This is a genomic window from Clostridium sp. Marseille-P299, from assembly GCF_900078195.1.
Taxonomy (GTDB): domain Bacteria; phylum Bacillota; class Clostridia; order Lachnospirales; family Lachnospiraceae; genus Lachnoclostridium.
In genome coordinates, this window is the sequence record NZ_FJVE01000004.1 from 115,343 (window position 1) to 173,013 (window position 57,671).

General features: G+C 34.1%; 47 protein-coding genes (2 of these 47 running past the window's edge). 10 read left to right on the plus strand and 37 right to left on the minus strand.

Annotated features, from left to right (window positions below; all coding sequences use genetic code 11):
- The 3 genes from BN4220_RS00540 to guaA form a co-directional block, all read right to left on the minus strand.
- Positions 1-588, minus strand: partial view of a DNA cytosine methyltransferase gene (locus BN4220_RS00540; protein WP_066712037.1) — the 5' end (the start) only. It extends 681 nt beyond the left edge of the window; 588 of the gene's 1,269 nt are visible here — the first part of the coding sequence; it begins with the start codon at positions 586-588; its stop codon lies beyond the left edge, outside the window.
- Positions 588-770: a transposase gene (locus tag BN4220_RS00545; protein WP_066712039.1), complete on the minus strand. Its 183-nt coding sequence runs from the start codon at positions 768-770 to the stop codon at positions 588-590. Before BN4220_RS00545 ends, BN4220_RS00540 begins: the two co-directional genes overlap by 1 nt.
- Before the next feature lie 277 nt (positions 771-1,047).
- Positions 1,048-2,583 (minus strand): glutamine-hydrolyzing GMP synthase, encoded by a 1,536-nt coding sequence (guaA, locus tag BN4220_RS00550; RefSeq protein ID WP_066712041.1) that lies wholly within the window; start codon positions 2,581-2,583, stop codon positions 1,048-1,050.
- Positions 2,584-3,057: 474 nt separating this feature from the next.
- On the opposite strand from guaA, the gene BN4220_RS00555 reads away from it, so the two are divergent.
- Complete coding sequence (locus tag BN4220_RS00555; protein ID WP_066712043.1) at positions 3,058-4,224, plus strand: FprA family A-type flavoprotein; 1,167 nt, start codon at positions 3,058-3,060, stop codon at positions 4,222-4,224.
- A gap of 177 nt (positions 4,225-4,401) precedes the next feature.
- On the opposite strand, the gene yfbR is transcribed toward BN4220_RS00555, so the two are convergent.
- From yfbR to trxB, 8 genes are all read right to left on the minus strand, one after another.
- Positions 4,402-4,980 (minus strand): 5'-deoxynucleotidase, encoded by a 579-nt coding sequence (gene yfbR / locus BN4220_RS00560; protein ID WP_066712045.1) that lies wholly within the window; start codon positions 4,978-4,980, stop codon positions 4,402-4,404.
- Between the two features lie 183 nt (positions 4,981-5,163).
- A complete protein-coding gene (uvrA, locus tag BN4220_RS00565; RefSeq protein ID WP_066712047.1) occupies positions 5,164-7,998 on the minus strand; it encodes an excinuclease ABC subunit UvrA in 2,835 nt (944 codons plus the stop codon).
- Between the two features lie 67 nt (positions 7,999-8,065).
- Complete coding sequence (gene uvrB, locus BN4220_RS00570) at positions 8,066-10,057, minus strand: excinuclease ABC subunit UvrB (protein ID WP_066712049.1); 1,992 nt, start codon at positions 10,055-10,057, stop codon at positions 8,066-8,068.
- A 336-nt stretch (positions 10,058-10,393) separates the two neighbouring features.
- A complete protein-coding gene (locus BN4220_RS00575; protein WP_066712050.1) occupies positions 10,394-10,858 on the minus strand; it encodes a chemotaxis protein CheW in 465 nt (154 codons plus the stop codon).
- 18 nt (positions 10,859-10,876) lie between these two features.
- A protein-coding gene (prfB, locus tag BN4220_RS00580; protein ID WP_197467868.1) for a peptide chain release factor 2 occupies positions 10,877-11,999 on the minus strand; the annotation gives its coding sequence in 2 pieces (ribosomal slippage) (positions 10,877-11,926 and positions 11,928-11,999; 1,122 coding nt in all).
- 156 nt (positions 12,000-12,155) lie between these two features.
- Positions 12,156-14,726: a preprotein translocase subunit SecA gene (gene secA / locus BN4220_RS00585; RefSeq protein WP_066712054.1), complete on the minus strand. Its 2,571-nt coding sequence runs from the start codon at positions 14,724-14,726 to the stop codon at positions 12,156-12,158.
- Positions 14,727-14,983: 257 nt separating this feature from the next.
- Positions 14,984-15,511 carry a ribosome hibernation-promoting factor, HPF/YfiA family gene (raiA, locus tag BN4220_RS00590; RefSeq protein ID WP_066712056.1) on the minus strand — a complete coding sequence of 176 codons (528 nt, stop codon included), beginning with the start codon at positions 15,509-15,511 and terminating at the stop codon, positions 14,984-14,986.
- A gap of 882 nt (positions 15,512-16,393) precedes the next feature.
- Entirely contained in the window at positions 16,394-17,323 is a 930-nt protein-coding gene (gene trxB, locus BN4220_RS00595; RefSeq protein ID WP_066712058.1) for a thioredoxin-disulfide reductase, read from the minus strand.
- Positions 17,324-17,816: 493 nt separating this feature from the next.
- Between trxB and BN4220_RS19665 the strand changes: the two genes are divergently transcribed.
- Positions 17,817-17,993, plus strand: a complete 177-nt coding sequence (locus BN4220_RS19665; protein ID WP_082811925.1) for a YjfB family protein — start codon at positions 17,817-17,819, stop codon at positions 17,991-17,993.
- 298 nt (positions 17,994-18,291) lie between these two features.
- Here BN4220_RS19665 and BN4220_RS00600 read toward each other — a convergent pair whose 3' ends face one another.
- Positions 18,292-19,293, minus strand: a complete 1,002-nt coding sequence (locus BN4220_RS00600) for a CPBP family intramembrane glutamic endopeptidase (protein ID WP_197467869.1) — start codon at positions 19,291-19,293, stop codon at positions 18,292-18,294.
- Between the two features lie 343 nt (positions 19,294-19,636).
- Here BN4220_RS00600 and BN4220_RS00605 point away from each other — a divergent pair, with 343 nt between their 5' ends.
- Positions 19,637-20,353 (plus strand): acyl-[acyl-carrier-protein] thioesterase, encoded by a 717-nt coding sequence (locus BN4220_RS00605; RefSeq protein WP_066712060.1) that lies wholly within the window; start codon positions 19,637-19,639, stop codon positions 20,351-20,353.
- Between the two features lie 2 nt (positions 20,354-20,355).
- Complete coding sequence (locus BN4220_RS00610; protein ID WP_066712062.1) at positions 20,356-21,228, plus strand: CvfB family protein; 873 nt, start codon at positions 20,356-20,358, stop codon at positions 21,226-21,228.
- Positions 21,229-21,447: 219 nt separating this feature from the next.
- Here the strand turns inward: BN4220_RS00610 and BN4220_RS00615 are convergent, their stop codons facing one another.
- The 12 genes from BN4220_RS00615 to rpsL form a co-directional block, all read right to left on the minus strand.
- Positions 21,448-21,849 carry a flagellar protein gene (locus BN4220_RS00615; RefSeq protein ID WP_066712063.1) on the minus strand — a complete coding sequence of 134 codons (402 nt, stop codon included), beginning with the start codon at positions 21,847-21,849 and terminating at the stop codon, positions 21,448-21,450.
- Positions 21,850-21,861: 12 nt separating this feature from the next.
- Positions 21,862-22,596: a ComF family protein gene (locus BN4220_RS00620; RefSeq protein ID WP_148401671.1), complete on the minus strand. Its 735-nt coding sequence runs from the start codon at positions 22,594-22,596 to the stop codon at positions 21,862-21,864.
- Positions 22,597-22,610: 14 nt separating this feature from the next.
- Positions 22,611-23,537, minus strand: coding sequence for a nucleotidyltransferase family protein (locus BN4220_RS00625; RefSeq protein ID WP_066712066.1), 927 nt, complete (start codon positions 23,535-23,537; stop codon positions 22,611-22,613).
- A 168-nt stretch (positions 23,538-23,705) separates the two neighbouring features.
- Positions 23,706-25,940: an SF1B family DNA helicase RecD2 gene (locus BN4220_RS00630; RefSeq protein ID WP_066712068.1), complete on the minus strand. Its 2,235-nt coding sequence runs from the start codon at positions 25,938-25,940 to the stop codon at positions 23,706-23,708.
- A 137-nt stretch (positions 25,941-26,077) separates the two neighbouring features.
- A complete protein-coding gene (locus BN4220_RS00635; RefSeq protein WP_066712070.1) occupies positions 26,078-26,416 on the minus strand; it encodes a hypothetical protein in 339 nt (112 codons plus the stop codon).
- Between the two features lie 16 nt (positions 26,417-26,432).
- Positions 26,433-27,326, minus strand: coding sequence for a flagellar hook-basal body protein (locus BN4220_RS00640; protein ID WP_066712072.1), 894 nt, complete (start codon positions 27,324-27,326; stop codon positions 26,433-26,435).
- Positions 27,327-27,341: 15 nt separating this feature from the next.
- Positions 27,342-28,115 (minus strand): flagellar hook-basal body protein, encoded by a 774-nt coding sequence (locus BN4220_RS00645; protein WP_066712074.1) that lies wholly within the window; start codon positions 28,113-28,115, stop codon positions 27,342-27,344.
- A 66-nt stretch (positions 28,116-28,181) separates the two neighbouring features.
- Complete coding sequence (mreB, locus tag BN4220_RS00650; protein WP_066712076.1) at positions 28,182-29,171, minus strand: rod shape-determining protein; 990 nt, start codon at positions 29,169-29,171, stop codon at positions 28,182-28,184.
- 483 nt (positions 29,172-29,654) lie between these two features.
- Positions 29,655-30,848 carry an elongation factor Tu gene (gene tuf / locus BN4220_RS00655; RefSeq protein WP_066712078.1) on the minus strand — a complete coding sequence of 398 codons (1,194 nt, stop codon included), beginning with the start codon at positions 30,846-30,848 and terminating at the stop codon, positions 29,655-29,657.
- A gap of 327 nt (positions 30,849-31,175) precedes the next feature.
- Positions 31,176-33,287 (minus strand): elongation factor G, encoded by a 2,112-nt coding sequence (gene fusA, locus BN4220_RS00660; RefSeq protein WP_066712080.1) that lies wholly within the window; start codon positions 33,285-33,287, stop codon positions 31,176-31,178.
- Positions 33,288-33,541: 254 nt separating this feature from the next.
- Positions 33,542-34,012 carry a 30S ribosomal protein S7 gene (rpsG, locus tag BN4220_RS00665; RefSeq protein WP_066712082.1) on the minus strand — a complete coding sequence of 157 codons (471 nt, stop codon included), beginning with the start codon at positions 34,010-34,012 and terminating at the stop codon, positions 33,542-33,544.
- Positions 34,013-34,240: 228 nt separating this feature from the next.
- Positions 34,241-34,660: a 30S ribosomal protein S12 gene (gene rpsL, locus BN4220_RS00670; protein ID WP_066712084.1), complete on the minus strand. Its 420-nt coding sequence runs from the start codon at positions 34,658-34,660 to the stop codon at positions 34,241-34,243.
- 1,158 nt (positions 34,661-35,818) lie between these two features.
- Between rpsL and rpoD the strand changes: the two genes are divergently transcribed.
- On the plus strand, positions 35,819-36,934 hold the full coding sequence (rpoD, locus tag BN4220_RS00675) for an RNA polymerase sigma factor RpoD (protein WP_066712086.1): 1,116 nt from the start codon (positions 35,819-35,821) through the stop codon (positions 36,932-36,934).
- Positions 36,935-37,041: 107 nt separating this feature from the next.
- Complete coding sequence (locus BN4220_RS00680; protein ID WP_066712088.1) at positions 37,042-37,764, plus strand: lysophospholipid acyltransferase family protein; 723 nt, start codon at positions 37,042-37,044, stop codon at positions 37,762-37,764.
- A 103-nt stretch (positions 37,765-37,867) separates the two neighbouring features.
- Here BN4220_RS00680 and BN4220_RS00685 read toward each other — a convergent pair whose 3' ends face one another.
- The 6 genes from BN4220_RS00685 to BN4220_RS00710 all read right to left on the minus strand — a co-directional run bounded on the left by BN4220_RS00685 (position 37,868) and on the right by BN4220_RS00710 (position 44,017).
- On the minus strand, positions 37,868-38,899 hold the full coding sequence (locus BN4220_RS00685; protein WP_066712090.1) for a D-alanine--D-alanine ligase family protein: 1,032 nt from the start codon (positions 38,897-38,899) through the stop codon (positions 37,868-37,870).
- A 255-nt stretch (positions 38,900-39,154) separates the two neighbouring features.
- Positions 39,155-40,360 (minus strand): DHHW family protein, encoded by a 1,206-nt coding sequence (locus BN4220_RS00690; RefSeq protein ID WP_066712092.1) that lies wholly within the window; start codon positions 40,358-40,360, stop codon positions 39,155-39,157.
- Positions 40,361-40,406: 46 nt separating this feature from the next.
- On the minus strand, positions 40,407-41,825 hold the full coding sequence (locus BN4220_RS00695; protein WP_066712094.1) for an MBOAT family O-acyltransferase: 1,419 nt from the start codon (positions 41,823-41,825) through the stop codon (positions 40,407-40,409).
- Positions 41,826-41,844: 19 nt separating this feature from the next.
- A complete protein-coding gene (locus BN4220_RS00700; protein ID WP_066712096.1) occupies positions 41,845-42,561 on the minus strand; it encodes a hypothetical protein in 717 nt (238 codons plus the stop codon).
- A complete protein-coding gene (locus BN4220_RS00705; RefSeq protein ID WP_197467870.1) occupies positions 42,551-43,123 on the minus strand; it encodes an RNA polymerase sigma factor in 573 nt (190 codons plus the stop codon). Before BN4220_RS00705 ends, BN4220_RS00700 begins: the two co-directional genes overlap by 11 nt.
- A gap of 249 nt (positions 43,124-43,372) precedes the next feature.
- On the minus strand, positions 43,373-44,017 hold the full coding sequence (locus tag BN4220_RS00710) for a DUF4358 domain-containing protein (RefSeq protein WP_066712100.1): 645 nt from the start codon (positions 44,015-44,017) through the stop codon (positions 43,373-43,375).
- A 281-nt stretch (positions 44,018-44,298) separates the two neighbouring features.
- Between BN4220_RS00710 and BN4220_RS00715 the strand changes: the two genes are divergently transcribed.
- Positions 44,299-45,333, plus strand: a complete 1,035-nt coding sequence (locus tag BN4220_RS00715) for a sugar kinase (protein ID WP_197467871.1) — start codon at positions 44,299-44,301, stop codon at positions 45,331-45,333.
- A gap of 113 nt (positions 45,334-45,446) precedes the next feature.
- Complete coding sequence (locus BN4220_RS00720; protein WP_066712103.1) at positions 45,447-46,316, plus strand: YitT family protein; 870 nt, start codon at positions 45,447-45,449, stop codon at positions 46,314-46,316.
- A 372-nt stretch (positions 46,317-46,688) separates the two neighbouring features.
- Here BN4220_RS00720 and BN4220_RS00725 read toward each other — a convergent pair whose 3' ends face one another.
- The 5 genes from BN4220_RS00725 to BN4220_RS20385 form a co-directional block, all read right to left on the minus strand.
- On the minus strand, positions 46,689-47,447 hold the full coding sequence (locus BN4220_RS00725; protein WP_066712105.1) for a nuclease-related domain-containing protein: 759 nt from the start codon (positions 47,445-47,447) through the stop codon (positions 46,689-46,691).
- Positions 47,448-47,705: 258 nt separating this feature from the next.
- Positions 47,706-51,095, minus strand: coding sequence for a X2-like carbohydrate binding domain-containing protein (locus BN4220_RS00730; protein ID WP_066712108.1), 3,390 nt, complete (start codon positions 51,093-51,095; stop codon positions 47,706-47,708).
- A gap of 443 nt (positions 51,096-51,538) precedes the next feature.
- A complete protein-coding gene (locus BN4220_RS00735) occupies positions 51,539-52,141 on the minus strand; it encodes a manganese catalase family protein (RefSeq protein WP_066712110.1) in 603 nt (200 codons plus the stop codon).
- A gap of 3 nt (positions 52,142-52,144) precedes the next feature.
- Positions 52,145-52,402 (minus strand): spore coat protein CotJB, encoded by a 258-nt coding sequence (locus BN4220_RS00740; RefSeq protein ID WP_066712113.1) that lies wholly within the window; start codon positions 52,400-52,402, stop codon positions 52,145-52,147.
- A 2-nt stretch (positions 52,403-52,404) separates the two neighbouring features.
- Complete coding sequence (locus tag BN4220_RS20385) at positions 52,405-52,710, minus strand: spore coat associated protein CotJA (RefSeq protein WP_066712116.1); 306 nt, start codon at positions 52,708-52,710, stop codon at positions 52,405-52,407.
- A gap of 347 nt (positions 52,711-53,057) precedes the next feature.
- Between BN4220_RS20385 and BN4220_RS00750 the strand changes: the two genes are divergently transcribed.
- Positions 53,058-53,981, plus strand: a complete 924-nt coding sequence (locus BN4220_RS00750) for a diacylglycerol/lipid kinase family protein (protein WP_066712119.1) — start codon at positions 53,058-53,060, stop codon at positions 53,979-53,981.
- A 112-nt stretch (positions 53,982-54,093) separates the two neighbouring features.
- Here the strand turns inward: BN4220_RS00750 and BN4220_RS00755 are convergent, their stop codons facing one another.
- Complete coding sequence (locus BN4220_RS00755) at positions 54,094-56,478, minus strand: ATP-dependent DNA helicase (protein WP_066712122.1); 2,385 nt, start codon at positions 56,476-56,478, stop codon at positions 54,094-54,096.
- A 200-nt stretch (positions 56,479-56,678) separates the two neighbouring features.
- Between BN4220_RS00755 and BN4220_RS00760 the strand changes: the two genes are divergently transcribed.
- Positions 56,679-57,005, plus strand: coding sequence for a DUF1292 domain-containing protein (locus tag BN4220_RS00760; RefSeq protein WP_066712125.1), 327 nt, complete (start codon positions 56,679-56,681; stop codon positions 57,003-57,005).
- Positions 57,006-57,289: 284 nt separating this feature from the next.
- Here the strand turns inward: BN4220_RS00760 and BN4220_RS00765 are convergent, their stop codons facing one another.
- A protein-coding gene (locus tag BN4220_RS00765) for an ATP-dependent helicase (RefSeq protein WP_347477041.1) crosses the window boundary here: on the minus strand, positions 57,290-57,671 show its 3' end. 1,640 nt of this gene lie beyond the right edge of the window; only the last 382 of its 2,022 coding nucleotides appear in the window; its start codon lies off the right edge, out of view; it ends in the stop codon at positions 57,290-57,292.

Sequence of the window (57,671 nt, forward strand, 5' to 3'; positions counted from 1 at the left end):
CTCTATTTCGTATCCAACAGTTCTAAGACGTTGTTGAATTCTTTTCCACATCAATCCTTGCTTAGCAGTCAGCATTCCAGGAACATTTTCAAATACAAACATTTTAGGTTTATACTTATGCAAGAAACGAGCATACTGAATATATAAATCATTTCTAGGATCATCTATCATTTTTCCAGGGGCCGAGGCTCTACCAACTAATGAATACGCTTGGCATGGTGGTCCTCCGATAATCAAATCTACTTCCACAACCCCTCCTTCTTCCATTATATGATCTATTCTTTCAAAAATTGTCTTATATGTTTTATCTGAGATCTCTGTATTTATAACTGTTTCCAAAACTTGACTTGGAACTAAATTATATAATTCTTGCTTGGAAATATTACCAAGTAAGTAATTTATATATATATCCAATTTTTTCATCTTTTTTAAATAATAATAACAAGAACGAGTTTTTAATGTATCTGCTGCATATGTATTCATTTCAACATGAGCAATAGGGTTATATCTACATTGCATAAACCCTTCTGACAAACCTCCTGCACCGGCGAATAAATCTATAAAATTAATTACGTTTTTCCTATACATTAATTCACCTCTACAACTTTATTTTTTCTTTTATCTAATGGTTTTTTTGCTTTACATGGAACCAGCCAGAGATTCCCTTTTTTTATTGCGCCGTCAATTCTGTTTTCATTGCAATAAAATGTTACCATGCGGCTCGTTATGCCCCATTTTTCTCCAATTTCTTTGACCGTTAAATATTCCATATTACTACTCCTTTTTCAAATAATTAACTAATTATATTATATTTCAAGAACTCGAAATATACAATATATATTAAGTTGATTGATTTTATTATAAAACATAATCACAATCGTATACACCTCAATTACAACTTTTTACTCACAAATATCACAGAAATCTCACGATTAATATCTCCCACTTGTCTTTAATCAAACAGTACAATAAATTTTATTTCATAAAACTCTATATAAATAAAAATGCCAAATGACAATGTCATTTGGCATTTCAATAGTTCTAATCTTACTCAAACTCAATCGTAGCCGGTGGCTTTCCAGTACAATCATAAAGTACTCTATTAACACCCTTAACTTCATTTACAATTCTGCTAGAAACCTTACCAATTACTTCCCAAGGAAGTTCAGCAAATTCAGCAGTCATAAAATCAGTTGTAGTTACAGCACGAAGAGCAATTGCATAATCGTATGTTCTTTCATCACCCATACATCCAACGGACTGCATGTTTGTTAATGCTGCAAAGTACTGACCAATGCTACGGTCAAGACCAGCATTTGCAATTTCTTCACGATAGATTGCATCTGCGTCTTGAACTATTTTAACTTTCTCAGGTGTAACTTCACCGATGATACGGATACCAAGTCCTGGTCCTGGGAAAGGTTGTCTAAATACTAATTTTTCAGGAATTCCAAGCTCTAAACCAGCTTTACGAACTTCATCCTTAAATAAATCACGAAGTGGTTCAACGATTTCTTTGAAATCAACATGCTCAGGTAAACCACCTACATTGTGGTGACTCTTAATAACAGCGGATTTACCAAGACCACTTTCGATAACGTCTGGATAAATTGTTCCCTGTGCTAAGAAATCAACAGTTCCGATTTTCTTTGCTTCTTCTTCGAATACACGAATGAATTCTTCACCAATGATCTTACGTTTTTGTTCTGGTTCAGTAACACCAGCTAATTTATCGTAAAATCTTTGTTGAGCATTTACACGAACAAAGTTAACATCAAATTGAGTTGTGAAGACTTCTTCTACTTCGTCCCCTTCGTTTTTACGTAATAAACCATGATCAACGAAAATACAAGTAAGTTGTTTACCAACTGCCTTTGAAATCATAACAGCTGCAACAGAAGAATCTACACCACCGGATAATGCACATAGAACTTTTTTATCGCCGATCTTTTCACGAAGAGCTTTGATAGATTCATCTACGAAAGAATCCATCTTCCAATCACCAACGCATCCACACACTTCATATAAGAAGTTTCTTAACATCTTAGTACCTTCTTGTGTATGAACTACTTCTGGATGGAACTGTACTGCATAAAGATTTTTCTCTACATTCTGTAAAGAAGCTACTGGGCATGCATCGGAATGAGCAATAATGGAGAAACCATCTGCAGGTTTAGATATATAATCAGTATGGCTCATCCAGCAAATTGTATTTTCAGATACGTCCTTAAAAAGCTTAGAAGTAGTTTCTACTTCAATTTCAGTTTTACCGTATTCTCTAACAGGTGCTTTGGATACTTCACCGCCTAATAAATAAGTCATAAGCTGTGCACCATAGCAGATACCTAATACAGGGATTCCAAGTTCAAAAATTTCTTTTTCACAACGAGGTGCATCTTCTGCATAAACACTTGCAGGTCCACCAGTAAAAATGATACCCTTTGGATTCATTACCTTGATTTTCTCAAGACTCATATTGTAAGGATGCACTTCACAATACACGTTGCTTTCTCTTACACGTCTAGCAATAAGCTGATTATACTGTCCGCCGAAATCAAGTACAATTATCATTTCCTTATTCACGTTTGTTTCCTCCTACGTTATAACCTTATAATTAAAGTTATTATAACCAATAATCATATTTTGTATTTTACAACATTTTATATCAATGTTCTAGTCCTAAAATATTTTTTACTATTTGCATAATTTTGTTGCAGCAATTACCTATGTATTATACATTTTTCAGTGTTTTAGTACTAGTTTTATTGTCAAACTAAAATTTTAAACAGTATTCAGAAAGAAAAACTGTTCTATTGCACAATTTAATTGTATGCAATTAATTGATTAATTTTTTTCATTAACGCTGATTTCCCCTTGTAAACATTGACTTTTAAGTATTCTATGTTAAAATAAAGAGTATGATTTTATAATATTTTATGCTTATATTAATACTACCAAATTTTTTAAAACGAATCATAACCTATGATTAAGTTTTCTATTGCAACATATATTTTGGTATAAACTAATTAATTGATATAACGATTGGAGGCTTTTTTAATGAATCGAGTTGAACTTAAGCCAGGAGTGTATTCTGTTGGCGCCGTAGATTGGAACGTACGTAGTTTTCATGGTTATTCCGCAAGCCGTGGTGTAACTTACAATTCATATCTTATAATTGATGAAAAAATAACTCTAATCGATGCTGTAAAAGATGTTTTTGCCGATGAATTACTTGCAAGAATTTCTGATATAATTGACCCTGCTCGCATCGACTACATTGTTTCTAACCACGTTGAAATGGATCATTCTGGTGCAATACCAGCAGTTGTAAAAGCTGCACCTAATGCAACAATTGTAACCTCATCTCCAAGTGGATTTAAAGGATTACAAGCACACTATGGTAGTGATTTCAAATTCCTTCCAGTAAAAGCTGGAGATACTTTATCTATCGGTAAACGTACTTTACAATTTGTTGGAACACCTATGTTACACTGGCCAGACAATATGGTAACATATTGCCCAGAAGAGAAAATTTTATTCTCCAACGATGCTTTTGGTCAACATTATTCTACAACAAAACGTTTTGATGATGAAGTTGATTTAAGCATTGCAATATATGAAGCTCAAAAATACTATGCAAATATTTTAATGCCTTACGGTGCACAAGCAAGAAAAGCACTTGAAATCGTTAAAGGATTAGATATGGATATGATTGCTCCTAGCCACGGAATTATTTGGCGTAGTCATATTGATGAAATCATAAAACAATACGAATACTACTCAAACGATGAACCAGACGATGTAGCAATTGTAGTTTATGACTCTATGTGGCATTCTACTGAAAAAATGGCTTTTAGAATTGTAGAAGGATTCGCTAGAAAAGGTCTTACTGTTAAGTATTTCGATTTAAAAGTAAATGAAATGTCCGATATTATGGCTGAACTTTTAAAAGCAAAATACATTGCAGTTGGTTCTTCCACATTAAATAATCAAATGCTTCCAAACGTTGCAGCGTTCCTTTGCTACTTAAAGGGTCTTGCACCTAAGAATAAAAAAGCATTTGCATTTGGTTCTTACGGCTGGGGTGGCCAAGGCATTCCTTATGTAAACGAAGAATTAAAAGCTTGTGGATTAGAGATCGTTTTAGATCCTATCAAACAACTTTATATTCCAACTCCAGAACAATTAGATGAACTTGAGAATATGGTTGCTAATATCGAATAAAAATCTTTAAATATATTACATAATCATGCGATTATGAGTAAAAAGCCTTCCAAATTCAATGGAAGGCTTTTTATATAACAAAGTAATCACGCTGTGATAGTTACCCATTAAAGTAGTTCGTCAAAAGTCTTATAACTAGGCAATAACAAAGTCCATCCAAGTCCTTACAATTAATCATTATCGCAGTTCATCCAAAGTCTTATAATAAGACGGAAGAAATTCCTCCATAAATAACTCAACTTCAGGTAATTTCATTTCATGAAGTGCAGCTTCAATCGTTATTCTAGCACTATCAAACTCCGAATTCCCAGCTTTCTTTTCTTCAATACACTTAATAAGTGCAGACAACTTATCCGCTGCTTTTACAAGTCGACCTAAGTACTCCTCTTCTTCCGTCAAAAAGAATAACTTTTCATACTCCTCCCTAATATCTTCTGGAAGCATAGATAATAATTGATTTGCTGCATTCTTTTCAATCTCTTTAAAAGCCCCTTGTATGTCTTTATTATAGTATTTAATCGGTGTTGGCATATCACCAGTAATAATCTCTGTAGAATCATGAAACAAACCAATTAACGCAGCTCGGTCCGTATTAAGCTTATTCTTAAATCTTTTATTGCTTATAACTGCCAATGCATGTGCTAACATTGCAACCTCTAAGGAATGCTCACTAATATTCTCAGGATAAGAATTACGCATAAGAGCCCAACGCTCAATATACTTCATTCTAGACATCATAGCATAAAAATGACTCATACCATACCCTCCTAACATTTTCACTTATGTAATATCCAATACACAATATTACGCATTCTTCTTTAACTTCTTTCTAACCATCCTAGCCAGTAGCTCTAACATTTAATACTATTTATTATCCAATATACAACAACTGGTTAGGATGTCAACCTAACACCCTAACCAGTTCTAATAACTAATTACTTACTCACTTAAATATTTCTTTACATACTGACCAGTATACGATTTCTTATTCTTAGCCACTTCTTCTGGAGTACCAGTTGCAACCACTGTACCACCTTTATCTCCGCCTTCTGGTCCAATATCTATAATATAATCCGCTGTTTTAATCACATCTAAGTTATGCTCGATAACAACAACACTATTTCCACCTTCCACTAAACGGTGAAGAATATCAATTAACTTATGAACGTCAGCAAAATGAAGTCCAGTGGTAGGCTCATCTAAAATATAGATCGTCTTACCAGTACTACGTTTGCTAAGTTCTGTAGCTAACTTAATTCTCTGTGCTTCACCACCAGAAAGAGAGGTAGAAGGATGCCCAAGCTTTAGATAGGATAATCCAACGTCATTTAATGTTTCGATTTTACGCTTAATGGATGGAACATTTTCAAAGAACTTCACAGCTTCTTCCACAGTCATATTAAGCACATCATAAATCGTCTTACCTTTATAACGTACTTCTAATGTCTCACGATTGTAGCGCTTTCCACCACAAACTTCACAAGGAACATAAATATCTGGTAAGAAGTTCATTTCAATTTTTAGAATACCATCACCGCTACAAGCTTCACAACGTCCACCTTTTACATTAAAGCTAAAACGGCCTTTATTATAGCCATGCATCTTCGCATCTGGTGTAGACGCAAATAAGTCTCTAATCTGATCAAACACGCCTGTATAAGTTGCTGGATTGGAACGAGGTGTTCTACCAATTGGTGATTGGTCAATATCAATTACCTTATCCAGTTGGTCTAAACCTATCATCTCGCTATGCTTTCCAGGGATCACTCTGGCACGATTTAAATCTCTAGCCAAACGTTTGTATAAGATTTCGCGAATCAAGGAACTCTTACCAGAACCAGAAACACCTGTAATACATGTTAATACTCCAAGTGGAATATCTACATTGATATTCTTAAGATTATTTTCTTTCGCACCTTTAATGGTTAAGAAGCCAGTAGGTTCCTTTCTAACTTTAGGAACCGGAATCTTAATACGTCCACTTAAATATGCTCCAGTGATTGACTCCTCTACTTGCATGATTTCTTGTGCCGTACCAGTAGCGATTACTTCACCACCATGGCTACCTGCACCTGGTCCGATATCTACAATATAATCCGCAGCAAACATTGTGTCTTCATCATGTTCTACTACAATTAATGTATTTCCTAAATCTTTTAAATGCTTTAATGTCTTTAATAGCTTATCATTATCCCTTTGATGGAGCCCAATACTTGGCTCGTCAAGAATATATGCAACACCAACTAAGCCTGAACCAATCTGCGTAGCCAGACGGATACGCTGTGCTTCACCACCAGATAAAGTTCCGGTTGCTCTTGCTAATGTAAGATAATCCAAGCCTACATCAACTAAAAATCCAATTCTAGCTTTGATTTCCTTTAAAACAAGTTCACCGATTTTCATTTGCATCGGGCTAAGTTCAAGGTGATCCATAAACTCTTGTAAATCACGTATAGATAGCTCTGTTACTTCTGAAATATTCTTATCACCAACGGTTACCGCTAAGGCTTCTTTTCTTAAACGTTTTCCACCACATGCTTTACAAGGAGTCGTGTTCATAAATGTCTCGTATTCTTGTTTTGTAGCGTCAGATGCCGTTTCACGGTATCTTCTCTCAACGTTCTTAATCAAACCTTCAAAGGCAACATCATAAACGCCTTCCCCGCGCTGTCCACGGTAGGTTACCTTAACTGTCTTACCATCGGTACCATGCATAATCATATGCTGAATATCCTTTGGTAAATCTTTGTAAGGTGTATTTAAATCAAAATTATATTCTTTCGCAAGGGCATCCATCGTACAACGAGTGTAGCTTGTCTTATCTGTAACGGATTGCCAGCCAAGAACCGCAATTGCTCCTTCTGCAATGCTTAAAGATGTATCAGGAATTAATAGTTCCTCTGCAAATTCCATCTTAATACCAATACCATGACATTCTGGACACGCTCCAAATGGATTGTTAAAGGAAAATGTTCTTGGTTCTAATTCATCCAAACTTATACCGCAATCTGGGCAGGAAAAGCTCTGTGAAAAGTTAAGTGCTTCTCCTCCGATTACATCTACAATAAGTAATCCGTCGCTTAACTTAAGAACGCTTTCGATGGAATCAGAAAGTCTCTTCTCTATTCCTGCTTTTACAACCAAACGGTCAATTATGATTTCTATGTTATGTTTTTTATTCTTTTCAAGCTTAATTTCTTCACTTAATTCATATAAATTACCATCTACCATAACACGAACATAGCCACTTTTCTTAGCCTGTTCAAATACCTTTACATGCTCACCCTTTCTCCCACGTACGACTGGAGAAAGTAACTGAATTTTGCTACCTTCCGGTAACTTCATAATCTCATCAACCATCTGATCAACGGTTTGTTTTTTGATTTCTTTCCCACACTTTGGACAGTGAGGGATACCGATTCTTGCATAAAGTAAACGATAGTAGTCATAGATTTCTGTTACGGTACCTACTGTTGATCTAGGATTTCGATTGGTAGACTTTTGGTCAATGGAAATAGCAGGAGATAATCCTTCAATACTCTCCACATTGGGCTTTTCCATTTGTCCTAAGAATTGCCTTGCATAAGAGGATAAGGATTCCATATATCTTCTTTGACCTTCTGCATAGATCGTGTCAAATGCTAGAGATGACTTTCCAGAACCACTAAGGCCAGTTAAAACTACAAATTCATCTCTTGGAATATCAACACTAATATTCTTTAAATTATGTTCCTTTGCACCTCTAATTTTAATATAGTGCTTTTTATCAGCCATATTATTGTCCTCATCTATCTAATAAACTTTTATAAATCATTTAAAACTTAGAATAATTATCTCGTGATTATCCCTCTAGTTCTTGTATATGTTTCTTAATTTCTAATAACTTATCACGTAACTCAGCTGCAAGTTCGAAATTAAGTTCTGCTGCTGCGGTATGCATTTCTTTCGTAATTTTCTTAGCAATCGCATCAAGTTCTTTACGATTCATGGACTCTAAATCCTTATTGCCCATATCATACATTTCTTTCGCAACTTTCTTTGAAATAGTTATCAATTCACGAACTTTCTTCTGTATTGTCTGAGGGGTAATGCCATGTTCCTTATTATACTGATCTTGAATTTGTCTTCTTCGGTTTGTCTCTTGGATCGCTTTATTCATAGAATCCGTCATCTTATCGGCATACATGATAACATGTCCTTCTGAATTACGAGCCGCACGACCAATCGTCTGTATTAATGAAGTTTCAGAACGTAAGAAACCTTCTTTATCAGCATCCAAGATAGCTACTAATGTAATTTCAGGAATATCAAGACCTTCTCGTAGCAGGTTAATACCAACCAATACATCAAACACATCCATACGCATATCTCTAATTATCTCAGAACGTTCCAATGTATCAATGTCAGAGTGCAGATACTTCACACGGATACCAACCTCACGCATGTAATCCGTTAAATCCTCAGCCATACGCTTAGTTAATGTAGTAACCAATACCTTGTTTTTCTTAGAGATTTCCTTATTCACTTCACCGATCAAATCATCAATCTGTCCTGCTACCGGACGAACTTCAACCAATGGATCCAATAATCCCGTCGGACGAATAATTTGTTCTACTCTCTTTAATTCATGTTCACGCTCATAAACATTTGGAGTTGCAGATACAAACATCATCTGATTGATTTTGCTTTCAAATTCACCAAAGTTAAGTGGTCGATTATCTTTTGCTGAAGGCAAACGAAATCCGTAATCCACAAGGGTTGATTTTCTTGCCTGGTCACCTGCATACATACCTCTTACCTGTGGTATTGTAATGTGGGACTCGTCTACAATAATTAAGAAATCATCTGGAAAGTAATCAATTAATGTGTGAGGTGTGCTACCTGGAGTTAATCCAGCTAAATGCATGGAATAATTTTCAACACCAGAACAAAATCCCGTTTCACGTAACATTTCAATATCAAAATTTGTTCGTTCCGAGATTCTTTGTGCCTCTAATAGCTTGTCTTCACTTTTAAAATACTTGATACGTTCCTCTAACTCGATCTCAATGTTCTTAATGGCAGCCTCTAATTTATCCGGCGCAACTACATAATGGGAGGCCGGAAAGATAATCATATGTTCCAATGTATATTTGATTTCACCAGTTAATACATCAATTTCTGTGATACGATCAATCTCATCGCCAAAGAATTCAACACGGTACGCAGTATCTGAACTATTAATCGGGAAAATCTCAACAACATCGCCACGTACACGAAATGTTCCACGCTTAAAATCCATATCATTTCTTGTATACTGAATATCCACTAATTTTCTTAAAATCTCGTCTCTATCCCGAATCATTCCTGGACGCAATGAAACTGTCATGTTCTGATAGTCAATCGGGCTACCTAAACCATAAATACAAGAAACACTGGCAACAATAATTACATCTCTTCGTTCTGTTAAAGCTGCGGTTGCAGAGTGCCTTAATTTATCAATTTCATCATTGATTGCCGAATCTTTTTCTATATAAGTATCCGTTGACGGTACATACGCCTCCGGTTGATAATAATCATAGTAGGAAACAAAATATTCTACTGCATTCTCTGGGAAGAACTCTTTGAATTCTCCATACAGCTGAGCAGCTAGTGTCTTATTATGTGCAATAACAAGCGTAGGTCGATTCAATTTTTGAATTACATTTGCCATTGTAAAGGTTTTACCAGAACCAGTTACACCAAGTAATGTCTGAAACTGATTTCCTTCTTCAAAACCTTTCACAAGTTCTGCAATCGCCTCTGGTTGATCACCCGTCGGTTCATACTCCGAAACTAATTTAAAATGATCCATGCCTATCCCCCTATCCTCTATAAATCTATTTGTAATATCCACAATTTTCACGTAATCCATTCACTATCTTGATATTATAGCATACTAAAAATTAATATTCAATCCATTTTTCGAATGTTTGTTCTGTTTTTAAATCAAATAGGGATGAGGCAAACGCAATCATCGTTTACATCATCCCTATAGCCTTTGTAAAATAATAAATATTAAAACCAACGAAATCATTGATCCTATACAAATTATTCTTATATTAATTATTCTAATATTAATTATATTTATATTAATACAACTTAATTTACTTAAATTTAATATCGAATCCTAATCTACCACTGAATCCGATTAAACAAGCTGTTTCTCCACTAAAGCCGTAATAGAGTTATGCTCTGCTGCATTAAGAATGCCATCATGATCCAATAAAATAACCATTCTACCACCTATGTTAGCAACCGCTTTTGAATATGCAGTTTTCTCGCTTTTTACGATCACTGGTACTTCACTTAATTGCTTTTCCCCAATTTCTACGATTTCATGTACAAAATCTACTTGAAATCCAATTAGCATGCCCTTAGATCTCGTAACAATTAGCTGAGAACCATTACTTCCTTGCTTAGGCAATCCAAATTTAACGCGTAAGCTATAAACAGGAATGACATCACCTCTTAAGTTTAAGATGCCTAAGATATATTCCGGAGCATTTGGAACAGGTACAACTCCAGTGTATGTTTCGATTGCATTTACAAGCATAATATCAAAACCATACTCCTCATCCCCCAATTTAAAAATTACCTGCTTTGTTGCTTCCATATCTTCCTCCTCCTGGCCTTACTCTTTATTGTTGTCTGTTGTATTAATCCATTTTAAATAAGCATTAATAAATGGATCAATGTTACCATCCAATACACTAAGAGCATTGGCAACCTCTGCATTCATTCTATGGTCTTTTACCATAGTGTAAGGCTGTAGTACATATGAACGAATCTGATTTCCGAAATTAATATCTTTCACTTCTCCACGAATTCCAGATTCTTTCGCTTGGTTTTCTTCTTGCTTTTTCAAATACAATTTTGCCTTTAACATCTGCATTGCTTTGTCTTTGTTTTGAAATTGGGATCTTTCATTCTGACATTGCACTACAATTCCTGTTGGTAAATGAGTAATACGAATCGCTGAAGATGTTTTATTAACGTGCTGACCACCTGCACCACTAGAACGATACGTATCAATACGTAAATCATCATCATTGATTTCGATATCAATATCCTCTTCAATATCAGGCATGACATCGCAAGAAACGAAGGAAGTTTGTCTTTTACCAGCCGCATTAAATGGAGAAATACGAACCAATCGATGCACCCCACGCTCCGATTTTAAATGTCCATATGCATTCATTCCATTGATCTGCATAGTAATTGACTTATACCCGGCTTCTTCACCATCTAAAAAGTCAAGAATCTCAGTAGTATATCCTTTTTTATCTGCCCATCTTTGATACATACGTGCTAACATACTTGCCCAATCACAGCTTTCTGTACCGCCTGCACCTGCATGTAATGTAAGAATTGCATTATCTTTATCATATTCACCAGAGAGTAAAGTATCTAATCTTAATTCTTCAAACTCTTCGATAAAATGGTCCATTTCTTCTTGAATTTCAGGAATTAAGGTCGGATCGTTTTCTTCATAACCCATTTCAATTAAGGTTTTTATATCATCAAATTGTTGCTTGATGCCGTTATAATGAGCTAATACATCCTTTAAATTCTTTAATTCCTTCATATAAGCTTGTGACTTTTCTGTGGAATCCCAGAAGTTTGGTTCCTCCATGATTCCTTCAATTTCCTCAATCCTCAGCTGTTTATTTGCGAGGTCAAAGTGAATCCCTCACTTCGATTAGAGGTTTCTCATAGGTACCAAGTGTATATTTAAATTGGTCTAATTCAACCACTGCTCTCACCTCTTGTCATATAAATTTACACCTATTTTATAACAGATATTTTAATATATTTATTACTAACAAAAATGTTAGACTACATTAACGCACTTAAATAGAAAGTTGAAAAATATAAAATTTTTCAACTTCTATAAGTTCCGCTTTTAAATTCTACGCATTCTTTCCACAGCAGTATTTATATTTCTTACCACTACCGCATGGACAAGGATCATTTGGCTGAACCTTCTTCGCAGTTCTACGAACTGGTGCTTTCGCAACGGATTCATCTTTGTTTGTTCCAGTTACCTTAGCAACCTCTTCACGTTCTACTTTAATTTCAATACGAACATGCATTAATGCTTTTACTGTATCTTCTGCAATTGCAGTAATCATAGCATCAAACATATCAAATCCCATAAATTTAAACTCTGTTAATGGGTCCTTTTGTCCATATGCTTGTAAGCTAATTCCTTGACGTAACTGATCCATATCATCGATATGATCCATCCACTTACGGTCAATTACTCTTAATAAAATAACACGTTCGATTTCTCTTAACGCTTCTTTTTCTGGGAACTCTGCTTCTTTTGCTTCATAGAATTTTACTGCATCTTCTTTTAATTGCTGTAAAAGTTCATTCTTCTTCATATGCTTAAGCTGTTCACTTGTTAATTGGATTGGCTCAAGTGGAATAATAGGAAGAAGTAAGCTATTAAGTTCTACTAAATCCCAATCTTCAGGTATTTGATCATCACTAATACATGTATTTACGCAGTTTTCAACAGTATCTGTAATCATCTTAAAGATAGCGTCTCTCATGCTTTCGCCATCAAGAACCTTTCTTCTTTCTGCATAAATAATTTCTCTCTGATCATTATTTACCTGGTCATATTCTAATAAGTTCTTACGAATACCAAAGTTGTTATCTTCAATCTTCTTCTGAGCTTTTTCAATTGCACTACTTAACATCTTATGTTGAATTTGTTCTCCCTCAGGCATACCAAGAGATTTAAACATTGTCATTAAACGTTCAGAACCAAACAAACGCATTAAATCGTCTTCAAGTGAAATATAGAATTGAGATTCACCAGGATCACCTTGACGACCAGCACGACCACGTAACTGATTATCAATACGTCTAGATTCATGACGCTCTGTACCAATGATTTTTAAACCACCAAGTTCAAGAACACCTTCACCAAGCTTAATATCAGTACCACGGCCAGCCATATTTGTTGCAATTGTTACCGCTCCTTTTTGACCAGCATCCGCAATGATTTCAGCCTCTAATTCATGGAATTTAGCATTCAATACCTTGTGAGGTACATTTTTCTTCTTTAAAAGTGCGCTGATTTCTTCGGATGCTTCAATTGTAATTGTACCAACTAAAACTGGCTGACCAACTTCATGAGCACTTACGATGGCATCTACAACTGCCTTTAATTTCTCAGCCTTTGTACGGTAAACAGCATCTTCTTTATCAATACGCGCTACTGGACGGTTTGTTGGAACTTCAACAACGTCCATACCATAGATTTCTCTAAATTCTTTTTCTTCTGTAAGTGCAGTACCAGTCATACCACATTTCTTATCGTATTTGTTAAAGAAATTCTGGAACGTAATTGTTGCAAGAGTTTTACTTTCTCTCTTAACCATTACATGCTCTTTTGCCTCAATCGCTTGGTGTAAACCATCAGAATATCTTCTACCAGGCATAATACGTCCTGTAAAATCATCTACGATTAAAACTTCATCATCCTTAACAACATAATCTTTATCTCTCGCCATTAAGTTATGAGCACGTAACGCTAAAATAATATTATGTTGGATTTCTAAGTTTTCAGGATCTGCAAGATTTTCTAATTTAAAGAAACGTTCTACTTTTTCCACACCATCTGCAGTTAAAGTAACGTTTTTATCTTTTTCATTAACAATAAAATCACCAGTCTCTTCTACATCTTCTTTCATAAGAGCTGCCATTTTAGTAAGTTCTGTGGATTCACCACGAACCATTTGTCTTGCTAAAATATCGCATGCCTGATATAAGCTTGTAGACTTACCGCTCTGACCGGAAATAATTAATGGTGTTCTTGCCTCATCGATTAATACGGAGTCAACCTCATCGATAATTGCAAAATGTAAATCACGCATTACTAAATTCTTTTTATATATAACCATGTTATCACGAAGATAATCAAAGCCTAATTCATTATTTGTAGCATAGGTAATATCACAAGAATACGCTTCTCTACGTTGCTCACTATCCATGCTATTAAGAATACAACCTACCTTTAATCCAAGGAATTCATGCACTTGTCCCATCCACTCAGCATCACGTTTTGCTAAGTAATCATTTACAGTTACAATGTGAACACCTTTTTCCTCCAAAGCGTTAAGATATGCAGGGAATGTTGATACTAATGTTTTACCTTCACCTGTACGCATTTCTGAGATTCTTCCTTGATGAAGAATAATTCCACCAATAAGCTGTGTACGATACGCTCTTTGTCCAAGTGTTCTCTTAGCAGACTCTCTAACTACTGCAAATGCTTCTACTAAAAGATCATCCAGAGTTTCCCCATCCTTTAAACGCTTTTTGAATTCAGTCGTTTTATTTCTCAATTCATCGTCTGTCAGTTTCTCCATAGAAGGCTCTAAATTTTCAATCTTATCTACCAAAGGATAAATAAGTTTTAATTCTCTTTCACTATGAGTACCAAAAATCTTTGTAAAAATTCCCATGACGTTTTCACTCCTAACATCTCTTCATCGCTTTATATTAATCTATATAAACGAATCTTCTCGACTTATACTAATCTATATAAACGAATCTTCTCGCATTTTAATACCTATCTATTGTAACATTTACTATTCTACTATTCAACATAATTTTACTAATCTTTGATTTACAACAAAAAACTGACTCCTACGCATTATTTAAAAAACATATTATGCATAAGAATCAGTTCACTTAACTTATTCACTTAAATGATTAAACTCTAGAATTCTGGTTCAATTAATCCATAAGAATTACCTTTACGTTTATAAACTACATTCACTTCATCTGTCTCCGCATTACGGAATACAAAAAAGCTATGTCCAAGCAATTCCATCTGTACACAAGCTTCCTCTGTATCCATTGGTTTCATCGCAAATTTCTTCACTCTCTTAATGTTAATACTTTCATCTTCAGTATTATCATCATCAATAAATGCCTGATTAAAATTTATAGACGCTTGTTTTTGATCAATCAACTTATTTTTATATTTTCTTAATTGTCTTTCAATGATTTCTTCAACCATATCAATCGATACATACATATCATTGCTTACTTGTTCGGCTCGAATAATATTTCCCTTAACTGGAATAGTTACCTCTATTTTTTGTCTGTCCTTTTCAACACTTAGTGTAATATGGAGTTCAGTCTCTGGTGTAAAATATTTCTCTAATTTACCTATTTTTTCGTATATCGCACCTTTGAGTCCTTCTGTCACATCAATATTTTTACCGCTAATTATATAACGCATATTGCCCAACTCCTTCTCGTCTGAATTTAGCATCAATTTCTTCTGCTGTCACCATTATAACATAATTGTTAATTATCAGCAAGTATTAATTTTTATTATCAATTGTAACTACAAATTCTAAATATATCATCTATTTTCGGCATTAAGCATATCATAGCTCTAATTAGTACATGTCCTTACTAGCTTTCTTCTTAATATTCCCTATGATTTTACTGTCGAAGTATAGATAATCCTGGAAAACTTTTTCTCCTTATACTACTAGAATATTCTTTATTTCATTTATTTATACTTTAATTCGACAATATTATGACAATTGCCAGCATATTTCTATCTTTTTTCCGACAATAGATTTGTCAAGTACTTCTATTTAAAAAAATGGTCGTTTTAGTGAATTTATCACAAATGACAAAACAAACATTCGAACAGAAAATGATTTTCCTTAAACTACTAATGTGGTTATTAACTGTGGATAATGTGGATAACTTTGTGTATAACTTCTTTTGATTAGAAAAATAGGCTTTCTCATTGTGGATAACTTTAATACAAACTTGGGATAAATTATTGGCCATTTTCGAAATATAATAAAGCTTTTCCTCTATTTTGTGCATTATGTATAGATTGTACAATGTCAATAGGCTTTTTGACAACATCTAATTTTCCACCATTTTAAATATATTCCTACAATTATCTGAATGTATCAACAGCTTTAGTCAGTGATACCCAACATTATTTCCCTTATTTGTAAGAAAAAAGGACCACTGTATCTAACATACAGCAGTCCTTTTTTATGATAAATATGTTCCTATAAATTCAATTGTGTGAATAACTTAGCTTATTGTCGTATAACTTGTTTTATAAATATAAGCTTTTATTGCTACTAAATTAGCCAACGGAATTTAAATATCTCTCAACCGAAGTTATTGCATTCGCACCATCGGATGCAGCGGTAATGATCTGTCTTAATTCCTTTGTACGGATATCCCCTGCAGCGTAAACACCAGGTACATTAGTTTCGCACATTTCATCTGCGATAATATATCCTTGTTTATTGGTTGCAACTGTATCTACAAATAACTGTGAATTAGGAATCATACCAACCGCTACGAATACACCATCTACTTCAATTTCAGATTGCTTATTTTCCACAATATCACTAACTACGAGGCCTTCTACTTTCTCATTACCTTTGATCTCATCAACCACATGATTCCATAGAATTGTAACATTTTCAAACTGATTTAATCTTGTTGATAAAGTCTTAGCAGCACGGAATTCATCTCTTCTATGAATTACATATACTTTCTTACAAATTCTCGCTAAGAAAATAGCATCTTCTACTGCAACGTCACCGCCACCTACAACAGCTACGGTACGATTTCTAAAGAATGCACCATCACAAGTTGCACAATAAGAAACTCCCATGCCTGAAAACTCAGCTTCACCTTTTACATTAAGCTTTCTGTAAACAGCACCTGTAGAGATGATTGCTGTCTTTGCGTAGTGCTCGTCTCCATTTTCTAACACTACTTTTTTAAGATTATCCTCTACTGCGAATTCTTTCACTTCACCTATAATATGTTTTGCACCTAAATGATCACTATGTTCTCTAAATTTCATACCTAAATCAAACCCATTGATGCCTGGAAATCCAGGATAATTATCAACTTCATAAGTATTAATAATCTGTCCACCACTCATTGGTGCCTTTTCTACTACAATTGTATCTAACTCTGCTCTAGCTGCATATATGCTTGCAGTAAGACCTGCAGGGCCAGAACCGATAATCATTAAATCATGAATTTTTTTATCCATAACAATACCCTTTTATTAACCTGCCATTTAAAAGTTGAAAGAATACTATGTTTGTTACACAAATATATTTGGCAGACCTTTCTTTTTTATATTTTCCTTCAACCCTGCCTTTAAAATGTCTTATGAACATTCTGGCAATTAATTTTGTGAAGGTATTTTCCTTCACATCTTTATGTTACTTAGCGGCATCTTAATATAATTCAAAATACCTAGCTTACATTTTATTAAAAATGTAGTTATTTCCATTTATAACTGATATAATAATATTAGCATATAAAAATAAGCATTTACAATACTACTTATTTTATATGACGTCGCTAAAGCAATTTGACGGTACAGAATATGCACCTTTTTATTAGAAGCTATTATACAACTTCTAATAAATATATACGGAACTAATTAATGTTCCTATAGCTATTATAGCAAACAAATGACATAATATGCAAGGGAACATGTTCTTTACGATAATTTGAGTACAAAAGGAGGCATTTCAATGGACATAGCAGCGTTATCCATGAGCTTAAGCCAAGCAAATCTTATGCAATCCGTTAGCACATCCGTTCTTTCCATGAATTTAGATACCGTGGAAGAATCCAGTGATGCAATGATTAAAATGATGGAACAGTCCGTATCCCCTAATTTAGGGCAATCGGTAGATATTAAACTGTAAACATTTTAAAGGTTGTGTATAAAGAAGTAAGGTTTTCTATTATAAGGATTTAAAAAGATACTTGTATTTAAGAAGCTGAATTTATCTTCTTTTATCAATATCTAAAAAGTTGCTTATATTAAGAAGCCGAATTTATCTTCTTTTATTAATCTCTAAAAAGTTGTTTATATTAAGAAGATGGGTGTATCTTCTTTTCTAAATCTAAAAAAGTTGCTTATAAAAGAAGCAGAAATCATCTTCTTTTATAAGCAACTTTTTTCATTAAAATCTTTATTAATAATCTATCTTTCTAATCAATCTATGCTTTTATAATCCCTCGAACGATAAGTTCATTCAATACCATGCTTACAATACATATTGCCATCCCGATATATAGGGGTACAAAATACTGAAAGTTTTTCTTTGCAAAAAAACGTTCTTCACGGTCTCTGTGCTCTCTTTGGAAGATTGCTTTTACATGATCCCAACGATTTGCATTGATTGCTATGGTTCGATACACTAAGAAAGCTAAGATACCGCAAACTAACGCGATCACACCATAACTTGCTATTACACTTCCTAAAGTATAATCACTTACAGCAGCGCTAGCACTATCCATGATTTCATTGACATTAAAATTATTGCCACCTACTGCATTCTCAATCATTGTAATCATAGAACTGTCACCACTTGCTACTGCGCTATTATACATTTGTTCTAGATATTTTATAAACTTTGGATATAAATAAAGTAATACCACTGAATTTCCATTGATTATAAAATGGATAATCATTGTTGAAACAATAGAATCTGTAGCTTCAATTACAAAAGCAAACACAATTCCCATGGCAAATGCATAGGTAAACTGATTTAAATTTCCATGCAGAATACCAAATAAAAATGCACTTAAGAATATTGCAGCTAATTTATTATGTCTGGAATATTCATTATAAATAACACCACGGTATACGGACTCTTCAAATAAACAAGGTATGAAGGCAACGGTAAACAATGATATTAAAAACGGACTATTATCTGCAATGGAAGTCATAACATCTGTTGTTGTGTCTACAGCATACAACTGTGAAAGTGCATTAATAAAAGTCATAACAGGTAATAATAAAAAGGTAAATACAATGATTAACACAACATTAGCTGGTCGAACCTTTTTAAAACGAACTGCTTCTTTATACTTGATTCGACTCGTTATTAAATAAACTAGAGATGGGATAATAATAAGAAGCTGTGATACTATTAATAATTGAGTGTTTGTATGGACAAACTTCTCGAAAGGTATCAGACCTGAACTCGATATCATCATTATTAATACTGTACATAAAAATACATAATTGATTTTCTTAACTCTTTGCATATGAACTTAGTGAGACATATGGTTTAATGCAACATCTCTCACTAATACCTCCTTTCTTAATGAACAAAAATGTGCTTTATATATTCTCGTCATTTTTACTGACTTACGCAGTTCCTACCTCTGTATATTGAATCTATCTAAGGATTCAATAAGTCATTTGTCAATTATATCAAATTACTGTACTCTTTTCTACCAAAATGTAGATTATAAATATATATTTTTTTTTATAAAATCATGCTATAATAAAGGGAACCTGCATTATGAAAGGTATAATCTAAGGAGGCGATGATAGATGTACAGTTTTAAGAGCAGAGTAAGATATAGCGAAATCGCTCAGAATAGGTATATGGATTTATCTTCTATTATAAATTATTTCCAAGATTGTTCAACATTTCAATCGGAAGATATCGGACTAGGCGTAGATGTATTACATACGCAGAATCGTGTATGGATGGTTAGTTCATGGCAAATAATTGTGAATCGTTATCCAAAACTCGGAGAAAATATAACAGTAGGTACATGGGCTTATGATTTCTCCAGCATGTATGGATATCGAAATTTTATTATTTACGATGAGAATGGACAAGTTGCCGCTGTTGCAAATTCCATTTGGATACTAATTGATACCAATACAGGGAAACCTACAAAAGTTTTAGAAGAAAATGCAGCGCCATATGGAAAAGAAGAAAAATTTGATATGGAGTATGCTGATCGTAAAATCCCATTACCACAATCATTAGATCCGAAAGATTCCTTCCTCGTAGTAAAATCCAATATTGATACCAATATGCATGTCAATAATTGTGAATATATAAAAATGGCAGAAGAATATTTACCGGATGATTTTATTATTTACCAAATGCGCGCCGATTATAAAAAGTCAGCAGTCTTAGGTGATACCATTTTCCCATTTGTTTCTTATCAGGACAATTTATGTACTGTTGTATTAGCAGATGAATCCAAACGCCCATATGTTGTAATCGAATTTACACAAAGAAAGGACACATAAAAATGATATTATTAGGAAAAAAACAAACACTTCAAGTAGTGCAAACTACTGACTTCGGTGTTTACCTTGCCGGTGGTAACGAAGAAGACAAATATACGAGAAAGAAGAGCGTTGCTGATCTACCGATTAGCAAGGTACTACTTCCAAAAAATCAACTAAAGCCAAATACAAACATTGGCGATACTTACGAGGTTTTTATATATAAAGATTCCGAAGATCGTCCAATTGCCACAACAACGATACCTCCACTTGAACTAGATGGTTTTGCGCTTCTAACTGTAAAAGAGGTATCCACAATTGGTGCTTTTTTAGATTGGGGACTTGCAAAAGATTTATTACTCCCTTTTAAAGAGCAAACCTACAAAGTAAATGTAGGAGATTCCGTCTTAGTAAAATTATATATTGATAAAAGTAAGCGCTTATGTGCTACAATGAAAATTTATGATGTTTTACGTACAGATTCTGAGTATAAACGTGATGACATCGTTCATGGAACTGTTTATGAAATTATCGATGCATTTGGCGCATTTGTTGCAGTTGATAATTGTTATTCTGCTCTTATCCCTAAAAACGAACTATTTCATACCGTAAAACCAGGGGATCAAATAGAAGCTCGTGTGGTATTAGTTCATGAAGATGGCAAGCTTACCTTAAGCCTCCGTCAAAAAGCATATTTACAAATGGATGATGATTGCAACCTCATCTATGAAAAATTAGTAGCTGCAGATGGCTTCTTACCTTATCACGATAAAAGTGATGCTGAAGAAATTAAAAAAGAATTTAATCTTAGCAAAAATGCTTTTAAGCGTGCCATTGGTCATTTAATGAAAAATGGAAAAATTGAAATTATGGATTCTGGTATTAAGTTAAAATAACCATTCTGCATTTCATTGAATTATTAAAAGTATAGTATCAATATTATATTTTTAATAGGATTCAGATGTTATCTATTCTGTTAAGATAATCTTAAATCTAATGATCCAAAGTAAATACATCAGACTAAAAAAGCTGTTTTAACATAGCCTTTTATAAGTGTTCCACATAAGTATCGAAAATGGAACACTTATAAAATTAACTATGTCAAAACAGCTTTATTACTGATCTAAAAATCGCATTCTTGCACTATCTTTTAGATTCTTTCTTGCTTCTTCTGCGGGTTCTTTATAGATATTCCCTAATTTATTTAACATCTTGTCTTTGCAATTCTTACAAAAACGTCCAGTTCGAATCATGGTACCACAATTCTCACATTCAAGCCCAACCAAAGAATCATCTGAAAATGCCAATCTTTCTTCTCTCACCCATTTTTTTAATTGGCCGACGGAAACATCATTTTCCTCAGAAACTTGCTGAATACTAGCGCCTGGATTTTCATAGATATATTCTTTTACAATGGAATACTTATCGTCTAGTTTCTTCATACAGGCTGGACAAAGAGAGGGACCGCTTAAATAATTAAATAATTTACCGCATTCTTTACAATTTCTTACATCCATACTAACTCCTCCTTAGTAGCCCTTTCCGATGCATACTGTCATAAAATAAACTTCGTCTATTTCTATGTTTTTTAAAACCTTTGCACATACATCGATCGTAGCTCCAGTTGTATAAATATCATCGATAAGCATTACTCGTTTAAGTTTTGTATTTTCTCTTTTATTAAGATACTCATCTGATATTGCAAAGGCGTTCTTCAAATTTTTAACCCGTTCTTTATCATCTAAGAGCTTTTGTGGTGTTGTATATTTATTCCGAATAAGTATATTGTTTATCACAGGTATGTTCAGAGATTTTGATATACCATTTGCAATCAATTCTGCTTGATTAAATCCTCTTTGTTTATACTTATCATAATGAATTGGAATCGGGATCAATGCATCTGGCGCAATCTCACTTACCCATGCACCATATCTTAAAAGCAATTCTTCAATATAAAAATCTGCGTATTCTTTTTTTCCATGAAACTTAAATTCACTCATAGAATGTTTCATTGTTTCATCATACTCAAATAAAGAATATCCCTTCTCATATGAAAACTTCTTTTTCGTACAATCAAAACAATACTCTAATTCCTCATCCACAATCGCCTTACTGCATTTCTTACAACGTGGTTCTTTTATGTATATGAGTTTTCCCTTACACGAAGGACATATCTTGTTCCCTTTCGGTAAGACAATATCTGCACATACTGGACATCGCCTTGGATAAATAAAATCACATATAACCTCTAAAATACTCCCCATAAGCATTTTACTAATTATTTATCTTGAAATAATTTAGCTGGATACTTACCTTCTGCAACTAAAGAATTGATAGAATTAACTACAAGTTCTTTATCTTCTTTGTATGTTACACCAAACCATTTATCGTTTGTTTTTAATACTTTTACAGTAGCTCTTTCTTCACGTAGCATTTTACCTACTACTTCTGGAAGGAGATATTCTGCCTTAATCTCTTCTGCAGAAATTCCTTTTAGGAATTCAACAAATCCTGTTTCTAATTCATTAAGGAAGTTTGGTGTGAATCCCCACATATTCATAGAAACTGAGCTATTAAGATCTAATGTAACTTTCTCACCAGCACCATTTTTACCAACTGCTACATCACCTTCACGTTCAATAGCAAATGTTTCTTCAACGCTTGTTAAGAATTGATTGTCATCAACCTTGCAAACTCCTCTTGTTACAATACCATTATCACTTAATGTATTGCCAAGAACAAATCCTGCCATACAATAATTTTTATCGTTAGAACTTACATCTGCGTTTGCTAAATAATCATGTACTTTAACAAATGCTTCTTTTCCATAATAATCATCTGCATTAATTACTGCAAATGGCTCTTTGATTACATCTTTACAACAAAGAACTGCCTGTCCAGTTCCCCAAGGCTTAACACGTTCTTCTGGTTTTGTAAAACCATTTGGTAGTGCATCTAATTCCTGATATACATATTCTACTTCGATTTGTTTTTCAATACGATTTCCTATAATTTCTTTGAAATCTTTCTCAAGGTCTCGACGAATAATAAACACTACTTTGTCAAACCCAGCTTGAATTGCATCATAAATGGAATAATCCATAATGATTTCACCACTTGGTCCAACATGCTCTAATTGTTTAATTCCTCCACCATAACGGCTGCCAATACCTGCTGCCATAATTACTAATGCTGTTTTATTCATAATCTTTCCCCTTTGATTTATTTTGGAAAACATTCCTTACGGCTATTATACACCAATAAAAGTGGTTATGCACGAACTTTTTGGAAAGGCAGAAATAAGAGAATTAAAATATAACTTATCAGAAGTTATTTTTTATTTCTGATAAATGCATATTAATTCGTTATAAAATTATCTCTTATTCAATTCCTCATTCATTTCTTTAATTCTCTCGCTAAGCCCAGAATATCTCTTTTGTTCACTTTCATTGTCTATCATCGTCTGCACGGTATGTTCACTTCCGACTATTGTTACACAACTCTTAGCCCTTGTCACTGCTGTATATAATAAATTTCGATTAAATAACATCCTAGGTCCACTTAAAAGTGGCATAACAACCGCTGGATACTCGCTACCTTGTGATTTATGAATTGTAATAGCGTATGCTAATTCTAACTCATCTAATTGTCCAAACGGATATTCAACAATATGACCATCTTCAAATTCTACTGTAATTTGTTCTGCAAAAGAATTAATCTCACGAATAATTCCAGCATCTCCATTAAACACTCCTGTTCCACTATCTACAGTAATGCCATACCTACTCTTCTTCTCCCATGTGATCTGGTAATTATTTTTTATTTGCATTACCTTATCACCTTCACGAAAGAGTCCTTGACCATATTCTTTTTCCTTTTTATCATTGGAAGGAGGATTTAAGTATTGTTGCAGTACCTGGTTTAAACGATCCACCCCAAGCTCTCCTTTTCTCATTGGAGTTAGCACTTGGATATCAAATGGTGTTGCATTTACATACTTTGGCATCTTATCCCGCACTAAAGCAATCACAACTCCTGTGATTACATTTACTTCATTTCGCTGTAAAAGGAAGAAGTCCTTGCTCTTATTATCTAATTTTATTTGTTTACCATCATTTATTTTATGAGCATTTACAATAATGTCACTCTCACTTGCTTGACGGAAAATCTTAGTTAAACGAACCACAGGAAATGTATTAGACGCAATCATATCACGTAAAACATTACCAGGTCCAACGCTTGGTAACTGATTCACATCACCTACAAAGATAACTCTTGTTCCAACAGCAATCGCACGTAACAAGGAATGCATTAAACTAATATCCACCATAGACATCTCGTCAATGATAATTACATCTGTCTCAAGCGGATTTCCTTCATTTCTTTCAAATGCCATTCTACCGTCATTTCCATCCATTCCACCAGAAAGTTCAAGCATTCGATGTATGGTTCTTGCTTCATAGCCAGTAGTCTCTGTCATTCTCTTAGCTGCACGCCCAGTTGGTGCTGCTAATAAAATATCCATTCCTTCCGATTCAAAAAATTGAATAATCGTATTAATCGTTGTGGTTTTACCAGTACCTGGTCCACCCGTTACAATTAATAAACCATTTCTAGCAGCCTCAATGACAGCCATCCTTTGCATCTCATCTAGTTCAATGTTTGATGCACTTTCTATTTTACTTAACCTAGTTTCTATTTGCGTTTGCATAATATCATACTTAATATTAAGATCGCATAACATTCTTGCTGTGTTTAATTCTATATAATAAAAATTTGTACTGTAGATGCGTCTTCCTTCTTGGCTTTCTTTAATCATTATCTTCTTTTCCAAACCAAGAGCTATGATATGTCGATTTACAGTTTCAACTGGCACCGATAGCACTTCCACAGCCTTTGCTGCTAGTTCATTTTCTGGTAAGTAAACATGCCCATTTCCTGTGGCTTGCAATAAAGCATATAAAATACCAGCTCGAACACGGTAATCCGCATCACTACCTATCCCTACTTTAGCAGCGATTTCATCCGCTATTTTAAATCCAACTCCGCTTATGTCTTCGGCAAGTTGGTATGGATTTTCTTTGATAATATCATACATTCGTTCCCCATAACGGGCAACAATCTTAACCGCTAGATTAAGTGAAATACCATATTTCTGAAGAAATAGCATTGCATTTCTCATCTCACGCTTTTCTTGAAATTGACGGAAAATTTCTTTTGCCATCTTCTCGCTGATACCCTTTACCTCAGCAAGTCGTTCTGGCTCTTCCTCTATAATTTGAAATGTCCGTTCTTTAAATCGTCTTACAATTCTTGCAGCTAAAGCAGTTCCTATTCCTTTGATGGCTCCAGAACCCAAATACTTTTCCATGGATAAAATGTCTTCTGGCTCCTTGATTTCATAGCTCGTCACCTGAAACTGCTCCCCATACATTGGATGCGCTGTGAAAGAACCTGTGACCTGCACAAACTCTCCTTCATTGATAAAGGAAAAACTACCCACACAAGTAATTTCCTCATCATCGTTTACAAGACTTAGTACGGTATATCCATTTTCAGCATTACGAAAAACTATTTTTTCAATATAACCTTGTAAAACATCAGCCATAACTATACTCCTTGCTTTATCTATTAAATCTATAATAAGCTACATAAAACGAAAAATCAAAAGAGAGCTGCTGCAAGTTTTCTCTGCAACAGCTCTACCAACTATATCATAGAAATCTATTTCCCGTTGTGCGGCTATTATTGATTTCGTTTCATTGCTTCAAACAGCTGATTAGCGATTCCCAATTGGCCGCTTTCTGTAATTTGTTCTGCTACTTCCTCATATAACGTATCACCGAAATATGTAAGATACGTATTTTCATCTTCCTCACTACTTACCATAGATTTTTTCACTTGTTTTACTACCTGCTCTACTAGGTAAGTTTCAAAACTTTTGCATGATTCTAATAATTCTTCATCTGTTGCATTGGATAAATCTTTATTTAGTGTATTTTCAAGCTGACTCGTCTTGGAAGATTTCCCGGAACTTGCAAGTGTTGATGTATACAATGAATCTGATCCTATACTTATACTCATTATATCCTACCCTTCTCTAACGTCTAAGGTTGTTTGCCTGTTGTAACATTTCATCGGCTGCCGTAATTGTTTTAGAATTCATCTCATACGCTCTTTGTGCAACAATAAGATTAACAATCTCATTGGCTGTATCCACATTAGAGCCTTCTAAATAGCCTTGATGAATTTTACTTTTCGTAAGAGAAGTATCTTCACTTTCTAATCTTACTGTACCCGAATTATCTGTAGCTCCAAATAAGCTTCCAGATAATTTTTCAAGTCCAGCTGGGTTATTAAACTGAGCTAACCCGATTTTAATTCCCATATTCACAGTAACATTGTTCTTACTTGTATATGTTAAATTACCATACTCGTCCATATTGATATTACTATAATCAAGCTCTGTAACCGTAGAATCATCTTCGATGCCAGCGTCTTTTTCTGCTGCTTTCACATTATTAAGTGTTGCTGTTACTGTATCCTGTGAGAAAGTAATCGGTTCTCCCTTAGAATCTAAGACAGCGTAACCATCCGCGTTTGCAAGAGTAACGCCATCTTGACCAATGGATAAACCAAAGGAACCATTTCTTGTATAACCAGTTGTTCCATCGTTTAGATCAACCATAAAGAAACCATTACCTTCAATGGCCATATCCCAATTACTATCACTCTCTTGCAAAGAGCCTTGTGAGAATTGAGATACTATAGCAGTATTTCGAACGCCTAAACCTACTTGTCCGATGACTGGTTTTTTATTTCCTTCGTTATCTGTGGTTTTTGTTTGAATTTTTTGATATAGTAAAGATGCAAACTGAGCAGATTCCTTCTTATAACCTGTGGTTGCAATATTGGAAAAATTATTTGCAATTGTATCTAAATTCGTTTGTTGAGCATTCATTCCTGAAGCTCCGGTCCATAATGCACGCATCATATGTTTTTCCCCCTATTATACTTTACCAACAGAAGATACTGCTAATTCTAATGTAGTATCCATTGCTTGTATTATCTTTTGATTTGCTTCATATGCTCTTGTAATTGCAATAAGATCTACCATCTCTGAAACTACATTTACATTGGATTGTTCTGTGTATCCTTGTCTAATGGCTCCTGTTGCTTCCTTTTCCACTGCTCCATCAACAGCTCCATACATCGTATCGCCAAATTTTTTTAGATAATTATAATCTTCAAAATCTGCTAATTTAATTGTATCAACAAGTTGATTGTCCGCATAAACATTACCATTTAGATCAATTGCAACACTTCCGGCTTCCGTTGGAACTTGCAAGTAACCACTTTCACTAAGTAGATGATTTCCATTCACATCAACAATATATCCCTCTTTGTCCATGACAAATTGTCCAGCTCTTGTATACTTAGTACTTTCATTCCCTGCTTTATCTATAACACTGACAGAAAAAAAGCCCTCTCCTTCTATCGCCATGTCATAGGTTCCACTAGACTCCCTTAAAGAACCTTGGTTATAATCTGTATAAACCTCACCAATCTTAACTCCTGGTGTCATTGTACCAATCTGAGATTCTTTATATCCTTTGGATGCATCACGTACTTTAATCGTTAAAACATCATCAAAAGATTGGTTAGTAACTCCCTCACTTTTAAAACCAACGGTTGATGAATTTGCTAAGTTGTTTGAAATTACATCAAGACGCTTTTGCTCATTCTCCATACCTTTCCAGCCTGTATACAAGCCTCTTACCATAGCAATCTCCCTCCATCATCTGACCAAACCGCTGATTTCTGTATCGAATTAAATATCTTTATCTTATTAATTCTTTTTACCACTTAAAAACTCAACAAACTTACCAGTACCGATTGCTACTGCTGTCATTGGGTCTTCTGCTGTCATAGTCGTAATACCTGTTTTCTCTTCAATTAACTCTTCAAGACCATATAATAAGCAACCACCACCAGTTAAAACAATTCCACGATCAGCAATGTCTGCTGCTAATTCAGGAGGAGTTTTTTCAAGTACACTGTGCACTGCTTCTACAATCTGAGAAGTTGTTTCTTTTAGAGCTTCTTCAGTTTCTTCCGACGTTACAGAAATCGTCTTTGGTAATCCTGTTACTAAATTACGGCCTCTTACATCCATAGCAATTACTTCTGGTCTACGGTAAGCAGAGCCTATCTTAATCTTTATATCCTCAGCAGTACGTTCACCGATTAATAAATTATGCTTTTTACGCATATAGCGAACGATGGCTTCATCAAAGTCATCTCCTGCAATCTTTATCGAAGTACTTACAACAGTTCCACCTAATGAAATAACTGCAATATCAGAAGTACCTCCACCGATATCTACAATCATATTTCCACATGGTCTTGATATATCTATACCAGCTCCAATTGCCGCTGCAATTGGCTCTTCAATAATAGCTACATCTCTTGCACCAGCTTGATACGTAGCATCTTCTACTGCCTTTTTCTCTACTTCTGTGACACCGCTTGGGACACACACACTGATAATAGGCTTTCTGAAACGTTGTTTACCCACTGCTTTTTGTATAAAATATTTAAGCATTTTTTCTGTAACCGTATAATCAGAAATAACGCCCTGTCTTAACGGACGTACTGCAACTATATTTCCTGGTGTTCTACCTAACATCAATCTTGCTTCTTCACCAATTGCCTTAATTTTATTTGTATCTCTATCAAATGCTACTACAGATGGCTCCTTTAAAACTACACCTTTTCCTTTTATATAAACTAAGACACTTGCAGTTCCTAAATCAATTCCGATATCGCTTCCCAACATCTGTGTATCTCCTTTCAAAAATGCCTACAATATATGTTCTATTTTATTTCGTTATTTTTGTCGTTATATTAAGTTTAAACATACTCTATTATATTATAAACATATTTCATGAAATTTTCAAAGGAAATTTTCAAAACCTTTCCTAGAGATTGGAAATTCGACATTTTTCATCATAATGCATCAGCAAATGCGAATTCTTCTAGCAATTTATATGGTGAAAGAACTTAAATTACTTTACATGTATACTATATCGACTAAAATTTTATTTTCATAATACAATGCACTGATTTTTTTTCTAACTCTTTTCTCATATCTAAGATCACTGTTACTTTTACGACATGTTTCAAAATGTGCGTATGCACACTTTATGCGTAAAATTTTTTTAGTGTTCATTTTATTATAACATTAAAAAAACCTCTCACTAAAAAGTGAGAGGTTTTATCCCGCTACGACACAAAAATTAATATAAAATTAATTTAAAAATTATTCAATGATAGATGCAACCTTACCGGAACCTACTGTACGTCCACCTTCACGGATAGCAAAGCCAAGACCTTGTTCCATAGCGATTGGGTGAATTAATTCAATAGTCATTTCGATGTTATCACCAGGCATGCACATTTCTGTACCTTCTGGAAGATTAACAACACCAGTAACGTCTGTAGTTCTGAAATAGAACTGTGGTCTATAGTTGTTGAAGAAAGGAGTATGACGTCCACCTTCATCTTTAGTTAAAACGTAAACCTGAGCTTTGAATTTCTTGTGGCAAGTGATTGAACCTGGTTTACAAAGTACCTGACCTCTTTCGATGTCTGTTCTTTGAACACCACGTAATAAAGCACCGATGTTATCACCAGCTTGAGCTTCATCAAGAAGTTTACGGAACATTTCGATACCAGTAACAACTACTTTACGAGTTTCATCTTTGATACCAACGATTTCAACTTCGTCTGCGTTATGAAGAACACCACGTTCAACACGACCAGTTGCAACAGTACCACGACCAGTGATAGAGAATACGTCTTCTACTGGCATTAAGAAAGGCTTGTCAGTCTCTCTCTGTGGATCTGGAATCCAGCTGTCAACAGCGTCGAATAATTCAAGGATCTTATCTCCCCATTCGCTGTTTGGATCTTCAAGAGCTTTAAGAGCAGAACCTTGGATAACTGGAGTTTCATCACCAGGGAATTCATACTCAGTTAATAAGTCTCTGATTTCCATTTCTACTAATTCAAGTAATTCTGGATCATCAACCATATCACATTTGTTCATGAATACTACGATGTAAGGAACACCAACCTGACGGGAAAGTAAGATGTGTTCTTTAGTCTGAGCCATAACACCATCAGTTGCAGCAACTACAAGGATAGCACCATCCATCTGAGCAGCACCAGTGATCATGTTCTTTACATAGTCAGCATGGCCTGGGCAGTCAACGTGTGCATAGTGACGATTTTTTGATTCGTACTCAACGTGAGAAGTAGAAATAGTGATACCTCTTTCTCTTTCTTCTGGAGCCTTATCGATCATATCGAAAGCAACTGCTTGACCAGTTCCTAATCTGCTGTTAAGTGTCTTTGTGATAGCTGCTGTTAATGTAGTCTTACCATGATCTACGTGACCGATTGTACCAATGTTACAATGTGGTTTGTTTCTTTCAAACTTAGCTTTAGCCATTTTAAAACGTCCTCCTTTAATTTCGCTCTTTGAGCGCATAATTAATCTTTATAATTGATATCATTCAATCTATTCGAAATGATATTCTTGTGCAGTGTTAAAACTTAAGTAAAATTAGCGAGAATACTAACAAACTGCACCTGCTTTCTGCATTATGGCAGAATAAGCGCCTTATAGCCCAATTATATTTCATAAGTAAAATATTTTCAAGCTAAAAATAAGGTTTTTTCTATTTTTTTATCAGGAGTTACCATAGTAACTCGTTGTTACTATGGACAACTCCCTTATAAAATTCATTATTACCAAAAATGTAATAATTTATCTTAATTATTTATTTGCAAGTATTTTTTCTTGAACGTTCTTTGGAACTTGTTCATAAGTGGAGAAGAACATAGAATAAGCACCACGGCCCTGTGTCTTAGAACGAAGTGTTGTTGCGTATCCAAACATTTCAGATAGTGGAACGAAACCACGAATTAACTTAGTTCCGTTGATATCTTCAGATCCTTCGATACGTCCACGACGGGAACTAATATCACCGATAACATCACCCATGTACTCTTCTGGAACAGTAACTTCAACTCTCATGATTGGCTCAAGTAAAACGGCACCTGCTTTATGCATTGCATCTTTAAATGCCATAGAACCAGCGATCTTAAATGCCATTTCGTTAGAATCGACTTCATGGTAAGAACCATCGTAACAGTCTGCACTAACACCAAGAACAGGGAATCCTCCAAGGATACCACTCTTCATAGCATCTTCAATACCTGCTTGAACAGCTGGGATATATTCCTTAGGAATAGCACCACCAACTACAGAGTTTTTAAATTCAAATGTCTTTTCACCGTTAACATCCATAGGTGCAAAACGAACTTTACAGTGACCATACTGTCCACGACCACCAGACTGTTTTGCATATTTACTATCGATATCAACTTCTCTTGTGATACCTTCTTTGTATGCTACCTGAGGAGCACCAACGTTAGCTTCTACTTTAAATTCACGAAGTAAACGATCTACGATGATTTCAAGGTGAAGTTCACCCATACCAGCGATGATTGTCTGACCAGTTTCAGTATTAGTAGATACACGGAAAGTAGGATCTTCTTCTGCAAGTTTTGCTAAAGCTTCACCCATCTTATCCTGTCCAGCCTTAGTTTTTGGCTCGATAGCGATATCAATAACTGGTTCTGGGAATTCCATAGACTCTAAGATAACAGGAGACTTTTCATCACAGATTGTATCACCAGTTGTTGTAAATTTAAGACCAACAGCTGCAGCAATATCACCAGCATAAACTTTTTCAAGTTCTTCTCTCTTATTTGCGTGCATCTGAAGGATACGTCCTACACGTTCTTTTTTACCTTTTGTTGCATTTAATACATAAGAACCTGAATTTAAGGAACCAGAGTAAACTCTGAAGAATGCAAGCTTACCTACGAATGGGTCAGCCATGATCTTAAATGCTAATGCTGCGAAAGGTTCATCATCAGAAGATGCTCTATGAACTTCATTACCATCTTCGTCTACACCCTTAATATCAGGGATATCAGTTGGAGCTGGCATGTATTCAATAACAGCATCAAGTAATTTTTGGATACCCTTATTCTTGTATGCAGTACCGCAAAGTACAGGAATAATAGCTACACTAATTGTTGCTGCTCTAAGAGCTTTCTTTAATTCTTCATTAGAAGGTTCAGTTCCTTCTAAGTATTTTTCAAGCAATTCATCATCTGTTTCACAGATAGATTCAATCATTGCTGCTCTATACTCTTCTGCTTGATCTTTTAAATCATCAGGGATTTCTGTAACTTCAATCTTATCTCCCTTATCATCAAGATAAAGGTATGCTTTCATTTCGAAAAGATCGACAACACCCTTAAATGTGTCTTCTTTACCAATTGGTATTTGGATAGGCACTGGGTTTTTACCTAATCTATTTCTAATCATGCTTACTACGTTGAAGAAGTTTGCACCAGAAATGTCCATTTTGTTAACGAATGCAATTCTAGGTACGTTATATTTATCAGCCTGACGCCATACAGTTTCAGACTGTGGTTCTACACCGTTCTTAGCACAAAAAACACCAACCGCACTATCAAGTACACGTAATGAACGCTCAACTTCAACAGTAAAATCTACGTGGCCAGGAGTATCAATGATATTGATACGGTTTTCTAAAGCGCCAGGTAACTTCTTGTTTTCAAATTCTTGAGTCCAGTGACATGTCGTTGCGGCGGAAGTGATTGTGATACCTCTTTCCTGTTCCTGCTCCATCCAGTCCATTGTTGCAGTTCCTTCATGAGTATCACCGATTTTGTAGTTAACACCAGTATAGTATAAGATACGCTCTGTAAGAGTTGTCTTACCAGCATCGATGTGAGCCATGATACCGATGTTTCTTGTTCTCTCTAAAGGATATTCTCTTCCAGCCAAGGATTTTTCCTCCTTACATAATAATAAATCGTATTTAATATAAACAATTTATTCAAAATTTATTAACGACTACAAAGTTAAGTTTACTTAACTAAAAGGATTTGACCGCATTACACAACCCAAACCCTAAAAAGATATTGCATAATCTGCCAAAGGTAGTGTGCAAATGCAAAAGCATTTGCATACACATTCTTTGATTATTATCAACGGCAATGAGCGAAAGCAAACGCTTTTGCTCGCACATTTCTCGTTGATTACCAGCGATAGTGTGCAAACGCTTTGTTTGCTTCTGCCATTTTGTGCATATCTTCTTTTCTCTTTACAGCGGAACCAGTGTTAGCAGCTGCATCAAGGATTTCTCCTGCAAGTCTGTCAACCATAGTTTTTTCGCCTCTCTTACGAGAAAATAAAGTTAACCAACGAAGACCTAATGCCTGTCTTCTATCTGGTCTTACTTCGATTGGTACCTGATATGTTGCACCACCGATACGACGAGCTTTAACTTCAAGTACTGGCATGATGTTATTCATAGCCTCTTCAAATACGTCCATTGCTTCTTTACCGGACTTCTCTGCTACTTTTTCAAATGCGCCGTATACGATTTTTTGTGCAGTACCCTTCTTACCATCTAACATGATGTTATTGATTAACTTAGTAACAGTCTTATTATTGTAAATAGGATCTGCTAATACATCTCTTTTTTGTATATGTCCTTTACGTGGCACGTTGCTTCCCTCCTTAATATCGATTGCTTTAAGCAATCATTAATTCTACGGTACTCACATTACTGTGTTCATGCTCAGCTTAATATCTATTTTCAAATCGAACCTTCTGCAACCACACAGATAAAGTGTTTTCTTCGAAATAAAAAATTAACCCGGCATTAATCATAGCTTAAATTACTAAACTACTGCTTAGCTTTTGTTTATGCTACTAAAATTAGTAATGAGTTATTATTTTGCGTCTTTAGGTCTCTTAGCTCCGTATTTGGAACGAGCCTGTCTTCTCTTAGCAACACCTGCTGTATCAAGCGTACCTCTGACGATATGGTATCTTGTACCTGGAAGGTCCTTTACTCTACCACCTCTGATCAATACAACGCTATGCTCCTGAAGGTTATGTCCTTCACCTGGGATATAGCTTGTTACTTCGATTCCGTTTGAAAGACGAACTCTGGCGATCTTTCTAAGAGCTGAGTTTGGTTTCTTAGGAGTCTGAGTTCTAACTGCTGTACATACACCTCTTTTTTGTGGTGATGATGTGTCTGTTGCTTTCTTGCTTAAGGAGTTAAATCCTCTCTGTAACGCTGGAGCAGTAGATTTTTTCTCCATTGTCTTTCTGCCTTTTCTTACTAACTGATTAAATGTTGGCATTAATTTTTCACCTCCTGATAAAAATTCGATGTTACGTGGTTGCAATCATGCATTTACTGCACGCAGAATCGATTATACTGCTTAAATCCATCATTGTCAAGGAGGTTTTTGTAGAATTGAAAGTAAGATTTTAGAAATATTAAATAAAAATAGAAAGAGGAAAGTCGATAATCAACTTTCCTCTTTATTACTCTAATTTATTAATTATTATGATCAATATCTATGAATTTTATAATAATCTATATTAAATTTTTTTAGATTAAATCTTTTAGATTAATTTTTTTTTAAATATACTTCATCAACCAATGTAACGAGTGCTTTAAATTAATGTACTTAAATAATTTGTTATGTACCCTATGATGATTCATAGTTCAATATACCGGACCCCTATTTATCAAAACACGTATGGTTGTAACCATTTATTTATAATATGTACATTTATTTAAAACAAATATTAATTATGAATCACCACTTTCACTTTTATATTTTACATTTGAAAAATTCATGTCCATGCCCAATGGAATCACCTCTTTCACTTTCGTATGTATATTCTCAATGTCTATTTCCAATGGAATCATCTCCATTTCTATTTGTTTTCTTTTTGATATCTGTATTATATTATATTTATTCTTATTTGTCAATACATTTTAAAATAAATTATTAATTATTTTATTAACTTGTATATTAATAGAAAATTAATTATTTATTATAATTTATTACTTGATTTGTCTGATAACTTTATTTACCATCTTCTTTACTACAATTCCTTATAGTTCTCAATAATTCACATTGTTTCTTTCTTTATAATATAGTAAAATTAATCTACCTTATTATAGGAAGAAACAAATTGCATAATTAATAGAGGGCTTCCCCTATAAATAATACATAAAAGGTAAATATACATATTAGTCACCTTTTCAGCTATAGTTAAAACTAGAGTTTTGAATCCTTTTCATAATTAAAGTAATTATAATCAAATATGAATCATATCTTTCAACAAAGATGTTAATTAAGAAACCCAAAAGTAAATTTACTGTTTCATTTTGTAAAATTTAAGAATCACAATTTGAAAGATTTTATTCCAATTGGACAGTATATGTGATATAATGCTAATTGGTGACTTTTTTGCCCGAAACAAAAGTACTGGAGGTCCATTACATGGAAGAACAAGTAAGCATCTTTGAAGCACGACTAAAAGAGTTGGTTTCCTTTGCCAACAGTAATAAAGGCGTAATCGAAGTAGATAAAGTAAATGACTTTTTCAAAGAATTAAATCTGAACGTTAGACAGATTGACAAAATATATGAGTATTTAGAAGCACATAATATTGTAGTCCTAAATCCTACGGACGATGATGAACCAAACGATGATGTTCTTTTAGAATTGGAAGAAGATTCTGAGGTATTAGCCGATGCAGAAGATTTATCATCAATGGCTTCAGCAATGTCTGATGACCCTGTAAAACAATATTTAAAAGAAATTGGTAGCTATCCTCTTCTTTCAGTTGCTGAAGAAATTGAACTAGCTAAAAAAATTGAAGAAGGCGATGAACATGCAAAACGAATTCTTGCTGAATCTAACCTTCGTTTAGTAGTTAGTATTGCCAAACGTTATGTTGGTAGAGGATTATCTTTCCTTGATTTAATTCAAGAAGGTAACTTAGGTTTAATTAAAGCAGTAGATAAATTCGATTACAACAAAGGATATAAGTTTAGTACTTATGCAACTTGGTGGATTCGACAAGCGATTACAAGATCTATTGCCGATCAGTCACGTACCATTCGTATTCCAGTGCATATGTCTGAAGTAATTAATAAGACATATCGTGTATCCAGAAATCTTTTACAAGAATTAGGTCGTGAGCCAAGTGAACAAGAACTTGCAGATGCAATGAATTTACCTATTGAAAAGGTACGTGAAATATTAAAAGTATCCGCAGATCCAATCTCTCTTGATACTCCAATTGGTGAAGAGGACGATAGCCACCTTGGAGACTTTATTAAAGATGATACAATTATGGGTCCTGAAGATGCCGCATCTTATGCTGTTCTACAAGATCAAATTGCAAAATTACTCGATACATTAACCGAGAGAGAACAACGTGTTCTTATTCTTCGTTTTGGTTTAAAGGACGGTAGAAGTCGTACTCTTGAGGAAGTAGGAAAAGAATTTAACGTTACTCGTGAGCGTATACGTCAGATTGAAGCGAAAGCACTACGTAAGTTAAGACACCCTAGCCGTGCTAGAATGTTAAAAGGTTATGAGTTAAATTAATAAGATGATTTATTAAATCTCGTTGTGCATTACACTTTTCTTATCAATTGTATAGTAAAATAAAAACATAAAATCTATGTTTATTGTTTTACAAGAAAGAGGATATTATGAAACGAATTGCACTTATGTTCATTAGAAGTTTCTTTCAACTTCCTATTTGGCTTTTTCAGCTTTTCAGACTATGCAACATAGATAAATATGATCGTTTTACAAGATATGCTTTTCTCCATAAGTTAACGCCAATTGTAAATAAACGTGGACGTGTAACCATTGATTGCCATGGCATTGAAAACCTTCCAAAAGAGACAGGCTATATTATGTTTCCAAATCATCAAGGATTATTTGATGCCCTTGCTTTTGTAGAAACTCACGAACGTCCTTTAGTTACCGTAATGAAGAAAGAAGTAAAAGATATCTTTTTACTCCGTAATGTTATTTGCCTTTTACAAGCAGAAATCATTGACCGTGAAGATATTAGACAATCCATGACTGTAATTAAAAACATGACGAATCGTGTTAAAAATGGTGAGAACTTCTTAATTTTTGCAGAAGGAACTAGAAGTCGTAATGGCAATCAAATTGGTGAGTTTAAAGGCGGAAGTTTTAAAAGCGCCATGAACGCTAGGTGTCCTATTGTCCCTGTTGCAATTATCGATTCATATAAGGCTTTTGATACAAATTCAATTAAGCCTTTGACAGTACAGATTCATTACTTAAAACCTCTTTATTATGAGGATTACCAAGGTATGAAATCCACTGAAATTGCTGAACTTGTAGAGAATATGATAAAAGAAACTATTGCTAAATTTGAGAATAAATCCAACCTTTAAAATATGAAGAGGGTGTCGCATTAATAAAACATGCGGCACCCTCTTTTCATTTTTTTAAGTTCTCATTTTCCTAAGTTTTCATTTTTCTTAGCTTTACATTTTTCTATAACGCAGATAATAATATTCTTTCGCAAAGTTCTTCATAGTTTATACCTACTACTTTAGCCTCCTGCGGTAATAGACTCGTAGGGGTCATACCAGGCAAGGTATTTGCTTCTAAAACAAAAACTTCGTCCTTATAATTTGTCATTAAATCAACTCGCGAATAATAACCTAGTTGCAATGTCTTGTGTACGTTCAACGCTATTTCTTCTAATTTTTCTTCTAACTCTTTGCTTATATTTGCTGGACAAATCTCAGATGTTAATCCCGCTTCGTACTTATTTTTATAATCATAAAAACCACTCTGAGGAATTATTTCAATTGCAGGTAATGTTTTTGAATCTAGAATTCCTACCGAAAACTCTCTTCCTACAATCATCTCTTCTATTATTACATGCTCCTCATAATGTCTTGCCTCCGTGAGCGCCTGGATTAATGCACCTTGATTCTTTACTATTTTAACTCCTATACTAGAACCACAACTTGCAGGTTTTACAACGCATGGATAACCTATAAGTTCTTCAACTTTATCCACATTAGTATCACTTTCTTTCAAAGATATCCACTTGGGTGTTTTTATGCCTTCTTGTGTAAGTAATTGTTTTGTTACTCCCTTATCCATAGCTAGTATGCTACCTAGGTATCCACTTCCTGTGTAACGTATACCCATTAGATCAAACACTGCTTGTAACTTACCATTCTCACCAATTGAACCATGTAATGCCATAAAGACAACATCAACCGATTGGCATAATGAGAGAACACCTTTACCAATCATCGAAAAGTTCTGAGTGCTACTCTCGTTTGTTAAAAAAATTGTTTCTTTTGTTTGAATTTCATGATGATATCGTTTTGATGATTCTTTACTTAGAAATAAATCCTCCATTGACATTTCATCTTCGATATCTTTACTTAGATCCCATAAGATTACACGATGACCATTCTCAATTAAAGCATTGGCAATTAAACTGCCTGAACACAATGAAACTTCTCTTTCTGGGCTATATCCGCCTGCAAGCACAACTATCTTCATAATAACCTCCACGCTGCTGTTAGGTCTTTGCTAACATACTCTTTCATATATTATAAAGAGCATTTTATAATTTAGATATTACGTAATGTGCTTCATATGTTGTAAAAAGTGTCTTATTATTGAAAAAGGCATACCAATAATCCTAGTCAATTGCTTAATAATAGTAAAAGGGCCTGACGTTTGATGATGTAGCCCAATAAGTTAAACTTTATGGGGGTGCATCATGACACGCCAGACCCTTTTTATACTTCTACATTAATTAGATAATTTATAAATATTCTTATCTTCTATAAATGAATTTGCATTATATAAAACAAGAACGTCTGTAATTCCATATTGTTCAATCACTGTTGATACTGGTAGATTGAAATATCTAAAATCAATCATATATGTTGTTTCATAGTGATTTGCTACAAATGGTGTAAAACTGTGAGCATAGGAATCTTTGATGATTAATAATTTCTTGCCATTCATCACATCTGAATTAATTTCAACAAATGGGTTATTTCCATTCAGATACATTGAGTATTTATCTTTTACATCAAGATAACTCATCTCATAAAGAGAGTCTTTTATCTTTCCATCCATGTTATACTGGACCGAGAACTTCTTACCAGAGTCAAAAATATACATATCGTCTGGATTTACATTTACATGCACCTTAGAGTAATTTGTGCCATAAAAAGAATCACTCACTTTATTAATTGTAAATTCATCTTTACTAAGTGGCTTCTCTCCTACCGCATTTGCCCAAGCTTCATAAGCATAATAAGCTCCAAGTGTTGTCCAGTGATGGTCTGTACGGTAGAAAATATACTCTGAAGAATGATTTTTAAGCACTTGTCTAAGATCAATCCAATTTTCTGGAATTCTCTTTGCCAACTCGTCTAAAATTGCATCTTGGTTGTATCCTGTAGCAAATGGAGGAAGTTTTTCTTCTAATATGTCAAAAGCAGTTGGTGCTATCATTGCAAAAACGTGTTCTTTCCCTAATAACCCTGAATATTTTTCAATAAACGCTTCTACTCTTGTAATATTCTTTTGCACCTGTTCATAATCTACATCAGTAGTGTCAACTTTTTGAATTAAGTAATCATCCTTGCCAAAATAGATTCCGTTAATGTCTTTCTTTTGTAGTAATAACTCTGTTCTCGTTTTAATCCCAATCCATTGATCACGCATAACAAATTGATCTGTTATATACGTTTCATAATCTGCGGTATAGTCTCCATGGTACAAGGCATCCAATGTGAATTTAGGCTTACTTGCTAATGTTCGATTTTCACTTTCGGAAAACGCTCTTGTAGGGCTTAAAATACTCGCTATTGTTATTCCAAAAATTAAAGAACTAAAAATCACAATTTGTACTATATTTTTCTTTCTATTTTTTTTATCCCTTAGCTCTTTTTCTGTTCCTTCTGGATACAAAGTTTCATATAAACTTTGCTCTTTATTTCCCATTATAAATCCACCTCTTCTCTCGCTTCGTATCTAAAAAACTGGTATTCTAAAACCTAAAATATAAGAATGGATTATACGTAGATGCAACTAAATAAGATACTGAAATTATAAAAATACCGATGATAAAAACGCTACGTAGACATGGCATCAAAATATTCTCACTATTTTTATTTGCAATAAACGCAACAATCTTCTTAGGAAAATTTGTACTTGCAATAATTAAAATAACTAACATTATCCCATAATTTAATAGCAGATACATTCCCTCTTGGTTTAAAATTCCTGCTCCATTTCCACCAAACATTGCTTTTAGATATAAAATACCTGCGGATAAATCATCAAAAGCAAAGAGAGTCCATCCAATCCATACAACAAATAATGTGTATAAATGTGTGATAAACTTAGGTGCTTTCTTTAACCATTTTAGTAAAATAAATTTTTCTATAATTAAAAATACCCCAAAATAAACGCCCCATAGAACAAAATTCCAGCTCGCTCCATGCCAAATTCCAGTAAGAAGCCAGACAATTGCTATATTTCTCACTTGTTTTCCTAATCCGTGACGATTTCCACCAAGTGGGATATATACATAATCACGGAACCAGCTGCTTAATGAAATATGCCATCTTCTCCAAAATTCCGTTATACTTCTTGACATATATGGATAATTAAAATTCTCTAAGAAACGGAAACCAAACATATGCCCAAGGCCAATTGCCATATCAGAATATCCTGAAAAATCAAAGTACAACTGGAATGCAAATGCTGTAATTCCTAGCCAAGCCGTAAGTACTGGTAAGTTTTGAACCGGAAGGGCATTAATTTGATCCCAAAGTAAACCAATATTATTTGCAAGCAATACCTTTTTTCCAAGACCACACATAAAACGCATGATACCGTATGAAAACTCATCAATATTCTCTCTTCTATGATTTAGTTGTTCTGCAACTGTGTTATATTGCACAATTGGTCCAGCAATAAGCTGCGGAAATAGTGCCACATAGGATCCAAATGAAATAATATTTTTCTGAACTTTTGCATCACCACGATAGATATCAACGGTATACGACATCGTTTGGAATGTATAAAAAGATATACCAATCGGCAAAGCTAAATTTAGTAATGGGATTGAACTTCCCGTGATTGCATTAATATTTCGAATCAAAAAATCAGAATACTTAAAAAATCCCAATAAGAATAAATTAATTGTCATGGCAGAACCTACCGCTATTTTTGCATACTTAATCTGCCCTTTATCTTTAAAATGCTGAACTAGCATACCATGGGTAAAATCAACTACAGTTGAAAATAGCATTAAAACCACATAAACAGGTTCGCCCCAAGCATAAAATACTAAGCTTGAAAAAAATAACACCGCATTTCTTAATTTTCTAGGTGCTAAAAAATAAATGATCAATACGATTGGTAAAAATCGAAATAAAAACAATAAGCTACTAAAAACCATTTCGTCCTCCTAGGCGAAGTTATTCTTTTACCTCATCCTCTTTCATGATACCACCATTAATGGATATATAAACTTTTTCTTGGTTTTCCTCCTCTAAACGAAAAAGATCCTCCTTAAAATCATCTAATGTATAATAATCCATGCCACTCTCTTTTATTAATTTCACAATAACTTCTTCTCCTATATCAACGATATTTGACTGCTCTTTTGGTAATAAAAATGTAATCGTACTATCTATAATCAAGGAATCATTGCTATCATGTACTTTAATCTCTGCAAATTTAGATGAATCAGTTTCATAAATTGCAGTAATATCCCCATATATCGTTGTTCTAGGCTCTGCTACAGCCATACCGTTTTCTTCCATGGCAAAATCATAGCTTGCTGGAGATTCCATATCTTGTACTCCCCGTTGATTTTTTGTCATGGAGTCCGGTATATTTTCCGAATCATGATTAATGGTATCTGGTAAATTTTCTAAATCATGATGAATAGCATTCGGTGTATTTCTTAAATTCTCATTGATTTTATCTGTCCTCGGATGATTTAAACCAACAGATAGAATAATTCCACAGAATGCAATACCTGTAGCAAATGATACTTGCATTCGATGTACTTTCAACCAATTGGAACATTTTTCAAGGAAGGTATGTTTGTTTTTATTTTCAACTTTTTCTTTCTCATAAGCTGCAGCTTTTGAGTATATTCCATCTATAAATTCACGATCACTTTTCATACTTAAATCCCTCCCTACTTAATACTTTTGCAAGACTCTTTCTAGCTCTATGAATCAATACCTTCATTTGGCCATCTGTTTTATTTAAAACTTTTGCTGCTTCTGCATAACTTAGCTCTTCAAAATCTATTAATGTAATTGCTGTTTGATATTCTTTCTTTAATTGCTTCATAGCTTGATATAGCATTATTTTTTCTTCTTTTTTTATAACCTTTTCTTCTAAGCTGGATTCTTCCTTTATAGAATCAGGATACTCATCTACAAATACCATCCTTTGGTTTTTTCTTATATAGTCGACAGCTTTATTTCTACCGATTGTATACAGATATGTTTTTAAACTTACTCCGAAATGATATCGCTCTTTGTGGACATACATTTCCACAAATACATCCTGTGCAAGATCTTCCGCTATGGATATGTTTTGGACAAATCGATTAATAAATAAAATCAATCCATCTTTATGTGCAATTACTAGTTTTTCAAAGGCTTCATTATCTCCAGACAAAAAAAGTTCATACTGCTCTCTTTCATCATTTATATTCATACCAATTATCAGGAACACCTTCCTTCTGCTATTTTTTGTCATAAAATAACTTAACATAGGTTTACATATCGGTCAATAAAATATGGAAAAAGAACCACATTGATTGCAGCCAATGTGGTCCATTTATAATATTCCGCCATATTATCTTTAACACGTTAATGTCTTAGAAATATAAAAGTAAATCCTCTCTTTCGTTGACTTTCATGTTAAGTTCTTACATAGCAATATAGTGTCGACATTGATATACTTACGAGCAGCTAATTTAATTTATTTTAAAATAGTCTTTGCTTCTTCTACGATAGCTAGATTTTGCTCTTTGTATGCTGCTGCCATTTCATCTTCTTCTGTATATTGCATTTCATCAATGTTACCAACCATTACAAATAGTACATAATCACCAACTGTTTCAACAACAGAGCCTTGGATTCTTGGAACGTTCATTGGGTAATTTAATGTATTTGCAAGAATTGTTTCATGGTATGCTTTCATTGCATTTTGAACGTTTTCTAAATTACCTTCTGTAGCATGAATAACAATTAACTCATCTACATGTGCTGACATCATTGGACCTTCTGCAAGTGCTGCATCATACCATTCTGGCTCAATTCCTACTACTTCTTTTAATCTTGTAGCGTCATAAGCCATACTTGGAAGATAATTTTCTCCTACCATTTCCTTAACTTTTGCATGGAATGTATCGATAGCTTCGTTACTTACAAGTGCGCCGTCTGTTGCTTCACCTCCACCAGTTACTTCATCAGATGGAGTTTCTGTTGGAGTTTCTGTTGGAACCTCTGTAACTGTTTCTGTTGGTGCTGGCGTTGTTGTATTTGCATTATCATTATTCTTTCCACAAGCATTTAATGATAATACCGCTAGTAATGCTAAAACTGCTAATTTATTTTTTCTCATATCAATCTCTCCTATTCCTCATTAAAACTAATTTCTAAATTTTTTGTAGTCCTCTTCCAATTCATAGTCATATATGTTTTTTCTTGTCGACACCTATTATTCGTACGTAAATTGAAAAAGTTACACTAAAAATAAAACTTTTTTTATTTCTAGCTTATTTATTTCTATCTTTCCATATAATAAAGCAACTTATTCGTTCTATTGACCAGTAATGTAATTTATTATATAATGAAGCTATCTATCTGTAGGCATTTACATAATTGAATTAGGAGGTAGTTTTTATGCTAACAGTGAAGGAAAATAGAGAATTTGACGCGCTAGCACTTGGTGAAATCTTATTAAGATTATCAGCTCCTGCTAATGAACGTATCGTTCGCGGCGATACATTTGAAAAATGTGCAGGTGGAGCCGAATTGAATGTCGTTTCTGGCATATCAATGATGGGGCTTCGTACAGGAATCATTTCTAAAGTTCCACAAAATTACATTGGTACTTATGTAAAAAACCATATCCGTTTTTGTGGGGTAAGTGATGATTACCTTATTTTTGATGAAAGTAAAAATGCAAGACTAGGTATCTATTATTATGAAAATGGGGCGTACCCAAGAAAGACATCCGTTGTTTACGATAGAAGTAACTCTTCCATTAATTCAATTACAATGAATGAAATTCCAGAAAGTATGTTTACTTCAACTAAATTATTCCATACATGTGGAATCACATTAGCACTTTCTGAAAATACACGAGAAGTTGCAGTAGAATGTATTAAGAAATTCAAAGAGAATGGAACTTTAATTTCATTTGACGTAAATTATCGTGCAAATCTTTGGGACGAGGCTACTGCTAAGGAATATATTGAACGTATTCTTCCTTACGTAGACATTTTATTTGTTTCTGAAGAGACATCAAGAAGAACCTTCGGAAAAACAGGTACCATTAAAGAAATTATGAAATCTTACACAGAAGAATTTAACGTTTCTATTGTTGCAACGACAGAACGTAAAGTAATCAGTCCAAAAAAACATACCTTTGGTTCTACGATTTATAATGCTACAGATGATACATTCTATGAAGAACCTCCATACGAAAATATTGAAGTAATTGATCGTATCGGTAGTGGTGATGCTTATGTGTCTGGTGTTCTTTACGGATTACTTGCCTATAATGATTGTCAAAAGGCATTGGAAATTGGTAATGCAGTAAGTGCTATCAAAAACACTATTCCTGGTGATTTACCATCCACTGATTATAGAGAAGTTGAAAAGATTATCGCATCTCATAAAAATATAGGACCACAAAGCGAGATGAATCGCTAAGCGTAAATGAAAGAATTCGACTATCTTGTACATAACAATGAAACATTTACTGTAATGTCGCCTTGTTCGTACTTGATAGTCTTTTTTTTGTTCAAATACAGAAAGAGGATAATATGCCGAATAAAAATTCACAAGAACCATTAAAGCTATGGTACGAATACTTATGGTTAACCATTGGCGTTTTACTTGTAGCCGTAGGAGTATACTTTTTTAAATTTCCAAACAATTATTCCATCGGTGGTGTAACTGGTTTAGCCATTCTTTTTAGTAAAATAACAAATGGTGCACTAAGTTCAGGTACGATTGTACTTATTGTAAATATGGCATTACTTGTTGTAGGTTACCTTGTATTAGGAAAAGGTACCGGTTTTAAAACTGCATATGGAAGTATTGTATTGTCAGGAGCATTAGCGTTACTTGAAAAAATTTATCCTATGAATGCGCCTTTTACAAATGAACCTATACTTGAGCTATTTTTTGCTGTATTACTCCCTGCCGTTGGTGCTGCTATTTTATTTAATCTTGGTGGCTCTACTGGCGGAACTGATATTATTGCAATGATACTTAAAAAATATACGAATACTGACATTGGAAAAGCACTTTTTGCTACAGACTTACTTTTAACACTAGCTACATTTCCGCTGTTTGGTATGGAAACAGGACTTTTGTCTTTGACTGGTTTAATTTTAAAATCAGCCGTAATTGATAACATGATAGAAAGCATGAATCTTTGCAAATATTTTACTATCATATGTGATGACCCAAAGCCAATTTGTTCCTACATACTAAAAACTTTAAATCGAAGTGCTACGGTGTATGATGCGCGAGGTGCCTTTTCAGATCATGATAAGAAAATAATCTTGACGGTTATGAGCCGTGCAGAAGCAATTAAACTTCAGCGCTATATAAAGCAAACGGAACCAGATGCTTTTATTTTAATCACAAATACAAGCGAAATCATCGGACGTGGGTTTAGAGCATAAACTAGTTTAATAAATTAAAAATAATAAATATATAAAAAAAGGGCTACACAAAATAGTATTTCTTATGTAGAATACCAAGTGTTTTAATAGATTTCGTTATTAAAAACATTTTGTATGATACATAGAACTGTATTTTGAGTAGCCCTTATATTATTTTTTTTAAATTTATTGTAAATTCGGCATCTTTTTATTGCCGTATATTCTTTTGCTTATATAGTTTGCTTTTTTAGTTTCACCTTATGAATTAATATTATGACATTTTTTATATTTCGACATTTATAATTTGTTTTTTTAGTTTAAGATATTTAGCTCCTGTTTTTTAGTTTGTTTTTTTTAGTTGGAACTTTTTAGTTTCGCTTTTATACTATGTAGCTATAAATAATAGATAAAACCGCACTTCTTCTTACGCTTACATATTAATGCTTTCCTACGTTTTATTTTTCGTTTTACCAGCTTAGATCCACAACGCGGACATATACGCTTTTTAATATTTTTCTCATATACCTTAATATTTGATTTAACGGAATGCACATGTTCCTTATGATCCTGTTTTTTTGTCATATTCGCATTTAAAATGGATTCATAAATAAATAACATCTCTTCCTTTGAAATCCGTTTTCTACGATATTTACGTATGGTTTTATAAAGTCTCCCAAAATTCACTACTTCGGTATCCGATATAACTTGCAATTTACTATTCTTTGAAAATGCAACAATTGAAACTAATGGTAGCTTTTCATATCGTTTGGTGAACCTTGATACAGCATATAAATGTGTTTTATTTTGTTTGATTGGATTATAAAATGAATAAGTTTGACCAGCCAAATACTGTGTCCACTGTTCACTATGTTCGTTCCCCGTGATCGTTCCCTTATAATTTTTCGTTTCTATTACAAATACCCCATACCTTGATACTACGATATGATCTATTTGCGTCGTTCTTTGATTCACCTTCAATAATACATCATCAATAATCTTGTATTTTGTTTTTGGAAGCGAAGCAAGAATCTTATGAACTGATTTTTCCCCTTTTTCTCCTTTTTTCCTTATCTTATAACTATGGTATTGCAATAAAGCAAGACGCAATAACAACAAAGCTACTAAAATTAAAAGAATAAAGATAAATAACATTTCTTGATAAGTCCTTCCTAGATGTCGTAAAACTAGCTAAATAAGCATTATTATTTTACTAAAGAAACATATGTTTGTATAGATTATAAAAAAATCAAAATATTTTAAATTTTTTACTTTTTTACTTTTAAAAAGCAATAAAATAGAAATAGAATAGAATGCCAGCGAAAAACCGGGGAAGCCACTTAGTTTTTAACTACATGGCTTTCCCGTTTTTATTAAATAACTCTATATACTAGTCATTTACCACACCAAACTTTATGGCTCTAATCCAAAAATAAGCGTTCCATTCTCATATGCGGTTACCTTATCCCATTGTTCATAAGAAGTACCACTTGACTTATAAGAATAGTCATTGGTTAACGTATAACTTGTCCAATCTGATTTAGCAAAACGTCCTTGTACTTCAATTGTTTGGCCGACAGCAAGTGAACCTGCTGTCGTAGTAAAACCGATTTCTAAGTAAGTATCAGCCATTGCAGTGGCTTTTGATAGCGGATAAAATGCTCCTAGAACATTCTGATTTCCTACATGAGACCAATCACAATAAAAGTTCTGTGCTTGTGTACCCTCTAACGTATAGTAATAGCGTAATTTAATATTGGTTAGCTGAACCGGTGTAGTGCCAGTATTCGTTAAGCGGAATTTTGTATTAATACCATTTGACTGTACTGATGTCGTCCCCATGAATTCTACTTTTAAATTACCTGTTTCAACAGCGGTCGTATCTTTTATTGTTATTGCAAGTATTGAATCGGCACCAGAATTAAAATGAAACGTTAACTCAGTCAAACCATTGCTTCTCTCGGCCAAATAGCTTTTCAATATTGTAACAACATCGTTAGACACTGTATAATCCGTTCCTTTTACCAATATAGAGCTGCCATTTTTAATTGCAGTAAGTATATTTCCATTCAGCGTCATGGTAACATGGATGTCCGCAGCATTCTCCGTATTCTTATCAAATTCTGCTGTTTTAGGTGATATGCTTGCACTGATCACTCCTGTTGTATCATGAATGCTAACTGTAAGTGTCCGTTTTGCACCTGCACTAAATGTAAAGGAAAGTGCCAATGTTCCAATCTCTTGTTGTGCCAAATAAGATTTTTTAATAACTGCTGTCGTTCCACTAATTGAATAATCAGTACCTGCTGTTAAAGGGATTCCATTATTAGATATAGAACTTAAGGTATTCCCATTGAAGGTCATTGTTACCTTAATATCAGCCTGATTTTCAGTGTTTTTATCAAAGGTTGCTGTTGTTGGAGAAATATTAGAGCTTGCAGGTAAATTCTCTGCTATATCTGCGTACAAGATTCCCCTTCCATTAGTTGCTAAATAAACACGACCATAAATTCTTGGGTCGCCAGAGATTGCTGCATTGGTTACTCCATATTGGTGCCCATCATCATTAATACGAATCCAAGAAGCTCCTGCATCATCTGAACGGAATACACCTCTAACACCATTTACTTTAGCAGAGGTATATAATGCCATATATGTTTCACCAGGTGCAGCCATACCAAATCCAATGGTAGATGCCCCATTAACATCTGTTATCTTTACAAAACTTGTTCCAGAATCTGTTGTATGGAATAAACCACTAACTCCCGTCTCACCTTCACCAGCTAACCATACATCACCCTCAATACCAGGCATTGCTTTTATGTTGGCTGTAATAGGTAATCCAGTTGTAATTGTTGCTGTAAATGTTGCACCTTTATTTGTACTTACATAAAATGTTCCATCATAAAATCCATAGAATTTACTTGGATTCATTCGGTCTGAAGCTACTTTTGCTCCTGCTGGTATTCCAGTACTTTTACTCCAGGAAGATCCCGTATTCGTTGAATAATATACTGCTTGTCCATTTGGTGCCCATACAATGCTAGTTCCATCTGCTGACATAGCAACATTTCCACCACCTGTTGTATCTGTAGCACTGGATGTCCATGCATTGTTTAGTGTAAACCAGTTATTTCCCGTATCATATGAAAGTCCGATTCTTGGACTATTCCCTGTATCTACATTACCGACACGTACAAATCGAGTTGGATTTAATTCTGCATAATCGATTGAAGTATTTGCAAGAAATGGAGTCAGCATCATCATTTCTGGTACTTCGTCTAAATCCTTATGAACAAAACCACCGATATCATACATACCACTAATAAGGTGTGCTGTACCAGTTGTTGGACTTACTAAAGCTTGCGCTGCGATTTGTTCAATTCCTTTTGCTACAACTTTTAAGGCAACGATACCTCCATGATCTATATCTGTAAGATTATTTGTTCCATAAACTGTAGCTCCGGTGCCATACATCATTCGATCTGAATTAAATGGATCAATTGCAATATTACCAATCATCCAACCAAGTTTAAGAGCAGGTTCTGGTGGTTGAGGTATTTTACCAAAGGTTAACCATTGGGATTCTGATATGTCCTGTGTGTAACGAAGTGTTCTACTTGGATAACCATTCCAATCCCAAAAACGTGTCCATGTTGCTCCACCATCGGTACTTCTAAAGAAGTTTGCATCTGGCCACCAGGAGTTTAATGTAGAAACAATTAAAGTATCTGGATTTAACGAATCTACAGCTAATCCACCATATCCAAAATAATTATCACCACTAGAGGAAGGTATTGGTGATATCTCTGTCCAAACACCAGTTAAAGTGTTATATTTCCAAACTTCACCCTTATGACCGTCATATGGACCAACTCCATCACTATAAGTAATATACATTACACCGTTTGAAGCTAATACACCATGATGTGGTAGCAAACCTGTTGTTTTTGATGGGTTTGTAGCATCTGCAACAACAATATTCTTAGGTTGGCCAGCAACTGCTGCCCAAGTAGCTCCACCATCTTCTGTTTTATAGACCATATCTTGTCCTTTTTTATTAGCTACGCCAACATAGATTGTTTGACAAGGAGTTCCAGCCGTGCTAGATGTCGGATCAGGAGTTACCCAAACAACACCTGTTAATGTGCTATCATATCCTGCCAATGATGGATCATCATCCGTTGGTGCATAATTACCTACTGCAGTAAGTCCAGTTACTTTATTCCACGTCACACCATAATCTGTACTTTTCCATAATCCATTACCAGAACGAGCGCCAAAGTAAAGAACATTATTACTATTTGGATCCACAATAAGTCGTTCCCCCATAGAACGTCCTAACATGTTTGCTCCATTTTTAAATGGGAGTTCCGTCTGCTCCCAGGTCTCACCATAATCCTCTGAACGAAGTATATACCCATTATCATCCGTCCATTCATTTGTATATGTACCCGCTGCGATGTATACACGATTTGTTTCAATTGGATCAACTGCAAGACTTTCGCAGCCTAAGTTATTCCAATCTTCCCAACCAATCCAATCCGTTAGTGGAATCCATGATTGCCCGCTCTCATTCCATCGATATGCACCACCCATATCTGTACGTGCATAAATTAAATCTTTCTCCCCAGGGTTAAATACGATGTTATCAACATAACCACCGCCATAGATTTGAACGTTTTTCCAATCATATTCTTGTGTTTGCACTGCGGCCTTTACTGGTGTAGCATTTTGAAACGAACTAATGAATGTACACATTAATATAGCACTAATTACTTTTTTAAACCCCTTACTTGCCATATGTAATCCTCCTTCTCTTGATGAGCACTCGATACCTTTGCTCGAAAACCATTCGTTGATTTCATCTGCTTTCCATCGTAGATCTTTTACGAAAACATTTTACTTTACTCAAACAATAAACATCACTTTCCTTTCTTTTATTTTTCCAGCTTTTCGTATCTCCCAATACGTATGATCTTAATTGAACTGCTGTAATTTATTCATAACATACGCTATATTATATGTCAATATTTTACATATTTTTTAGATAGCGAAAATATGGTGGTTTTTTTATGAATTATGTCGATAGCAGTAATAAGAACTAGCTGTGACTAGCCCGTGCAGCCGTCCTAGCGGCGAAATTCCATGTGAGATGAATGCGCCTGTGGGAGTGCAAATTAAAAAGTGACTATTGCAAATTCGTATTTTGCAATAGCCACTTAAATATAATATTCCTTGTTGTTTTACTTGCAATTTTTAAATGCAGGGTTGAAAGCATAGAAGTTTTTAGAGTCTAAATTATCCTGTACTATACGCAAGCTTTCTCCAAATCTTTGATAATGAACAATTTCTCTCTCTCGAAGAAAACGAATTGGATCGCTTACATCTCGATCATGTACTAGTCGCAATATATTATCGTATGTCGTTCTAGCTTTTTGTTCGGCTGCCATATCTTCGTGCAAGTCAGTAATCGGATCACCTTTTGATTGAATATAGGCTGCTATCCAAGGTGCTCCACTTGCTGCTTGTGGCCAAATTCCTAAGGTATGATCTACATAATAATTTTTAAACGGGCTGTTTTCTATTTGTTCAGCAGTTAAATTCTTTGTTAGCTGATGTACAATTGCACAGATAATCTCTAAATGTGCTAATTCTTCAGTTCCAATGTCTGTTAAAACCCCTGCTACTTCACGATACGGCATTGCAAAACGTTGTGATAAATATCTTATGGATGCAGCTAATTCTCCATCTGGTCCGCCGAATTGTGTAATTATAACCATTGCTAATTCAGGATTACATTCTTTAATATTTACAGGATATTGCAATCTTCTCTCATAAGTCCACATAGGTTAGCACACTCCTTCCCAAGGCCATGGATATTGCGTCCAATTCCAAATATCACATGAATTATTATATCCATACCAGCGTAATGGACCATACACCTCTTCATATTCTTTTAATAACGCCTCACGTCTTTTTTGGAATTCGGCATAGACTGCTAAAGCTTCACGATCACAAGGATGAGTATCTAGAAACAGTCTTAAATCATCCAAATAAAAACTTACTTCGGTGATGCAATGAATTAATTTTTCACGATTCTTATCCATAATTAATTACATCTCCTTCCGCGATATTCTAGATTTAGTTCCTTGAATATTGTACCATTACATAGTGCATCATGCTCGTTATACAGATTTCTAAATGTTTGCCAAGGCACATATGCCATGGCCAATGCAAATCCTGGCATATCGTTAACCATTATACATTCGTTACATTGATCCTTGTGAGCATGTCGGCCAAATAATGGAGGACATTCTCCACAACTCGTACAATCAACTAAATCGTTATTACTTGCAGCAACCAATGGTTCTGGTGCTATGGTACTGTTATTATCCTCATACGAAACATTCCTCATCGCAGAATTCCTTCTATAGTACATCTGTCTCCGATTGTTCATGTAGTATAGTCTCCTTTCCCGTTTACCAAATCTAAGAGGAAATTTTTTTGATTTTCTCTTACTCAATACACAAGACGAATCATTATTCTTTATCATTGTATGTTCAAATATGGTATCGGTGTATGTCTTATCAATACATGTTTAAGTTTTGTTTAAGTTTAATGAAATACTCGTATGAATTGACTTTATTTTAGGTATCAGATAATATAAATATAGCAAATATTAATGCGATCCCTTATTTTTTAGCATACCTTCACTAACAATACATTGCTATCATATTATCCTAATATAAAGGAGATTACTTAATGTATCATTTTATTATTAACCCTCATTCCAGAACTGGGAAAGCACGTATTTTATGGGAACAATTAAAAGAAGAACTAACACATAGACATGTTGATTATAAAGAATATTTTACTGAGAGGCCTGGACATGCAACTACATTTGCAAAACAGATCTGTGAAGAAAATCAAGGAATAAAAAACATTATAATTGTTGGTGGCGATGGTACCGCAAACGAAGTAATAAATGGCATCGATTCATATAAAGAGGTGGTATTAGGATATATTCCTACTGGCTCAAGTAATGACCTTGCAAGAGGATTACAACTTCCAAAAACCCCACAAAAAGCATTGGAACACATATTGAATCCAAAGCGTTTTCAATCAATAGATCACGGAATCATAACTTATCTTGATAATAATACTTCCCATAAATTTGCCGTTAGTTGTGGCATTGGTTATGACGCTTCTGTATGTAAAGAAGCGCTTCGTTCTAAGGCTAAGAAAACGTTAAATAAAATAGGTTTAGGAAAACTAACGTATTTATATATTGGCATAAAGCAAATATTCCAAAACGTACCGACAGATGCAGAAATTATCATCAATGGGAAGAAAAGTATTACAGTAAAAAATGTTATATTTATTGCATCAATGATTCATAAATATGAAGGTGGGGGGCTATTAATGGCTCCAACTGCAAAATCAAACGATCGAAAATTAACGGTTTGCATTGTTTCTAATATTTCTAAGCTGAAAATCTTATTTTTAATGCCAACCTTGTTCTTTGGAAAACATACTTTATCCAAAGCCGTTCAACTTTTTGATTGTGATACCCTTGAAATCAAAACAAAAAATCCATCAATTGTTCATACCGATGGTGAATTTGGTGATTATCATAAACATATGCGCTTATCCTGTACTAAGGAACAAATACGAATGATTGTATAAATTAAAGGGTGTTGGAAAACAGTTTACATAAAAAACATGTAAATTTATTTTACAACACCCATTTTAATTCTAGTTAGTGCTTCAACTTTTAATTCATTACTTTTTAACTTTATTAATTGTCATTAACACTCTCATTATCTTTCCAAAATTCATCTAAAAATCCCCTCATCTTTGTCTGATTTACTATTTCATAAGGGAACCATTCTCTAGGAAAGAGATTACGATATTGTGAATTTAAAAATCGTTCATCAAGAAGTAAGATAGCTCCCTTATCATCAAGGGTTCGTATCACTCTTCCCGCAGATTGAAGCACCTTATTCATTCCTTGATACAAGTAAGCATGATCAAATCCTCTTCCATTTCTCTTATCGTAAAATCCTCGAAACAATTCGCGCTCTGTGCCTACTTGTGGTAAGCCTGTCCCAACGATAACAGCACCAATTAATCGATCTTTTGTCAAATCAATTCCCTCACTAAAGATACCACCCATTACACAAAATCCTATTGTAGTTTTTGTCGGATTTTCCACAAACTTTGATAGAAATTCTTCCTTCTCTTCTTCACTCATGCTAGATTTTTGCATCTCTATCCCTTCAAGACGCTCTTTTGCTAGCTCAGCAATCTGGTTCATCATCTGATAGGATGGAAAAAAGACAAAATAATTTCCGCACTTTGCCTTTGTAAATTCTTCGATGTACGAAACGATTTTCTCATATTCAAGGGCATTTCGTCTCGTATACTTTGTACTTACATCATCTGCTATCATTAATAAACGCTTTGATAAATCGAATGGAGAAGGAGCATAAATTGCATAATCTTCCTCACTTCCACCAAGCTGTTCCTTATAGTACTGAATTGGTAATAAGGTTGCTGAAAAAAAGATAGCACTTCTCCCTTTATTGATGCAAGATAAAAGGTTCTTAGACGGATCCATGCACAATAACTTAATACGAAATTCTCCCGATTCATCATAATCCGTATAAATAAGATAATTTTCATCCAAGAGTTCATGTATATATAAGAAATGATTGGCTTCAAAATAAAGATTTAAAACTTCATCCTTGCCTTCTACAATTCGATTTTCCTTAAAAAACTCATCAAATTCACTTAATAAACGAAGCAAATGAAGGACAAAATCTCCTACATTTTCATGGACTTCACATTCATCACAAAGTTTTTTTAAACGAAGTAAGTCATTATTACATACATCAAGATATTTTGCTAAAGACTTTGACTTGTCTTTTATAATTTTCTTGGCAATTAAAAAGTCTTTTTTATATAAAGTAGCACTATACATCTCTCTAGCCCTGTCTACTAGATTATGAGCCTCATCAATTAGAAATACATAGTTTTGCTTTTTATCATTCATAAAAAAACGTCTTAAGTAAACATTGGGGTCAAAGGCATAATTATAATCGCATATAATAGTATCTGCCCAAGTTGTAACATCAAGACACATTTCAAAGGGACATACACAGTATTTTGCAGCATATTCAGTAATCAAATCCCTACTAATTCTTGTTTCATAGGTTAATAAATCAAATACTGCATCGTTGACACGGTCAAAATGTCCTTTTGCCCGTTCACAAGAAATTGGATTACAGTCTGATTTATCTAAGATACATATTTTTTCTTTTGAAGTTATTGTAACTACTTTTAAATTAAGATTTTTCTCCATTAACAGCTGGTAAGTATCTTCTGCCACCGTTCTCGTTATCGTCTTAGCTGTTAGATAAAATATCTTTTCAACAAATCCTTCTCCCATCGCCTTTAATGTTGGAAATATCGTTGAAATTGTCTTACCAACACCGGTTGGTGCTTCAATAAATAGTTTTTTATCTCGTATAATTGTCTTATATACACCAGTTACTAAATCCTTTTGTCCTGGTCGATACATGAATGGAAAGTCTAACTTTTTAATCGTCTGATCTCGCAAAGAACGCCAATTTATCTGCCAAGATGCCCATTTGCAATATTCATTTACTAAGTTATCAAACCAAATACTCAAATCCTCATGAGTAAAATTTTCTTCAAAATTTCGGATTGTCTCTGTTTCCATATGACAATAAGTAAGCTGTATTCCTATCTGCTTAAGTTCATATTGCTTTGAATAAATATATGCATAGCACATGGCCTGTGCTCGGTGGACAGGAATCATTTCAGTTAAAGTATTTACATCTTGAAACATACATTTGATTTCATCAATGACAACAAGACCATCCTCTATTTCTGGTTGAATAATACCATCTGCACGACCTTCCACAATAAACTCAAAATCTACTCCATCCCTACTTACTGGTAATGAAATACTTAACGGAACCTCTGCTCGATAATTCGCACCCATCCTTTTTTGAATCTTGCGATGCAATCTACTTCCTTCTTGCATTGCATCAGCATCTCGTGTTCCTCTTGTATTATCAATATCACCAGAACGAAGTATAAATTCAACTAAATTTCGTACTGATATTTTAATTGTTTCATTATTTGGCTTACTCATTTTCTGCTCCAATCAGAGTATTATTTCGATCCTATGTCAATATATGTTTAAATTATAACATATACAATTTAAAGAACAAGTGTTTTGATTTTTAAGAATATTAAATTTTATTCGCCACCTTGCAATTTACATAACTTTCTGTTATAGTCAAGAAGTGGAACCTATATTGGACCAACTTTAGTAGAAATGAGGATTAGAAAATGGATAGACATGGTGAAGACTGTAATTGTGAAGAAGGATTAGATCACGATCAGGTTACCTTAACATTAGAAGATGGCTCAGAGGTCGTTTGCGATATTATCGCAGTATTCCCTTGTGGAGAAAAAGAATACATTGCTTTATTACCAGAAAATAGTGGTGAAGAAGGCGAAGTTTATCTTTATCAATTTATTCAAAACGGTGAAGATGACATTGATCTTGTTAACATTGAAGATGATGACGAATTTGAAGCAGTATCCGATGCTTTCGATGAGTTTTTAGACTCTGAAGAATTTGATGAATTGCTTGGAGATGAAGACGAAGAATAGTCTTCATATAAAAAAGTAGACGAAAAGGTAAACACAGGTATAAGATGTACCCATTAACGCTAATGAGGTAATCTTTATGATTGTGTTTACCTTTTCTTTTGCTTATTTACTGCTTTACGTCTTACTTTTTTATCGCATTTTATTTTGCTCATTCAATTCTTTTTGTCCTGCTTAATTATTGCATATCATCTTGCTTATCAACACTTTTTGTCTTACTTATTTGTTGCTTTTGTCTTACTTATTCAATTCTTTTCGTCTTTCCTACTTATTACATTTCTTCTTACTCATTCACTACTTTTTATTTCCGAAACACTCTCTATCAACTGTCCCTTAATACAAAAATCAATATCTAAAGTCTTTGGTAAAAAGATTTTATCAAACTTAACACTCAATTTTCCATCTCTATTATCAATTACTACGCCTTCTCCATACATCTTATGTTTGACTCTTGCACCTTTCACTAGGAAATCACGATCAAGCAGCATTTCACCAACAAATCTTGAGCAAGCAAGTTCCTTATGAAAGCGCTCCTTCACAGAGTAAATGTGAAGTCTACTTTTTGCCCTAGTCATTGCCACATAGAACATTCTACGTTCTTCTTCCATATCCTCTAATAATAAAGCTTTACGATGAGGTGTTATACCTTCATTGGCATCTATTATAATA

Excerpts from the sequence above, each read along its gene's own strand:
- BN4220_RS00545 (WP_066712039.1), bottom strand. The coding sequence starts at position 770 with ATGGAATATTTAACGGTCAAAGAAATTGGAGAAAAATGGGGCATAACG.
- BN4220_RS00555 (WP_066712043.1), top strand. The coding sequence starts at position 3,058 with ATGAATCGAGTTGAACTTAAGCCAGGAGTGTATTCTGTTGGCGCCGTA.
- yfbR (WP_066712045.1), bottom strand. The coding sequence starts at position 4,980 with ATGAGTCATTTTTATGCTATGATGTCTAGAATGAAGTATATTGAGCGT.
- uvrA (WP_066712047.1), bottom strand. The coding sequence starts at position 7,998 with ATGGCTGATAAAAAGCACTATATTAAAATTAGAGGTGCAAAGGAACAT.
- uvrB (WP_066712049.1), bottom strand. The coding sequence starts at position 10,057 with ATGGATCATTTTAAATTAGTTTCGGAGTATGAACCGACGGGTGATCAA.
- BN4220_RS00575 (WP_066712050.1), bottom strand. The coding sequence starts at position 10,858 with ATGGAAGCAACAAAGCAGGTAATTTTTAAATTGGGGGATGAGGAGTAT.
- secA (WP_066712054.1), bottom strand. The coding sequence starts at position 14,726 with ATGGGAATTTTTACAAAGATTTTTGGTACTCATAGTGAAAGAGAATTA.
- raiA (WP_066712056.1), bottom strand. The coding sequence starts at position 15,511 with ATGCGTTATATAATTAGCGGTAAAAATATTGATGTGACAGAAGGACTC.
- trxB (WP_066712058.1), bottom strand. The coding sequence starts at position 17,323 with ATGGATAAAAAAATTCATGATTTAATGATTATCGGTTCTGGCCCTGCA.
- BN4220_RS19665 (WP_082811925.1), top strand. The coding sequence starts at position 17,817 with ATGGACATAGCAGCGTTATCCATGAGCTTAAGCCAAGCAAATCTTATG.
- BN4220_RS00600 (WP_197467869.1), bottom strand. The coding sequence starts at position 19,293 with ATGATGATATCGAGTTCAGGTCTGATACCTTTCGAGAAGTTTGTCCAT.
- BN4220_RS00605 (WP_066712060.1), top strand. The coding sequence starts at position 19,637 with ATGTACAGTTTTAAGAGCAGAGTAAGATATAGCGAAATCGCTCAGAAT.
- BN4220_RS00610 (WP_066712062.1), top strand. The coding sequence starts at position 20,356 with ATGATATTATTAGGAAAAAAACAAACACTTCAAGTAGTGCAAACTACT.
- BN4220_RS00615 (WP_066712063.1), bottom strand. The coding sequence starts at position 21,849 with ATGGATGTAAGAAATTGTAAAGAATGCGGTAAATTATTTAATTATTTA.
- BN4220_RS00620 (WP_148401671.1), bottom strand. The coding sequence starts at position 22,596 with ATGGGGAGTATTTTAGAGGTTATATGTGATTTTATTTATCCAAGGCGA.
- BN4220_RS00625 (WP_066712066.1), bottom strand. The coding sequence starts at position 23,537 with ATGAATAAAACAGCATTAGTAATTATGGCAGCAGGTATTGGCAGCCGT.
- BN4220_RS00630 (WP_066712068.1), bottom strand. The coding sequence starts at position 25,940 with ATGGCTGATGTTTTACAAGGTTATATTGAAAAAATAGTTTTTCGTAAT.
- BN4220_RS00635 (WP_066712070.1), bottom strand. The coding sequence starts at position 26,416 with ATGAGTATAAGTATAGGATCAGATTCATTGTATACATCAACACTTGCA.
- BN4220_RS00640 (WP_066712072.1), bottom strand. The coding sequence starts at position 27,326 with ATGATGCGTGCATTATGGACCGGAGCTTCAGGAATGAATGCTCAACAA.
- BN4220_RS00645 (WP_066712074.1), bottom strand. The coding sequence starts at position 28,115 with ATGGTAAGAGGCTTGTATACAGGCTGGAAAGGTATGGAGAATGAGCAA.
- mreB (WP_066712076.1), bottom strand. The coding sequence starts at position 29,171 with ATGTTGGGAAGCGATATCGGAATTGATTTAGGAACTGCAAGTGTCTTA.
- tuf (WP_066712078.1), bottom strand. The coding sequence starts at position 30,848 with ATGGCTAAAGCTAAGTTTGAAAGAAACAAACCACATTGTAACATTGGT.
- rpsL (WP_066712084.1), bottom strand. The coding sequence starts at position 34,660 with ATGCCAACATTTAATCAGTTAGTAAGAAAAGGCAGAAAGACAATGGAG.
- rpoD (WP_066712086.1), top strand. The coding sequence starts at position 35,819 with ATGGAAGAACAAGTAAGCATCTTTGAAGCACGACTAAAAGAGTTGGTT.
- BN4220_RS00680 (WP_066712088.1), top strand. The coding sequence starts at position 37,042 with ATGAAACGAATTGCACTTATGTTCATTAGAAGTTTCTTTCAACTTCCT.
- BN4220_RS00685 (WP_066712090.1), bottom strand. The coding sequence starts at position 38,899 with ATGAAGATAGTTGTGCTTGCAGGCGGATATAGCCCAGAAAGAGAAGTT.
- BN4220_RS00690 (WP_066712092.1), bottom strand. The coding sequence starts at position 40,360 with ATGGGAAATAAAGAGCAAAGTTTATATGAAACTTTGTATCCAGAAGGA.
- BN4220_RS00695 (WP_066712094.1), bottom strand. The coding sequence starts at position 41,825 with ATGGTTTTTAGTAGCTTATTGTTTTTATTTCGATTTTTACCAATCGTA.
- BN4220_RS00700 (WP_066712096.1), bottom strand. The coding sequence starts at position 42,561 with ATGAAAAGTGATCGTGAATTTATAGATGGAATATACTCAAAAGCTGCA.
- BN4220_RS00710 (WP_066712100.1), bottom strand. The coding sequence starts at position 44,017 with ATGAGAAAAAATAAATTAGCAGTTTTAGCATTACTAGCGGTATTATCA.
- BN4220_RS00715 (WP_197467871.1), top strand. The coding sequence starts at position 44,299 with ATGCTAACAGTGAAGGAAAATAGAGAATTTGACGCGCTAGCACTTGGT.
- BN4220_RS00720 (WP_066712103.1), top strand. The coding sequence starts at position 45,447 with ATGCCGAATAAAAATTCACAAGAACCATTAAAGCTATGGTACGAATAC.
- BN4220_RS00725 (WP_066712105.1), bottom strand. The coding sequence starts at position 47,447 with ATGTTATTTATCTTTATTCTTTTAATTTTAGTAGCTTTGTTGTTATTG.
- BN4220_RS00730 (WP_066712108.1), bottom strand. The coding sequence starts at position 51,095 with ATGGCAAGTAAGGGGTTTAAAAAAGTAATTAGTGCTATATTAATGTGT.
- BN4220_RS00735 (WP_066712110.1), bottom strand. The coding sequence starts at position 52,141 with ATGTGGACTTATGAGAGAAGATTGCAATATCCTGTAAATATTAAAGAA.
- BN4220_RS00740 (WP_066712113.1), bottom strand. The coding sequence starts at position 52,402 with ATGGATAAGAATCGTGAAAAATTAATTCATTGCATCACCGAAGTAAGT.
- BN4220_RS20385 (WP_066712116.1), bottom strand. The coding sequence starts at position 52,710 with ATGAGGAATGTTTCGTATGAGGATAATAACAGTACCATAGCACCAGAA.
- BN4220_RS00750 (WP_066712119.1), top strand. The coding sequence starts at position 53,058 with ATGTATCATTTTATTATTAACCCTCATTCCAGAACTGGGAAAGCACGT.
- BN4220_RS00755 (WP_066712122.1), bottom strand. The coding sequence starts at position 56,478 with ATGAGTAAGCCAAATAATGAAACAATTAAAATATCAGTACGAAATTTA.
- BN4220_RS00760 (WP_066712125.1), top strand. The coding sequence starts at position 56,679 with ATGGATAGACATGGTGAAGACTGTAATTGTGAAGAAGGATTAGATCAC.